Here is a 57,671-nt window from a genome sequence, read left to right as displayed (position 1 = left end):
TCATAGAGATCAGGTCTGCCTTTGGCCTTGCGAGTGTTTACGCAAATTACGGTGGAATTTATTCGGAGATGGGTATGTTTGACTCAGGCGTAGTATATTATAACAAGTCAGTTGAAAAATTCACTAAACTTAATGCTCCGAGAGACTTAGCAAATCAGCTCAGGAATTTGGCATTGGTTTACTTTTTTAAGGAAGACTACCGACAGTCATCCCATCATTACAGAATGGCACGTGACCTGTATGCGGCGCTAAATCTTATAGATGAAGTAGAGTCCATAGACAGAATGTTAGCAGAGATTGAAAATAGGATAGCATCTCAGAAGTAAGGTCTCACATGATCAATCTCCAGCCAATAAACAGCCAGCTTACCAAACTTCTCAAATTGGTGCGTACCGCGCTTACTCCAAACGACCCTCCGCGGGTGCCAGAGTCGATGCTTTGGGTGATAAAGCAATCGCGTGAAATGATCGATTCAAGCGAGCCCATTGCAACCGTGCCGCTTATCAAACTCGGCAATATCGAATTCGGTTTGGGCGAGAAGGAGAGAGCCGAACGATATTTCGCCAAAGCAGTTACTCAGGCAGAAGTCGAAAAAGCTTATGAACTTGTGGCGGTCGCATCAGTGAATCTCGGGGTTGTCCTGCTCCAGCGTCGTGAATTTGTGTTGGCAGAAAAGGGCTTCGAAAAAGCTCTCGGCACCCTTGGCACGAACGAAGATCATATACTTCACACCACCGCGCTCATCAACATTGGTATTGCCCTCAAAAATCAGAATAAATTAAAAGGTGCCCATGACCGATTCACCGAGGCGCTGGTACTTGCGAAAAGGCACGACTTTCAGGACGCCGAAGCCAAATGCTGGATCAATTTTTCCTATTTTGATTATGCCGACAAAAATTATCTCGCCGCCATCGAAAAACTTCGCTTGGCCCTCGACCTGTACGCCATCACAGGAAACAGCATTGACCAGATCAGGGCTTATTACAATATAGGACTTGTATTTGCCGATGCCGGAGATTTCGCCTCCGCGCTTAAAAATCTTGAACGCGCCCAGGAGATCGCATCGGCCAAGCAGATTGAATACGGCGACAATAAGATAGCCTCGGCCATCGAATCCATCCGTGAACGCCAGCGCGAGTCAATGCCTACTGGCAAGGACACGCCAAAGCTGTGAGATGCCCCAAATGCGGCCATGAGGAAGACAAAGTAGTCGACAGCCGACCGTATCAAGATGGTCGCGCTATCCGCCGGAGGCGGGAGTGTCTTGGCTGTGCGGAGCGATTTACCACCTTCGAATATGTCGAGCAAGGCACATTGACCGTCCTAAAATCGGATAATCGTCGCGAACCTTTTGACCGAAACAAAATCCTGCATGGTATAAAGCTCGCATGCAATAAGCGGCCGGTAACGGCCCAGGAAATGCAAGTGATGGTAGAAGATATAGAGGCCCAGGTGCATTCTGCCGGAAGCAACGAGATAACATCGCAGGACCTGGGCGAGCTGGTAATGAGAAAACTCAGGGGAGTTGACGAAATCGCTTATGTGCGCTTTGCATCGGTCTACCGAAAGTTTCAGGATAAAGCTGAGTTTCTTGAAGAGATGAAGAAACTGCTTGAGTAAACCAACAGGGGAGGAACAAATGGAAAAGAAGCAGATTAACTATCTTGAATTACTTGAGGACGTGAGACTGCCGAAAACTCCGCAAGTTTTTGAACTCCTGAAATCATTTCTGGGAATACGATGAGCGTCCCAGTCGATCAAGAGCGATACACCAAAAAAAGCTCGATGCCTTTTTTGGATCATATCGAAGAACTTCGCAAACGCCTGCTGAAATCGGCATTGGCGGTAGTCCTGATGACCATCATCGCCCTCTATTTTTCCGAACAGCTTCTCGCTTTTGTTGTCGCTCCGCTCGGCGGAGTCAAACTCCATGTCACAGAGGTCACAGGATCATTTAATGCCTATTTAAAAATTGCTCTGATCGCCGGCGTGCTCAGCGCGCTTCCGGTTATCTTTTATCAACTATGGACATTTATATCACCGGGGCTGTACAGACAGGAAAAAAGCATGGTCATGCCGTTGGTTACTATTTCCACTCTTCTCTTTCTTGCCGGCGCGGCCTTTTGCTATTTTCTGATTTTGCCGCTCTCACTCAAATTTCTCATTGATTTCTCTGGCGGGCTGTTCAGTCCTATAATTACCGTCGGCAGCTATATCTCATTTGCGGGAATGCTCATCCTCGCTTTTGGTGTCGGTTTCGAACTCCCCATCGTCACATACTTTCTGGGACGGATGGGTATTGTTTCGTCACAGGCTTTGTCCAAAGGCCGACGCTATGCCGCTGTAATCATCCTTATCACATCGGCCATTTTTACCCCCACACCTGACGTCTTCACCCAGATGATGCTCGCAGTGCCAATGTATCTTCTTTATGAACTTTCTATTGTCATCGTCCGCATCACCGGTAAAAATAAGTAGTGGTTGGCGCCCACGGGTAGGGCCGTTGGCCTTTTGTAATCCGCGCTCATTTCCTTCGGATTGATTTATTCCGAGGTGTCGGGCGCCCTCGCCCGCGCGGCGATAATGTTTTTACCTTTTATCACCGAATCTCATTTGATTTCATTGTTATTTCGTGGTGTCGGGCGCCCTCGCCCGACACTATAATTAAACTGTCAGACGAGGGCTCCTGACACCACGTTCTGCAACAATGTTTGAGTTATTGTCGCGTACCACACTCCGCCGTGGCGGACGGTGTGCTCTTTACTCTCCTCTCTCCTTTTGTGATATGATCAATAATTAATTTAAGAATCGCTGAACCTCAGGGGTTCATCGCTACAGAGCCCTGAGTGGCTGGTGTACGTCCTCGTGCACCAGCTTATCCTCGATTAACTCGAAGGCGGTTGACAATTCCCCTATATGGGCGTATGCTGATATGCAAAGAAAAGATGCGGGCGTAATTCAGCGGTAGAATGCAAGCTTCCCAAGCTTGACGTCGTGGGTTCGATCCCCATCGCCCGCTTGTTAAATATATCATGTTCGCCGATTGATCGAGAAATTTGATTGATGAGTTCTTTTTCGAAAAAAAATAGGTTCGTATTGAGTAAATCAATGCAGTTTGAATCAATGGACCTAGATCTGCTAACGGGACTGTGGAACGGATTCCAATTGCATTTTTGGAAGCACGTTAAGCCCACTCTCGCTGGTGATGCTGCAACTTCAGAGTTAGAAGAAGTTGTAAGGAAGGCTTGGGTACATTTTTTTAAATGGCCATTGACTGATATGAACTGGTCATGGGAAACGAACGAACGAAGGATGCGCGAGCACTTCACCACTCACAATTGGTTCAAAATGTATGACTTCGTTGAGTTCATGTTACCCTGTGCTGATTGCCTGGAGTGCGGAAATGAGAGGTCATTTACTTTATTTTGCAACGAAATGCTTGAAAAGGAAAACTCAACATGGAGAATTGTAAATAAAATCGTTGTACCCCTTACCACTGAGCATGAAATCGGCGCAGTCGAGAGTGCTATAAATTCGCCATATGAGCCAGTGGGTATCCAAATCTCTTGTGCTCTGAAAAAACTTTCTGACAAGACAAATCCAGATTATAGAGGTAGCATTAAAGAATCCATCTCCGCTGTAGAGTTTGTAGTCAAGTTAATCGGTGATAATGATAAAGCGACTTTGAGTAGCATACTATCAAAAGTTAAGAAGAATGTTGGCTTAAATGATAGATTGGAGCAGGGCTTGTTGTCAATATATGCCTGGACAAATGACGAAAAAGGCGGTATTCGTCACGCTATGATGCAAAACAAAGAACTTTCGCCAGCTGATGCACGCTTCATGCTTGTTGCTTGCTCGGCCTTCGCTAACTATTTAATCCAATTGGGTGAACGTTCTGGGATGCTGAAACCCAACTAGTAAAGCCTTGTAAAGGACTCTTTTCCTTGTTATATTACCAAACTGGCCTACAGTGGCCAGTTTTTGTTTAGAAGTTGACCCGAAAACCCGCTTGGATTGAGAGTATAACTGATACTGTATGAAAATCCTGACCGTTGACCCTGAATCGCCGCTTTTTGGCTATATTCGACCGGGCTATTCCATCGTCTCCGTCAATGGCTCCGAAATCCAGGACGTGGTCGATTTCCGCTACAAACTCGCTGAAGACCGGGTAGAGCTGAAATTCGCCGATCCGGATGGGCGCGAGGTCGATTTTCAATTCGATGACATAAGTGGCGGAGATTTGGGACTCACCCTCGATGACCGCAAAATCAAGCTCTGCAAAAACGACTGTATCTTCTGCTTCATCCTTCAACAGCCCCAAGGCATGCGGCGTATGCTCTATCTCAAGGACGAAGATTACCGGCTCTCTTTTACTCACGGCAATTTTATCACCTTGTCGAATACGACCGATGCCGATATCGAGCGAATTATCACCCAGCGCCTTTCGCCTCTTTATGTTTCAGTGCATGCCACCGATGACACATTACGGCGCTGTATGCTTCGCAATGAAAAGCTTGCTCCGATAGTACCGCGTCTGAAGTATCTCGCCGAAAATGGTATCACCATTCACACGCAGGTTGTGCTTTGCCCGAATATCAACGATGGCCCGCAGCTTGAGCAGACGGTTAATGACCTTATCAATCTTTATCCATCGATAGAATCGCTGGCTGTCGTTCCAGTCGGGTTAACCAAATATCGCCAGAATCTGCCCAACTTGCGAACCTATACTAAAGATGAAGCCAATACTGTAATCGACTATCTTGAAAAGCGGCAAGGCGAATTCTTTGAAGCCGAAGGCAGCCGTTTCGTATGGCCCGGCGACGAATTCTATACTATCGCAGGCCGCGCTTTCCCATCGATCAAAGCCTATGAACATATGCCCCAGTACGAGAACGGAATTGGGATGTGTCGGGAGTTCATCAACGGTTTCAATCGACGACGCGCGCGCTTAAAATCCATTAAATCATCAAAGCGCGTCCTTTTTTTAACCGGTGTCTCGGCTTATCCTTTTATGAGCGAGGAGATAATGCCATATATTCAGAATACGCTCGGCTTAAATGTCGAACTGCATTGTGTAAAAAATCGTTTCTGGGGGGACGGAGTAACTATCTCAGGTCTGCTCACCGGACAGGATCTGCTCAGACACGCCCGAACCCATCTTGATAGTTTCGATCTGCTTGTGCTGCCGCCTAACTGCATTAACAACGATGATCTATTTCTCGACAACCTTTCTCTCAAACAATTTGAGACAGCCCTCGTCAAGCCGGTGCTTATCGGCCAGTACAACCTCGCTGAGACGATAAAAGAAGCGTTCGCATGAACATGCCCACCGTTGCCATTGTCGGGCGGCCAAATGTCGGGAAGTCATCTCTTTTTAACCGATTCCTGCATAAACGGCTTGCCATTGTCGACCCCACACCCGGCGTGACGCGCGACAGAAATTATTCCATCTGCGATTGGAACGGACGGAATTTCCGACTCGTCGACACCGGCGGCATGGTTCCCGAATCGGTCGATATGATGGAGCGGCTGATAACAGATCAAGCCGATTTTGCGATCAACGAGGCCGATCTTGTGCTCTTTGTAGTCGATACCCAGGTTGGAACTGACACAACCGATCTCACCCTCTCGCGAAAACTCAACAAGGCCAAAAAAGAAACCATCCTCGTCGCAAACAAAGCCGACAACCAAAATTTGACCAATGAGACCTTTGAGTTTATGAAACTTGGACTGGGTGAGCCGTTTGCGGTCTCGGCAACAGTGGGGCTTGGAATTGGTGAATTGCTCGACGAGGTCATACGGAAGCTTCCACCTGAATTAGAAGAAACTGAAGATGAGACAACTATTCAGGTCGCCGTTGTGGGGCGGCCCAATGTCGGGAAATCATCATTTATAAATAAATTGCTCGGTGAGGAACGACTCATTGTGTCCAATATCGCCGGAACGACACGAGATTCTGTAGATTCACTGCTTGAGCTTGACGGTCAGCGCTATAATCTCATCGATACCGCCGGACTGAGGCGAAAGTACAAAATAGAAGAGAATATCGAATTTTACACGAGTCTTCGCACGACCCGTGCCATTGACGGGTCTCATGTCGCGATTGTACTTATCGATGCCACCGCGGGAATAACCTCGCAAGACCAGCGGATTCTCAGCCAAGTGTTGGAAACCCGACGCGCTGCGGTTCTTGCGGTCAATAAGTGGGATTTGATAGAGAAGGATCACAAGACCGCCGATGAGTTTACGGTCGCCATCAAAGAGATAATCGCGATGTATTCCTATCTTCCGATTATTTACATTTCCGCGCTTACAGGTCAGCGAGTCGCGAAAGTTCTTGAGCTTGTCAAAAGAGTCCATCATGAGCATACGCGGCGAATACCGACCCCGGAGCTCAATGATTTTCTTGAGAAGGTTCTGGAAATTCGCCGTCCTCCGTCAAAGCAGGGGAAATTTATCCGTTTCAAGTACTTGACGCAAACCGAGACCGCCCCGCCGACATTTGTCTTTTTCACGAGTCATGCCAAGCTGATCGATAAGAGTTACATTCAATTTTTGATAAACCAACTCCGCGAACATTTCGGATTTGAAGGCGTACCGATTCGTCTGAAATTCAAGCTTAAGTAAACGCTCGACTCTTTTTTCGGGTACCCCACTCCGCCACGGGCGGACGGTGGTTCTTTTCCGTGATGTCGGTCCGCCGCGGCGGACTGACATCTTTTCCCCGCCCCGTCATTGCGAGTTTCTCTTTCTTAAGTAAAACGTGGCAATCTCATATTTCCTCTTGCGGCTTGTCTACACCCCAACCCCCTCAGACTTTCCTCCCCATCCCGACTTCATTTATTCCCTATCCTGTCGATATATCAAACGTATGCTTACCTCACTTGATTACCAGAACGATGTCGAGGTCCTGGAAGCCAAACTCGCTTCTCAGAAGGCCGAGCTTCGTGATATCGCCACGATGGGCGCAGTCATTGCCTCGATTCATGAAATCGATGCCGTACTGTCGGTTGTGATGGATATGACCCTCCGCCTACTTGATGGCGAGGTCGGCTTTATCATGCTCGAAGAAGACGAAAGGCTCAAACTCAAAACATGCTGGGGCGTGAACGAGGAGTTTATTACAACACTGAAGCACCCTCGTGGTGCGGACTTGGCAACGTATTGCCATACCTACAAGGAAGCCGTCATACTTCATGACCTCAAAACCAAATCAGCTGACACCGGTATCAAAATAGATTCTGTGATCGTCATGCCGATCAAGACGCGAGATAAATGCTATGGCGTGCTTGTCATCATCAATAAGATTGACGGTGATAATTTTAGCGCAGACGACTCTGAGCGACTCGAAATGCTTCTCAATTTTGTCGCGGTCGCGATTGACAACTCGCAACTTGTAAAAGATAAACTTCGCCAACAGCACATGGAGCAGGAGATGGTTATCGCCGGCCAAGTGCAATCAACTATTCTTCCGCGTGACATTACCAGCATCAGCGGAGCCGAAATTGCTACGGTTTATTACCCCGCCCGGGAAGTCGGCGGCGACTTTTATGATATCATCAAAATTAGCGACAAGAAATTCTATGTTATTGTAGGCGACGTCTCGAACAAAGGCGTCCCGGCAGCGCTTGTCATGTCGGCATCATCGGGAATAATTAAGTCCATATTGTCAAGCGAGCCTAATATCCAGGTCGGCAAACTCGCCGAACGGCTAAATAATCTCTTGGCACGCGAAATAATCAAAGAACACCAAATGTTTGTGACGCTCTTCTTTTGCATGATAGATTTACAAAGCGAACGCCTTACCTATTGCAATGCCGGACATATCCCGGGACTACTTTGGGATTCGCAGAATAAGCGAGTCGATGAGTTATCTGTCGGCGGCCCGATTGTTGGCCAATTTGAAGGCATTCCCTTTGAGGAGGGTACACATGTCATCAAATCAGGCGACGGGCTCTTTCTCTTTACCGACGGCCTTACCGAAGCCACCGACCGTTACGACAATCTCTTTGGGCGCGAGCGGGTTGTTAATTTCTTTCGTGATGAAATTATCCATCCTCCGGCCGTCTTCTGCGACCGACTCAAAAAGCATATAGACCAGTTCTCCGAGGGGTCGTCAGAAGAAAACCATGACGACTTTACCCTTGTACAGATTAGGATAGAATAGACATGGCCACATATAAATATTTCTATTCATCCGCCCCCGAAGCCGAGGAACAGATGCTCGATGATCTCTTTCGGGTATTGAAAGAGCACGATCTCAGTGAAGAGGATACAAATAAGTTTACACTGGCAGTATCCGAAGCATTCATCAATGCGCTTGTTCATGGCAACAAACAGAATTCCCAAAAAAAGATAGAAGTGAAACTTGATCTCGACGAAGAAACTCTCTCTGCTGAAATTATTGACGAAGGGAAAGAAGGCTTGAAACAGATTTGGTCTCGTATCGAACCTCCGCCGCTCTCTGAAAGCGGCCGGGGGATAGACCTTATCCGTCATTATGCGACAACATCCCAATTCACCCAGACTCCCTCGGGCGGATTAAAGGTCACACTTAGTTTGGCGCGGCAAGTAAAACAAAATATTAGTTCATAAAACTTAGATGGAGGAAGTCATGGAAATCACAGTACGAGAAGAAGGAGCGGTTGCCATTTTGAAACTCAAAGGGCGACTTGATTTGGCCAGCGGAACAGCTTTAAAGGAGCAGGTACGTAAGCTGCTCGCCAAAAATATCTCATCGGTTCACATGAACCTGAGCGAGGTAGAATTCATCAACAGTTCGGGCCTCGGCGCAATGGTGTCGGTCATGAAAGAGACTCGCTTGAAAAAGGGGAGATTGACCCTTTCCAATCTTGCAACCTATGTTCAGGAAATCTTTGATATCACCCAGCTGTCGCATATTTTTGAGATTTTCCCGACCGAACAGGATGCGATGTCTTCTTTCCAAGCTCTGGCTGTACGCTAAGCGGGTCTGACAGATGAGCAAGCAAGCCTCAGCTGGCAAGCGCTGAGGTCTGCGCCTGGCGCGCACAATGCCTTGCCACTCAACGAGGAAGGAATATATCGATGCCAAAACCCTCGATTTTAGTTGTCGATGACGAACTCTTGATTCGTGATCTGCTTTATGATTTTTTTAGCGCTCAAGGCTGGCAGATAGCAGTCGCCGAGAACGGTGAAAAGGCGATTGAACAGCTTCGCTTGCGTCATGTTGATTTGGTTCTGACAGACATAAAAATGCCTGAAATGGATGGTTTGACTTTGGCTCAAAAGGCAAAAGCCCTCCATCCGGAACTGCCAGTTGTTCTCATGACCGGTTTTCCATCGGTTGACACAGCCGTCAGCGCGCTGAGAATGAAAGCTGATGATTATATTGTCAAACCATTCAACATAAATCAGCTCTACAAATTGGTCGAATCAAAGCTACCTGCCGACAAGAAGTAGTGTATGGCTCAACGGTGTATCCTACTTTTGTGAGTAAGGAATTACAACAGTGAAGTTGAAAATTCTTGCAATTGATGACAGCCCGACTATGCGACGGATTATTATCAACACCCTCAAGCGCTTCGGCTATGATGATGTTGTGGAAGCCGTCGACGGTAAAGATGCCTTGGCTAAGATGAAAGTCGAACGCTTTAATTTTATCATTGCCGACTGGAATATGCCGGAGATGGATGGATTTGAATTTGTGAAGGTTATTCGGTCAATGGATGAGTTCAAAGATATTCCAGTGTTGATGGTCACTACCCGCTCGATTAAGGAAGATATAATGGAAGCGATGCGAATCGGGGTAAACAATTATGTTGTCAAACCCTTCACGCCGGAAACGTTGAAACAGAAAATCGACCAAGTTTTATCCATGTAAGCTGGTTATGGCCGATTCACACTTTTTGCCCGATTCAGACATAAACGACATTACCCGCGAATTCCTCACTGAAGCGGATTTACTTTTTCAGACAATTCACCACAATTGCTCAATTCTTGAAAAAAATCCTAAAAATACAGACGCAATCAACGCCCTCTTCTACGCTGTCCACTCCATAAAAGGAGCGGCGGCATTTCTTGAGTTGGAGGACATCGTCAAAACGGCGCACAAACTCGAAACCGTACTGTCTCAAATTAGATCGCGAACCCCCTCGATTCTGTCCAAAAGCGATGTTAATCTTGAGAATTCGATCAATGAGCTAAAATGTCACATTGACAATGTGCGGCAAACAACTGCCGTAGCTAAGAAGCCAAGAATGAATATGCCGTTTGCAGAGTTTATAGATTCGTTTCGCGGTCATATTGCTGAACTTGCTAAGAAACTCGGCAAAACTATCCGGGTTGAGTGCCCGATAAACGGGCTTGAGCTCAGCTTTCAAACAGCCAAAAAGCTCCGAACGCCGCTCATTCACCTGCTTCGCAACGCCTGTGACCACGGGATTGAACTGCCCTCGGTGAGGCAAGCCGTCGGAAAGACCCCTATGGGAACTATTAGTATCTCAGCCTCCAAGGATGGTCAGTGGCTAATAATCGAGATAAGCGATGACGGAACCGGATTGAATGTCGAGGCAATAAAATCACAAGCAATTGCGCTATCAGTTCGGTACGGATCCGCATCAAAGCATATGTCTGAGCAACACTCATCACAACTTATTTTCGAGTCGGGCATTTCGACTGCCTCTTCGCTTACAGAATTGTCGGGGCGTGGAGTTGGTCTGACCAGCGTCAAGACTCAGATCGAGGAACTCAATGGCACAATTGAGGTTTCCTCCCCAAAAGGAATCGGTACGACCTTCAGGATTACAATCCCTGAGTAGAATAAGCTCTATTTAAGTCATTTTGTTTTTTATGAAAGTTTTTGTTGAAAACTTTTCCATGTGGCGATACGCTTGCGTCGCATGGCCACATATAATTCTATATCAGGAAGTCCCCATCTGAAGGTGGATGGGCATGTCTGAAACCACAAGTGTCGCCAATTTTACCGAATCTTACGCTTCGTTCAATAGATTAGTAAACAGCCTCCAGCGGCAATACATCGAATTAAATGATGAATTTACTGTCCAGAACGAGCGGCTTGTCCAGGTCAATAAGCTTCTTGTCGCCGCAACCTCAGAGACATTGGCCGCAACCGAATTTCTAAATGGTATCCTTAAATCCATCTCTGCCGGAGTGATCGCTGTCGATAAGGCGGGATGCATTACTCATTTCAATCCGGCCGCTTCCCGTTTGCTCGGGATCCCTCTGAAAGATCCTACTGGAAAACTGTATCGTGATACTATTCCGGTGGGTGAGCCGATCGAAGCCAATGCACTCCGGGCCTCGGAAAGCGGACAGACTGTTGAAGGTGTGGAGAAGAGGGTCGATCTCTCTGATGGCAGTCGTCTCTATCTATCGGTATCCACTGCTCTCTTGCATGATAAGGACGGTATGCCCTCCGGAGCGGTGGAGATGTTCCATGATTTGACCAAAGTCAAGAAAATGGAGCAGGAGATAGGCCGATTGGCGGCCTTGGCGGCTTTGGGCGAAATGGCCGCCACAATCGCCCATGAGGTTCGCAATCCGCTCGCCGGAATAGGGGGCTTTGCTTCGCTCCTTAAAAGAGATATTTCTCCGGATGACCCCCGGCATCTTCTGGTCACCAAAATAATACGCGGTGTTGATTCCCTGAATCAAACTGTCACAACCTTACTCAACTATACTCGAAACGAAAGCCTCCGCCGTGAGCGTGTCGACTATAACGGATTTCTGCAGTCAGCGGTGGATCATTTCAAAGCCGACAATCCAGCGGCGGTTGTCAGTCTCTTAATCCGCCTCGATCATAGTGCTCCTCACAATGCCTTGCCGGTTGTGCTCTGGTGCGATGCTATCCTCTGCCGTCAGGTCTTTTCCAATCTTCTCTTGAATGCGGCCGAGGCATGCCGTGGAGTCGGAGAAATTGTTGTATCCTACCGCTGCCTGCCTCGTCAGCTTGCCGCCCAACGATACGGAGATAGAATAATCCTGGGTTTGGACGAGACACTTGTTGAAACAATTTTTAGCGACTCCGGCCCCGGTCTCTCACGTGAGGCCGAGAAAAATCTTTTTGCGCCGTTTTTCACCACAAAAGTAGATGGCAACGGACTTGGACTTGCTGTGGCTGCCAAAGTTATCAAAGCGCATGGAGGAGATATCCTCGCGCGAAATGGAAAGAACGGAGGGGCGGAGTTTGTAGTGCTCTTGCCCACCTTGCTTGATACATCATTGAGAGCCCTGAATGACGAAACTGAAATAAAAGTGGAGAGCTGAAATGAAATATTCGGTCCTAATCGTCGATGACGACAATCTGGTCAATGAGTTCGTGACCGAAACCCTCCAACGGGCCGGATACTCGACCAATTCGGTTTTCAACGGCGAGGAAGCGATTCTTGCTATCAAAGCCAAGTCGTATGACATAGTGCTTTCCGACCTGAAAATGCGAGAGGTCGATGGTATCGCCCTGCTCGATCATGTCAAACGGCTTAGCCCAGACACGGTAGTAATCATCATGACAGCCTACGGTTCTGTAGAAACTGCGGTGAAGGCCGTAAAAAAAGGGGCATACGATTTTCTGCTCAAACCCGTCCTGCCCGAGACGCTTGAGATGATCCTGACCCGTGTGTCTGAGATTCTCCACCTCCGAAAAGAGAATGAATCTCTGCGCAACGATCTTGCCCATCGTTTTCAAAACGTTATTGGCAAATCAAAAATCATGTCGGAGATTTTCTCGCTCATTCAATTGGTAGCCGATGCCCGTTCTACAGTTATGCTCACGGGCGCTTCCGGGACTGGCAAAGAAATGGTTGCCAGAGCCATTCACTACGCCTCAAGTCGGCGAAATGGCCCCTTCATAAAACTCAATTGCGCCGCATTGCCCGAAAATCTGGTCGAGGCTGAATTATTCGGTTATGAGAAAGGCGCCTTTACCGACGCCAAGAAAACCAATAGAGGACGCTTCGAACTTGCTAACGGCGGCACTCTGCTTCTCGATGAAATTTCAGAAATGCCCCTCAATTTGCAATCAAAGTTGTTGCGCGTGATTCAAGAGCGCGAATTCGAACGCATTGGTTCAAGCCAAACAATTCAGGTCGATGTACGTCTTATTGCGACGTCAAATCGAAACCTCAAAGAATTCATCAGCGCCGGGCAGTTCCGCGAAGATCTATTCTACCGACTTAATGTCATTCCAATTTATCTGCCGCCTCTTGATGACAGAAAAGAGGATCTACCGCTTCTGATAGATCATTTCATTCAAAAGTACAACAAGGAAAACAATAAGAATATCCTTGGCATGACTCCCGAGGCGCTCCGCCTATTCATGAAATACCACTGGCCGGGCAATGTGCGAGAACTCGAAAATCTAATCGAACGCGCGGTCGTGACCACCCGCGCGGAATATCTTAACGAGGATGACTTCCCGGTCGAACTGTCTTTGGGGAAAATGGCCGATGCCAATTCCGCTCTTAAGCTTCCGATGACAATCGAGGAGGGTAGCAAATACCTCATTCTCAAGACGCTTGAGAAGTTCAATGGCAACAAAACAAAGGCCGCAGAGGTCCTCGGTGTGACCGCGCGCACCATCCGTAATAAACTTGCAGAATATGATCTGGAGCCCTCGTCATAAGCGTCTTAGCCCATAACTTCTATAGTATTTCAGCCTTTATTGAATGCAGCGCATTCCTCTCTGATTAATTTTTATACAATCCTGCCGATATTTCCTGTGTTGGACGAGCCATATCTGGTTTGGCCGACATGCTAACGATCTAAACGAATGCGTGCTGTTGTCCTATGGATTTTGCGACTCTTTTTGGATTGATTCTTGCCGTCAGCGCTACAGGCGGTGCCTTTCTTCTGGAAGGCGGCAATCTCGATGCGATTTTCCTCGGCGCACCAATATTGCTTGTGGTTGGCGGAACACTTGGCGCAACGATGGTCACGACCTCTACCCAGACAGTCCTCCAAGTACCAAACTATCTGCGTCTTGCTTTCCAACGCAACAATCTCCGTCTGCCTGATGCTATCGATTCGTTGGTCAAGCTGGCTGAAAAGGCGAGGCGCGAAGGAATTTTGGGACTTGAGAACGACCTCCGAAAGATAACTGATCCGTTCTTCTATAAAGCTGTACAGCTTCTTATCGATGGAACCGAGGTTACCGTGCTTCGAGAGATACTCGAAACTGAAATGTCATGTCTCGAACAACGGCACAAACGCGGAATAGTATTTTTTCAAAAAGCGGGCGGTTTTGCCCCGACTCTGGGAATACTCGGTACAGTTTTAGGTTTGGTTCACACCCTTGGCAACGCTACCGATGCCTCAAAAATGGCATCTTCGATTGCTGGCGCCTTTATTGCCACATTGTGGGGAGTAGGACTGGCAAATCTCTTTTTCCTGCCTGTGTCAGATAAGCTCAAGCTTCGCCATGAAGAAGAAATGGCGAACCTCGAACTAATTATGGAGGGTGTCGTGGCTATTCAATCCGGGGAAAACCCGCGTAATATCCGCACCCGTCTTCTCTCGTTTGTTGCCCCGTCAAGCCGCCGGGAAGAGCGTTAAACTGTGGCGCGAAAACGGGGAGAGATCGGCAATGAGGAGAACCACGAACGCTGGCTCCTGACTTATGCCGATCTCATAACATTGTTACTCGCCTTTTTTGTCGTCATGTATTCCATGTCTCAGGTCGATGCCAAAAAGTTCGGTAAAATTGCCGAGGCGCTCAACGGCGTTCTCAAAGGCGGGGAGAGTGTCGTTCCCAGTGAGGCTAAAGAGCTTGATGCCCCTAAAGTGAACCAAAGTCTACTGCGCGCCGGAAGTTTGAAGACAATAAAGAATAGAGTACAGGAAAGATTCAAAAAGCTCCAGCGCGAAGACGAGATACAATCTGAAATAACCGAGCGCGGTCTTGTGATTCACATTCTCGAATCAGCATTGTTCAAAGATGGTTCCGCCACTTTAGAGCCGAAGGCCTTGGAGATACTTGATCTGATTTCCCGCGAAATCAAACCACTGCCAAACCATGTACGAATCGAAGGACATACCGATGATCGGCCAATCGCCACTTCGCTATATCCCTCCAACTGGGAGCTTTCATCGGCTCGCGCTACCGAAGTCGTCAGATATTACACAAATGACCATGCCTTAGCCCCCAGCCGCATCTCCGCGCTCGGTTACGGCGAATACCGTCCGCTGGTTCCAAATAATTCAATCGAAAACCGAGCCACAAACCGCCGCGTCGATATCGTTATCCTCACCATGGAACTCACCCTCAAAGAGCCGTCGTCGCAACTCTACGGTTCAAGCGACAGCCAGTAACTCTTTTCCATTGAGTGCGGAACTTCTTTCCACAATCGCACACTTGCAAGAACGGCCAGCGACACCCCGGCTTCATATAATCAATTCACACTCAACAAGTTAGATTCTGTCCTGAAAAGTTGGCACTCTCCTTGCATTAGGTCTCCACGATGAACTTTGCAAGGAGAACGAAATAATGCCGATCAAACTGTCGCAGTACATCTTCGACAAGATCGGAGTGCCTTCATATAAGAAGTATCTCGATATGGCCGCCTTCCGCCATAAACTGCTCAGCGGCAATCTCTCCAATATCTCCACTCCCGGTTACAAAGCCAAAGATATAAACTTTACCGATGAATTTAATAAAGCGAATGGGGCCACAACCCAGCTGACTCGAGTCACCACACATCAAAATCATATTCCTATCGGCAATCACCCAAGTAAACCTCCGAAGGTAAACCGCGAGGGCATCGTCGATGGTGAGATGAATTCGGTGGACATAGATCGCGAGATCACACAAATGACCCAAAATGAAATCCTCTTTACTGTGGGAGCAAAATTGCTCCAGCGAAAATTTGAAGGTCTCCGAACGGCTATCACCAGCAAGTAGGGAATATTATCATGGCAGGAATACTCAATTCAATCGAAATCTCAGCCCGAGGCCTTTCGGTCCAGCGCGCAAAGATGGATGTTGTCGCGCAGAATATGGCAAATGCTGAGACGACTGAAACGGCCGAAGGCGGACCGTATCGCCGCAAACGGATAATAGTCAGTGAAGATAAACTCTCCGGCGGCTTTGACTCGGAACTCAGAAAAGCAAACACCGAGCTGCTTCGCACAAACGAATCTCATCGACTTGGCAAATCCTATAAAATTGGGACAGCCTCGAATCTGTCGACCGCCGACATGAAGGAAGTGCAGGACCCTGAATCCACATTCAAATTGGTCTATGACCCCTCGCATCCCGATGCTGACGCCGAAGGGTATGTCAAAATGCCCGATGTCGAAATCATTACTGAAATGGTCGACATGATGATCGCATCGCGCGCCTATGAGGCCAATACCTCGGCTATTGCGGCCTCCAAAAAAATGATAATGGATACTCTCGATATTTAGATAAGGATAAGGTGAAACTATGAAAATCAATCCAATCGGCATTCAAAGCTACCAGTCAGTCCGCCAGCGAGAACAACAGACCGCCGTCTTATTAGAACAACGCGCTGCCAATTTCGTAGGTAAAACGGAGGTTTTGACTCCCCAAGCCAAAGGCCAGGCATCCCAAATCGCGCATAAAGCCCCAGCCGGCTCCTATGCGAATATGCTGAGCGTTGCCGAGCGTGCGGCTCTTGAAATGCTCTTCAGTAAATTCAAACCCGAAGCTCGTTTGGGAAATGCCAATGGATCAACCGATAGCGTGCCCGCTGACTCCAAACAGCCCATCGGGCGGCTTGTTGACGTAAAGGTCTGAACATGCCAGAGCCTATTTCAAATATTGTCCGACTTGCGCCTGGTCTCGTTGAACCGATTGGCGGAAAGATTGGAATTACTAATCCTTCAGAAATTGTCGGCGATGACAAATTCTCTGATCTCTTTGCCAATATGCTCAACTCGGTGAATGACCTTCAGCACGAGTCAGCCGATATCCAAAAAGCCATGATGGCCGGAGAACCGGTTGAGTTGCACCAGGTGATGATCAAGGCCGAGGAAGCCGGACTAACAATGGATTTACTTTTGGAGATACGCAATAAATTATTGAACGCATACACAGAAATAATACACATGCCGATGTAATCGGTGAATTACGTCGATGTATCAGGCCAAGGACGGCATGAACGAAGACCAACATAGGAACGGGAATGGATAACGTAAAATCAGTCTTTTCAAACGCATCAGGCTTTGTCGGCCGCATGACCGCCAGCCAGGTTATGATGTTATTCGGCCTCATTGCCGGTGCTATAGTCGGAACGATCGTGCTTGTCGGCTGGATTAACAGCGTCAATTACGCCCGGCTCTATTCGAATCTCGAACCCGCCGAAGCCGGTGAAGTTGTTGCTTATCTCAACGATAATAAAATTCCTTATAAGCTCGCTGACAACGGTTCGAGCATCGAAGTCCCATCCGATGACGTTTACAGCACACGGATATCTTTGGCTTCGCAGGGACTTCCCCGCGAAGGTACAATCGGCTATTCTCTCTTTGATAAAAATAATCTCGGCATGACCGATTTTCTGCAAAATCTCAATTTCCGGCGCGCTCTTGAAGGTGAACTGACACGCACCATTATGCAGTTGAGTGAGGTGCAGGCCGCACGAGTGCATATTGTCATGCCCAAAGATAGACTCTTCAAAGAGGACAAAAAAGAAGCCACCGCCTCAGTTGTGCTGAAACTCCGTCGCCGGGACGGACTGTCCGCCTCTCAGCTCGATGGCATAACTCACCTTGTTGCGGCATCGGTCGAAGGTCTCAAACCGAATAATATCGCAATTGTCGATTATGAAGGTAATTTGCTATCCGGAGGACGCGAGACAGACGCCGTCGCTGGGCTTTCTGATACCCAGCTTGATGCCCGCAGAAAAGTGGAAACATATCTTCAGGAGAAAGCCCAATCCTTGCTCGATGGCGTTTTGGGGCTCGATAAGGCAATTGTTCGTGTGACCGCCGATCTCAATTTTCAGCAGGCTGAAAAAACCTCAGAGACATTTGATCCGAACGCTCCGGTTATACGTAGCGAAGAACGCACCAAGACTTCTAATGCTGTCACTGACAAGACGCCCGAGACGAGCGAAAGCAACGAGCAAGGCTCAACCGAAACAAATGTCACAAATTATGAAATAAGCAAAACCGTCGAGCATATTGTCAGCGCTGTGGGAAGCATCGAGCGGCTCTCTATCGCAGTGATGGTCGATGGTATGTACAGCCTGCCTGAAGGAGCTGAGGAAAACACCGCTCCCACATACCAGCCCCGTTCACAGGAAGACCTCGACAGGCTCTCGTCGATTGTCAAAAATGCAGTCGGCTTTGATCCCCAGAGAAATGACCAGCTCGAAATGGTAAACATACCCTTCGATAGGCAAACTCTTGAAAATGACCAGCAAATGCTCGATTCAATGTACCAGCGGGAATATTATATGGAGATCGGCAAGGTTGTCGGGCTTATACTTCTCGCGTTGCTCGCCTTCCTCTACCTAAAACGAAAGTCCAAAAATCTCTTCGCTGCGCTTGGTAGAATTATGCCGCCACCCGCGCCGGTTGCCGCTATGCAAATACAACAACAGGCCGCAGCCGAAGCCGCCTTGGAGCACAGACGCCCTCGCATGACTGACAATCTTCAGACGGCAGCCAAACAGCATCCCGACGAGATAGCCAAAGTTATCAGAACGATGATGGCGGAATAAAATGGCTTTGGAATACGAAACAATGACCCCAACTCAAAAAGCCGCAGTGGCGCTTGTCTCGCTTGGTCCGGAGGTTTCAGCTCTTGTATTGAAAGGACTGACAGACACAGACCTTGAAAATATCACGCTTGAAATTGCCAATCTCCGCTCGGTCCCTCCTGAAGTAGAAGAGCAGGTCATGAATGAATGTCACACAATATTCATGGCGCGGCAGTATGTTTCCGAAGGCGGCATCGATTTCGCAACCGAACTGCTCAAGAAAGCAGTCGGGGTGCAACGGGCAACCGAGATAATGAATAGGCTCGAGTCAGCCTTCTCCACTCGAGGCTTTTCCCTTTTGAAAGACATCGACCCCAAACAATTGGGCGGTTTTCTTCAGAGCGAGCATCCCCAGACTATTTCTCTTATTCTTACACAGCTCAAACCCCAGAAAGCTGCATCGGTTCTCTCCGAGCTTGCGCCAGAAATGCAGGCCGAGGTCGCGCTTCGCATTGCCACAATGGAAAAGATATCCCCCGAGATTCTTAAAGAAATCGAAGTCACCCTCGAAGGTCAGTTTGGGCAATCGGCGGGACGGGAGCTGTCCGTTTCAGGTGGAGCCAAAGCCATTGCCGAGATTCTTAATCTCATTGACTCGACTGCCGAAAAAAATATTCTTCAGTCACTCGAAGCCGAAGATGCCGAACTTGCCGCCGAAGTGAAAAATATGATGTTTGTCTTTGACGACCTCATTCTTCTCGATGACCGTTCGATCCAGCGGCTACTCAAAGAAGTCGAAACAAAAGACCTTTCGATTGCCCTCAAAGCAACCAGCGAGGAAGTCAAAACAAAACTTTTCGCCAATGTCTCCGAACGCGTATCCGTCATGATTAAAGAGGAGATGGAGTTTATGGGCCCGACACGGCTGTCCGATGTCGAAGCCGCGCAGGGGAGAATTGTCGAGGCCGTTCGGCGTCTCGAAGAAGAAGGCCAGGTCATTATCTCCGGTCGCGGCGGTAAAGAGGAAATCATTGTCTAAGATTATACGCTACTCGAATTCTATACCGAGCATCCTCATCGGAGAACAACAGCGTGATAAAGAAACTGAACTTCGCGCCGAAAAGACACTGGGCGCCCTTTTTCCTGCCGTGTCGTATATCACCGCGCCCGATGGAGCGAAACTCATACCTATCCAGGAAGTCGTCAAAATTGAAAGTGTCGTGGCCGCGAGACGCGAAGAAAGCCGTGTGACGGGATATGAAAGCGGCTATCAGGCGGGACTTGCCAAGGGGCTCGAAGAAGCTCAGAAAGTAATGCACACTTTCGATCAGGCCATTAACGACACAGTCTCTCTTCGCGCCGCGCATTTCGAAGATGCGAAAACAAAGATTTTGGAATTGGTCCTTCAGATTAGTCGCAAAGTGACATTTGATGCTGTCCAGATCGATCAGCAAGCCACTGTCCAGATGATTACCAAAATTATAGACAGCCTTATCGACAAATCAAAAATCGTCATTAAAGTAAATCCCAATTTTCTACCGATAGTCGAACAACATATCGACCGGTTCCTTGGCGATTCGACTACTATCAAAGACCTGCGAGTCGAAGCCGACCCCCGGGTAAAATTCGGAGGGTGCTTTATTGAAACTCCAACTGGTGATATCGATGCCCGGCTTGAGTCGCAATTCGAGGTCATCACGGCCACGGTACTGGCGGGCGAGTAACCAATGAATTCCATTGCCTATTCCATGTACGCCGATAGAATTAATCGAGTGAGCACGGTCCGCCATTTTGGCAAAGTGACCCAAGTAGTCGGTTTGGTGATCGAAGCCGCGGGCCCCGCAGTTTCAATCGGGCGACTCTGCACCATCGAAAACCGCACGAACGATACAAAAATAAGCGCTGAAGTTGTTGGGTTTCGTGATGACCGCATTCTGCTTATGCCCTATGGGACGATTAACGGAATCACACCCGGGGCGATTGTAACTTCAATCTCTGATCAACTCCGCATAACTGTCGGCAAAGAATTGCTTGGCCGTGTATTGGGCGGGCTCGGTCAGCCTATCGACCACAAAGGCGCTGTTACTTGTGCGCAGACTCGACCGATTAATGCTCAGCCAATTCCCGTTATGAGCCGCCGAAGAATCACTCAGCCAATTAGAACTGGGATAAAAGTTGTGGACACGATGACAGTTATCGGTCAAGGTCAGCGCATGGGGATATTTGCGGGATCCGGTGTCGGAAAATCCGTCATGCTGGGAATGATTGCAAGGGGTTCCTCAGCCGATGTCAATGTCATCGCCCTTATAGGAGAACGCGGAAGGGAAGTGCGAGAGTTCATCGAACGTGACCTCGGACCTGAAGGACTGAAACGCTCGGTTGTAGTAGCAGTCTCCTCAGATGAACCAGCCTTGGTGAGAATAAAAGGGGCGATGGTGGCAACAACTATTGCCGAGTATTTTCGCGACCAAGGTCTGAATGTGATGCTATTGCTTGATTCCATTACTCGTGTCGCCATGGCCCAACGGGAAATTGGTCTTGCTGTAGGCGAGCCGCCAGCGACAAAGGGATACACACCTTCAGTTTTTGCCCTGCTTCCATCAATTCTCGAACGTGCTGGCAGTGCCGAAACCGGCTCGATAACAGGACTCTACACCGTTCTGGTCGAAGGCGACGATTTCAATGAGCCGATCTCAGACGCCGTGCGGTCGATTCTCGACGGTCATATAATGCTCTCTCGAAAATATGCCGCCATGAATCAGTATCCGGCTGTCGACTTTCTGGATTCAATCAGCCGCCTCATGACAGCCGTGTCGACTAAGGAGGAACAGCAACTCGCCACACAGGTCAGAGAAATCGCAGCCACCTACCGCGAATCCGAAGATTTGATTTCTATCGGCGCTTATGCAAAGGGAACAAATCCTCGAATTGATAGGGCAGTATCTAAAATTGATGCACTCAATCAGTTCTTCCGGCAAGGTATCGATGAACGGGTCGAGCATTCTGACGCCGTCGCTGAATTGTCCCGCATCATCGCTTCATGACCCGCAAGATGAAAAAGTTCTCGTATCGCCTTGAGACGCTTCTGAAACTCAAAGAACATCTCGAAAAAGAGCGCCAGTTGGAACTGGCAGTGGCCGTGACCCATGTACACAAACAACAAGAGCGGCTTGGTGATGTAGAACGTCAAAGGCAGGAGACTTTAGATCAGCAGCGAACTTTGCAGGTTGGTCAATTACCCGTCGGTCAGCTACTAAACGCTTCGCGCTTCTTACTCAAGTTAAAAGGGGAAAAGTTTGCAGGCTTTGAACTGTTAAGAGGATTGGAACGACAGGCCGATAAAAAAAGAGAGAAACTGTTGATTGCTGTCAAAGAGAAGAAAGTTCATGAAAAGCTCAAAGAGCGGGCACAGAAAAAATATCAGGATACAATTCAGGACTATGAACGGAAAGAAGCCGATGAGATCGGAATAAATACTTTTCGTCTGGGAAAACGAAAAGTAGAATAGTCTCGTCGTTCCGAATCCTATTTCAACAAAATCATCTTCTTGCTCGAACTAAATGAGCCCGCGATTATACGGTAAAAATACATTCCAGAGGCCAACGATTGACTGGCGTTGTTGCGGCTGTCGAATTCGATGTGGTGGACACCGGCTCCAAACTGTTTATTCACAAGTTCTCGAACAGACTCTCCAAGTAAATTGAAAACTTCGATCTGAACCTGCGAGGCTTCGGGCAGCGCAAATTCAATAGTTGTCGTCGGATTAAAAGGATTTGGATAGTTCTGAGACAATGAGTAGCTGCCCGGCAATGTTTGATCGGTTTCATCGTCAATACCTGTGGATACACGCACTTCCACACTTCCTCCTGAAAACATCGGGGTGAATCTTCCGCCCCCGTCATCAGCCGAAAGGGTAATAAATGTACTCCAGGTCGGCGCATAGGTGAGAGAATCAATTAATACAGGTCCGGGCGTTGCGGATGGTGAAATGCTCAAATGAAGCCGTGCGGCAAGTCCGCTACCCGGCAGTAACGGGGTTGTTTCGTCGAACTCAAGATAGATAAGCACCGAATTATCCGCGCCGCGAGGCTGAACTGTTTTTGGGAATGCGGTTGCCGTTCGCGCGCCATCGAATGACACGCTGTCGAGTTGAAGGTCATCGGAGCCAAATTTTAGAGCAAAGGCGACATTCGCAATATTTCTTTGGTTGAAAAGCATAACATCCACAGCCGTCTCAGTTCCTTGCTCAGATTCGACATGAGTGATCCAAACTGAATCCAACGACTCAGGAGTCGTGTTGATGTCCAAATACCCCTTTTTGACTTTCGGTTTATATTCTACTGCCCCGGTGGCAGAGAACGAGGTTGTTCGCACGAGAAAATTATCAACAAACCGTATAGTATCAAACGTAACAAACTGTCCCGAAATAGTTGGAGGATATGAGAGGTAGATTTTGCCCAGAAGTCCGCTTCCAGCTGGAATTAGAGATACTGTGGGCAGAACTGTGACCCTCAGGATGCCCGTAACAGTGTCGACTTTTGATAATCGAAAAGTGGCAGACTCGACACGACCTCCTGTAAAGGAGAATGAATCGATCTGTATATCCGGCGAGTTCTCATGAAGAGTCATCTCAATTGCTGTCAATGGTTGATCATTATAGAACCGAACCGGCACAACTCTGCTTCCGCCCACATATGTTGAAATCGAATCGATCGAAAGTGTATCCGGAATACCCGGATCAGCGGACAATATTTGATCACTTGTCCCCAATATGAGGAGAAAGGTTAGGATCAAGATTGTAAAGGCTGAAAAATGGTGCTGGCGGTTTGTCATGGTCTATTCCTTGAAGCTCTCCTTGAGCAAAAAGCGTGCTTTGAAAGGATCGATGTTAAAAAATCGGGCAGTCTTACGGCAGAACTCTGAAAGTATAATCTAACTTGCTGTGGCATTGCTGTTTTAGTGTCTCTATGAAAGTAACAAATTAAGGCGATATTTGCAAGAGGAAACTTGTCTTGAACTCATAGCTATGCATCTTACTGCCTGAAATCTCCCAAATCTCTTTTCATATCCCGTTTTCAGAAAATTTCTCCGGCCAGCTAAGTATTCCTTTCCGATTATTTCGAGGTCAAGAGTGATGCCACTGACCGGCCGGTTTACCTAACCAACAATGTAAGAATAGCTTACAAACCTGCTCGAAGTCTTGGCACAGGCCTTGAATATAGTCCCATGGAGGATACTATGATTAAAGGAATGTACCGTTCAGCTTCGGGCATGATCCCGAGGGTCAACAAGCAGCAGATTATCGCAAACAACATTGCCAATGTTGGCACTGCCGGTTTTAAGAAAGATACCATGTTCACACGTGAACTTTCTAAAGCCGAGCAGAAAGTAATCCCAAAGAAAACTGACTGGGAACAGCCGATGGTCGACAAAGTTCATGTCGATTATTCTCCAGGTATTTTTGATAAGACCGATAATCCGCTCGACCTTGCTATAGAAGGAGACGGTTTTTTCAAACTCGAAGCAAGCGATGGCTCAGTTGCGCTAACCCGATCAGGCACATTCCAAGTCGACAGCGCCGGATTTTTGGCATACCCCGGCGGATTTCGATTGTCCAGTGAAAGTGGTCCCATTCAGGTCGGCGATGGTAAAGTTGTCATCAGCCAAACCGGAGAAATAGAAGTCGATGGTTCATCGGTATCACGTATTGTTCCGGTTTCGGTTACAGACCACGACAAACTTGAACGTTTGGGCGGAGCGCTATTCGGAGTGCCCAAGGGGGTGGAAGTAACCCCAGTCACTAATACGGTTATCCAACAGGGATATCTCGAAACCGCCAATGTCGATGTCGTCCGCGAGATGGTCGATATGATTATCACTTACCGCACATACGAAGCAAACGCGAAAGCCCTGCAACAACAGGATGCCTCGCTTGACCACCTCTTCCAAAAGGTGGCTCGATAAATTTTCACGCCTGCTAATCAGAATGAAAAGGATATAGGAGAATAAGAAAATGATTAAAGCAATGCGAACAGCGGCCTCAGGTATGTCGGCCCAACAAATGAATGTTGATAACATCGCCAACAACCTTGCCAACGTCAACACCACCGGCTTCAAGAAAAGTAAAATAGAGTTTCAGGACATTCTCTATCAAAATTTTCGGAGAGCCGGTTCTGCCACCGCAGTGGGAAGCCAGGCTCCAGCCGGACTCGCCATCGGGTACGGAACCAAGCCCTCGGCTACAACGCGCCAATTCACAACTGGCGATTTGCAGTTGACCGGCAACCCGCTCGATATCTCTATAGAAGGGGACGGATTCTTTCAGGTTCGTCAGCCCGATGGTTCGACTGCCTACACCCGCGATGGCGCTTTCAAAATGTCAGCCGATGGACGGGTTGTCACCTCGGATGGCTATTACTTGCTTCCGGAAATATCGCTTCCTGAAGACGCGCTTTCGGTTTCGATTGGCCGCGATGGCACTGTCGAAGTACAGCAGTTCGGACAGGACGAGACCACCCAAGTCGGCTCCATCGAACTTGCGCGTTTCATTAACCCCGCAGGTTTGACGTCAATTGGCCGCAACTTGATGACACAGACCGGAGCTTCCGGCGCGCCGGTTACCAATACCCCGGGTCAAGGGGGGATAGGCGAGGTCAACCAAGGCTATCTCGAAATTTCAAATGTGAGCGTCGTTGATGAAATGGTCAATATGATTATCGCCCAGCGCGCGTATGAGATGAACTCAAAAGCAATTCAGACGGCCGACGATATGTCATCGATAGCAAACAATCTCAAGCGATAGGGAAGCCGATGAAAACAAGAACATATATAGGATGTATTGGTCTTGCGCTGTTAATGCTTCAGCCCGGATTTGCTATGCCTGTCGAGGACGCAATCAAGGCGCGAATTATGGATTATTATCAGCTTGATCCGATCAGCTACGAAATAGAAATCCTGACCAATTCTCTAAACGAAGGCGAAGTAATACCCGAAGCTCTGACAATTAGACCCATGAGTCAAAAAGAACCGTTGGGACTCTTGTCGATCAAAGCCGTTCTATCCGAGGCCGGGGGGAAAATAAAGCAGGCGCAAATCCAAATTCGCATTCGCCGTTACGCAAAGGCTCTGGTTGCAACCGGGCATATCCGCCAGAATGATATTCTTGACAGCTCGGCCTATGAACTGAAACGAGTCGAGACGACAACACTACAGGAAAACGCGCTGACCAATGGCAATGTGTTTATTGGAATGCGAAGCAAGCGCAATCTCAATCGAGGACAAATTCTTACCGCCGAGGCCTTTGAAACTATTCCAACCGCTAAGACCGGCGATGCAGTGACGATTGTCTTTGAGAACGCCGGATTCAGTGTCTCTACAGAAGGGAAGCTTCTTCAGTCAGGTCTCAAAGGAGATTTAGTAAAAGTACGGAATACATCTTCAGGGAAAATTGTAATCGCAAAAATTGTAGACAGTCACTCGGTTGTGGTGACTCCCTGAAAGAATAATAAACATTGAGGTTTTATCCATGAGCTTCCGAAGACTACTCATTATATTGGCGCTGCTGCTCCTGCTTCCATTTTCATTAAAACTGCGAAGTCAGGATTTTGGCAAAAGCCAATCACTTTTTACCGATATCAAGGCCCATCGGGTGGGAGATATTCTCACCGTGCTCATAGTCGAGCAGAACCGAGCCTCGAATCAGGTGGAAACAAAATCTGAAAAGAGCAGCAGTTCCTCGATCTCCGGCGGTCCGGGTATCGGCCCGCTTGACTTCATACCTCTCTTTGGAGCCGATTTGAAAGCTGACAATAAGCATGACGGAAAAGGGGAAAACCTCCGCACCGGAAATATCAGAGCGCGAATGTCAGTCACTGTTTCAGCCGTCAAAAATAACGGCGACCTCGTCATAGAAGGCACTCGTGTAATGGGCATCTCGAGCGACAAAGAGACGTTGACCCTTTCAGGGATAGTGCGCCCAGAAGACATCAGCGCGGAGAATACTGTCGAGTCTTATTTCATTGCCGATGCCGAAATCCACTACGATGGCAAAGGCGCGACCAACACCGGAAGCCGCGCTGGGTTTTTTGTCCGCCTCGCCAATTGGTTGTTTTAGGAGAAATTATGATAACTTCACTCTATACAAAACTCGTTTGTCCTTTCGGACTTGTACTCGTGCTACTCTTCATGCAGGCCTTTTTCTCGCCTGCCGATGCCTCAATGGTTCGCATTAAAGATATCTGTGACTTTCAGGACAAACAGGAAGTAGATATTCTTGGCTACGGTCTGGTCATCGGTCTTGATGGAACCGGCGATGGTAACGGCACTCAATTCACCACACGCTCGCTGGTGAATATGATGCAGAGAATGGGTGTGACCGTCGATGCCTCAAAAATTAAAGTCAAAAATATTGCGGCCGTCATGGTCACCGCTCGCGTCTCAAGTCAGCAGACAGCCGGTTCATATTTTGATATTACCGTGTCATCAATCGGCGATGCCTCGTCTTTGCAGGGAGGAACTCTGCTTCTCACCCCGCTCTCGGGAGCTGACGGGAATTCTTACGCCACAGCGCAAGGTCCAGTTTCCATCGGCGGATTCAATGTCCAGGTCGACGAAGGGAATAAAATCGTCAATAATTATACGCTGGTCGGACGTGTTCCCGGCGGTGGAAAAGTTACAATTCCTGTCCCCGTCGCTGCTGGCAGCGGCAAAGAGATATATCTTTCGCTCCGCTCGGCAGACCAGACGACCTCGAACCGAATAGCCGAACGAATCAATATTAAATACGGAACCACTGCTTACGCCCTTGATGCCAGTACCATCAAACTTGTCGTTCCGGACTCATTGGCCGATCCAACTTCAAAGCCTCGATTTATTTCTGATATCAGCCGAATGCAGGTCACACCGGATAACAGCGCAAAAATTGTCATCAATGAACGTACCGGAACAATTGTTGCCGGACAATTTGTGACAATCGATCCGGTTGCCATCGCCCATGGCACGATTACCGTAAGTATCCAGTCCCGGCCCATTATCTCGCAACCCGATGCCTTCAGCCAAGGGCAGACCGTCGTAACCCGGGAGCCGACTATCGCTGTCGATCAGGAGATGGCGCGGGTGGTTGAACTGAAAGAGTCAGTCTATCTCTCAGATGTCGCCGCCGCTCTCAACAAGATTGGCGCGACGCCCCGTGATATAGTCGCAATCTTCCAGGCATTAAAACAGGCCGGCGCCCTCCGCGCAGAATTGGTCATAATCTAAAATGTCTGCTTCACCCATTTTTGCCCAACCGGCCATCCATCCCACAAAGCTTAATCAACTTACAACTGGAAAAGCGAACACTCTTGACCAAGAGAAGACCAGACTGAAAAAGGCTACCAAAGAATTCGAGTCATTTTTCCTGTACTACATGCTTAAAACAATGCGAAGTTCTATCCCCAAAGACCCATTGACCAAAGACACCCCCTTTGCCGATGGCTTAGGCAAAGAGACCTTCACCGACATGTTTGATAGTGAAATCTCGAAATCACTCTCTATCTCATCCGGCAATAGCTCAATTTCGAATATGCTCTATAAATCAATGGAGAAAGTAGTCGAAGCGCGATTCAACAATCCTGAGTCGCCCACAATAAAGACACTCCATGAACCCCATGAAACAACCCTTTCTCCATTGAGAGGCCAGCCAATTTGCCTGCCTCAGAATGGTGGAAGTCCAATCCCAATTGAAAACAAACAGGAGGCGTTCCCTATGTCACGCCACATAACTGAACCACAACCGATACAAACCATAACATCGCAGCCCAGCGGTGATGCTATCACCAGCCGATACAAAGATATTATTGACGAAGCCTCGGATGCCACCAAACTCGATTCCGCGTTAATAGCCGCAGTTATCAATGTAGAATCCGGAGGGAATCCAAATGCCATGTCACCTCGCGGCGCTGCGGGTCTTATGCAACTTATTGAAAGTACCGCCAAGGAACTCGATGTAAAAGACCGGCTCAATCCGCGTGAGAATATCAATGGTGGCAGCCGCTACCTCAGAAAGATGCTCGACCGATTTGGCGACCTCAAACTGGCCCTTGCCGCATACAACGCCGGTCCCGGCGCAGTGGAAAAACATGGCGGCATTCCGCCCTATCCGGAAACAGTCTCGTATGTGGACAAAGTAACCAAACTCTACCATGCGAATCAAACGCTTTATTCACACCTGGAACTAAAGGTCAAAACTAAATGACCGATAGCAGATTACATAGGACGCTCTAAACGGAATTGGATATGATAACCGGACTTATAGACATCATTAGCCGCGAGGCTCAAGTATTCGAGGCTTTTCTGGCCCTGTTAAACCAGCAGAAAACGATGCTGGTCTCCAATAATATCGACGGACTCAATGCGACCACCGAGCTTCAACGCGAAAAGCTTGTTGAAAGCCAATTGCTGGCTCGTGAGCGTGAACGGTTTGTCGAGCAGATAAAAATTGTCAACGCCCTTGATGGGGACTTAACAGTATCACGTCTCATTGAGCTTGTCGATAGTGAGCACGCCGAGACGCTTCATCAATTGAAAGAGACTATCATTGCCCTCAACCAAAAGATCGCCAAAGTTCGCGACAGTAACGCTATGCTCATAAATCAATCGAGAGAATTTATCTCTCGCACCATGACAATGCTTGCCCAGATCGGACGGAGCGAAAGCGCTTACGACCGCGCCGGCTGCGAACGTGACCAAAAATCAACCCTGCTTCTGGATAGGACAATCTGATGCCAGGCTTATTTCAAGGATTGGAAATCGGAAAACGGGCGCTTTTGACCCATCAGGTCACGCTCCAAACTATCGGCCACAATATCTCGAATGTGAACACCCCCGGTTTCAGCCGCCAGCGTGTACGGGTATCATCATCGTTTCCAGAAAGCACCCCAAAAGGGGCATACGGCACAGGAATTCAAGTAGACGATATCAAACATGTACGCGACCTGTTTCTCGGCCGACAGTTTCGCGAAGCAAATAAATCGCTTGGAGATTGGTCGTATCAGGAAAAAAGCCTCACTCAGATTGAATCACTTTTCAACGAACCGCAGGACAACGCCCTCGGATCACTCATAAATAAGTTCTGGGATTCGTGGTCAGACCTTTCGACCAATTCCGATTCTGCGAATAACCGCCGCTTGGTAGTGACACAGGCCAACCAGCTTGTAAACGGTTTTCAACAGCTTGCCCACCAACTAACCGAATTGAGAGAGTCAACCGACCGAGACATAAAAGGGATGACTGAGGACGTCAACCGGATGACTTCGGAGATAGCCCGCCTCAATCAGCAAATAGCTTCTACTGAACTCGGAAACCAAACCGCCAACGACCTCCGCGACACCCGCGACCAGATAACAGACGAACTCTCAAATATCATTGATGTGCGGGTGCTTGAGAAAAGTAATGGCGGTAGTGTGGTCACTATGGGATCGATGGTATTGGTCGACGGATCTGACTCGCTTGAAATCGGCACCGATAGCGTCAATAATAACGGCGTGTTCAGTAATAAATTAGTTTGGAAAGGGACATCCGTCTCGCTCCGCAATCTCTCAGGCCAGCTTGCCGGATTGACCAAGTCTCGCGATGAGATTATCCCGGGTTATCTGACGCAACTGAACGAGCTTGCAAGCAATATCATCGACAAGGTCAATGAGCTGCATCGCTCCGGTTACGGTCCCAATGGAACGACCGGTGTGAACTTCTTTGATCCAGCATTTAAAACCGCCGGACTGATGCGGCTCAATCAGGAAATTGTGACAGACATAAATAATATCGCCGCCTCATCGACAGTCGATGGGGATAACATTCTTGCTCTCTCGATATCTGACCTCAGAAATGCAAGAACAATGTCTGGTGGAACGCAGACTATCAACGACTTTTACAGCAGTATTGTCGGGAATCTTGGAGTAGAAACAAACAAAGCGGTCTCGTTCAAGGATAATTACGAGCTACTCCTTCATCAGATAGAAAACTCACGACAATCAGTCCAAGGCGTATCGCTTGACGAGGAGATGTCAAATATGATTCGCTCTCAACATGCCTATGACGCAGCCGCGAGAGTCATCACATCTTTTGATCAGGCTCTCGATACCGTGATCAACGGCATGGGGATTGTCGGACGACAATAATAACCGCCCCGTAAGGCGAAACTGACACCACGGAGGGTGCTGTGCTAATTCTCACACGGAAGTTGGGCGAATCGATTAATATCGGCGATGACATACGAGTGTCGGTGCTTGGAATTCGCGGACGTCAGGTTCGGTTGGGAATCGACGCCCCTGATACGGTAGTTGTGCATAGGGAAGAGATTTATGTCAAAATCCAGTCGGAAAATCGCAAAGCATCCGAACCAGTCAAGGGCGATTTGTTTGGCATGGTCAAAATGATTAAAGACAAACTATCAAGCGGCGAACACAAACCGGGATCGGTTGTCGATTTTTCCGATAAGCCGAAAAGAAAAATTGAAGATGACTCGCATGGGAAACCCGGAAGTCAACAGGCGTAGAAATCACTACTTCAAAATAGTGCACTAAAGAAGAGTTAAACAGTATGCGCGTAACTAACAATATGATGTCCGAGCGGGTTGCCTTCAATACCCAGCGCTCAATTCGCCGTTTTATGGACCTCCAGACAGGGATGTCCTCGGGACGACGCATAAATAAGCCGTCTGATGACCCGGTGGGCACGGTGCGGGATCTGGGTTATCGCAACGAACTCACCAAAATAGAACAGCACCAAAAAAACATTAGTACCGGATTGCATTGGGTTGCCACCTATGAAACATCGCTCGCGGATATGAACGATATCATCTCATCGGCCAAAGAAATTGCAGTTGCTATGAGTAACGGGACATACGACGAAAACGCCCGCGAAGCATCGGCCAATGAAATTCAATCCATTTTCAACCAGATGATCCAACTGGGAAACACCGAACTTGAAGGACGGCGGATTTTTGGAGGATTCAAAACAACTACAAAACCGCTCGAGTTTTCAGCCAACGGCGTTATCTATCGAGGTGATAGCGGAAAAATTGATTTTGAAATCGATTCTGCCCTGAAAGTAACCGTCAACAGTAACGGCTCAGACGTTTTCCTGAAAAAACTTTCGACTCTCGGTGAAACAGCTGATTTGAACTTGGGCGTCACGGGGACCACAACGCTGTCAGACTTGAATAACGGCAACGGAATAAACCTCGCGCCGGGAACATTTACGATAACCGATAAAAACCTAAATATCACCTCGACAATTGATGTTTCTGCCGCCGTCACTCTAAATGACGCAATAGCCGCTATCAATGCCCAACTCGCAGCAGACGGCATCACCTCGATTACTGCTTCTCTCGGCAGCGAAGGTAACAATATAAGACTCGACACCACTCAAACCGGAATCGTCGCCTCGACCACAGCGCTTGGCGTCCTCAATAACGGAAACGGCGTCGATCTCACACCCGGCAAATTTCGTCTTTCAGATGGTGGCACGACCGACATTCAGATTGATATGAGTGGCGCGCAAACTATCGGGGATGCTGTCACCGCCTTTAATACTCAGGTTGCTGCTGCCGGAATTAGCAATGTGACAATGTCGCTTAACGCTGGAGGCACTGGTTTTGATATTGTCGATTCCAATCCAATTTCGCTTGGCCTGTCCATTTCAGAGACAAACGAATTTGAAACAACAGCCGGAAATCTTGGCCTAATCGGTTTGATCAACCCGGCTCTGGCTGGAGTCGCGCTCAACCCAAGCATATCATTCGAAATTACTGAAACAACGGGTACAACCGCGGCTGGTTTAGGGATAAAAGGAAATATAACCTCTGACTTTGCAGGAAGCGACCTCGACCCAGTCCTTCGCGCGACGTCACTCATTGCAAATCTCAAGAACAGAATCGGCATCCCTCGCAATGAGATAACTATATGGCAGGGGGAGAAGAGACTGACCGTAGACCTTGGTGATCCCGCATTGGTGACAGTCCAGGATGTTCTCGATAAATTGAATAGCTCAGGACTTGCGATCACGGCCTCCATTAATGCCCAAAGCAGAGGCATTCAGATTGCTAACAATGACCCAACTCGTTCGCTTACTGTGGAAGACGGTACCGGATCAAGAACCGCTAAAGATATGGGTATATTTGGCTCAAGCGACATGATGGGATCGCTTCTTGTTCTCAATAATGCCCTCCGAAATGATGATCAGGAAGGCGCCGGTATCTTACTAAAAAATCTCGATGACAGTATCTTGCACCTGCTCAACGAACGCGCCATGGTCGGCGCGCGAACTATCCGCTTTGACACAACTAGATCGCGGCACGAAGACAAAAAGCTGAGTTTCACTCGCTTGTTATCTGAAGTCGAAGATGCCGATCTGCCTGAGCTGGTCACAAGACTTGCGACCTACGAAAGCAACTACCGCGCGGCATTATTGGCCAGCGCGAAAATAATACAGCCCACCCTGATGGATTTTCTAAGCCGATAACCGCTCTTCAAAGGAACATGCCATGATTGTCGACAGTCTCCGCTTCGGATCGCTACAAGTACCAGACGAAAAGCTCATTATTATGGAGCGCTCAATCCTCGGCTTTGAAGCACTGACAGAGTTTTGTCTTATCGAAGTCAATGAACTCGCTCCCTTTCTCTGGCTCCAATCGACTGAGAATTCTGCCGTCGCATTTCTTGTGGTCAATCCATCGGTCTTTTTTCCCGATTATCGTGTCGAAGTCAACTCAAGGGAAATTGCGGAACTCGGCGTCATCAAAGCATCCTCTATCGAGACATATACAATTGTGACGGTTTCCGACGACCCTCGCCAGATTTCGGTCAACCTGCAGGGCCCAATTTTAATTAACACAGAAAATAATCTTGCCAAGCAGCTTGTACTCGTAAACTCAAAATACCAAGTCCGCCACTCCCTATTCGATACCCTTGAGAAAGATTCCGCCAACTTATATCGTCGCGAAGAACTTGTCGGCGCCTAACTTCTTTACATTCTGGCACACAAGATGCAAACCATAACACCATCGCTCAGGAACCAGAAAATTGCCTTTTTCGCTACCCATCAGATGTTTCTGGCCGAGATTATCTCCGCCCTCTCTATCAATAATCAGGTGCGTCTTTTCGAGGGCACAACTGTCGAGCGCATGGCGGCCCTGCTTGATTGGGCAGATATAGCATGGTTCGAATGGTGCGATGCCCTTCTGATTCAGGCGACACATTTGCCCCAAAAATGCAAAATCGTTTGTCGGCTCCACTCCTACGAAGCTTTCACAGATATGCCTTCTCACGTCGATTGGTCAAAAGTAGATTCGCTTATATTTGTAAATGACTCTGTCCGGCAGCTGTTTGAGCAACAAGTTTCACATGAAACACGGGCTTCGCTGCCGTTGGCCGTTATCCACAATGGCGTCGACACTGCAAAATTTGTGATACCGCACTCAAAAGTGTTAACTAAGAAGATTGCCTCTGTAGGATACATAAATTACAAGAAGAACCCCACCCTTCTTCTGTACTGCTTTAAGAAAATTCATGAGTACGACCCGGGATATTCGCTTTATATAGCTGGCTCACACCAGGACCCGCGTATCGAACTCTATTTTCAGCACTTCCTGCAAAGAAACCCGCTTCCTATCTATTTTGACGGCTGGATAGACGATATGCCGCAATGGTACCGCGACAAATCATTTGTAATTTCAACTTCGCTATTTGAGTCATTCCATTATTCAATTGCCGAAGGAATGTCATGTGGTCTGATTCCCCTCATCCATGATTGGTATGGCGCTGATCTTCTCTATCCCAACGAATTTCTGTATTCCGATCCCGATGACTGCCTGCGGCTCCTGCAAACAATCGAAAAATCAGATACAGCTCAAACTGCCTGCGATAATCGAAAATTTATTCAACAAAGATATAGCCAGAACGACAAAGTGCGCGAAATTGAACAGCTATTATCACAACTCATTACCCCAGGACGAGAATCACACATTAGAGAGTTGCAGACCGCATGAAAAAGAAGAAAGAGAAAGCGAAGTCCATCTCCCCAAAAGCGAGAGTCCCTACCTCACAATCTATTCCAAAACGATCAGACACAACTGAAGCTCGTCTCAAACGAGCCGAACAGCTTTTGTTTACCAATAAGGAAGAGAAAGTAATTGCAGAACTTGCCCCACTGCTTGGCGAAATAAACGCTCTGACTCCTGTACAGCAAATGCGACTGTGCCGTCTTTGCGCCTTTGGTTATGCTCATACCGGCAAACTTATCGATGCCGAAGATTACACCGAGAGAGGATTGAAAACCAATCCTGATTCCCTCGACCTTCATTTTGTGATGACGTTTATAAAGCTCTCGATGCGAGAGTACGAGATAAGTCTTGAGCATGCCAATCAATTTCTTGCAATTCGCAAGAATGTGAAACGAGATCCATCACCGATCTCGGATCTCACCCAATCTAACGCCCACCTCTCCCAGCTCTTAAATATGGTTGGATCTATGTATATAGATACGGCAAAACCAGAAAAGGCTGAAGAATTTCTCCGTCTGGCCATCGAGGCGGACAAGGCCAATCATCTGCCATATCTGAATCTGACTGCTATGTTATCGCGTCAAAAGAAGCATGATGCTTCAAAGAGCGTCATCACCGATGGCCTAAAAAACTGCCCTCGGTCGCAGGAACTACAAATGCTTGCCGAGAACCTAAACAAACGAGTAACTATTTCGGCTTGTATGATCGTCAAAGATGAGGCTGAACTATTGGCCGATTGCCTCAACTCCATTCGCGAGTGGGTGGATGAAATAATAGTCGTTGATACTGGTTCTACAGATGAGACCGTTAGTATCTCCGAAAGTTTTGGGGCGAAAGTATTTCATCAAGAGTGGGAAGGGAACTTCTCCAAACACCGCAACTATTCGCTCGAGCAGGCAACCAATGAATGGGTATTCATTATCGATGCCGATGAGCGCGTTGTCCAGGATGATGTTCCAAAGCTGGTCAGCCTGCTTCAAGAGACACAGCATTCGGTAATCTCCATCAATGTCTATAACGTCTATGGCAAGAACGAAGAAACCGTTAATTTTCTTCCCTCAATTCGACTCTTCAGAAGAAAATTGAATCTTCGCTACGAAGGTATCGTGCACAATATGCTTCAGATCCCCAAGTCGGAGATAGTATTGCGTGCTGATATCACAATAAGACATCTCGGTTACGATCTTTCAAGTGAGAAGATGTGCAAAAAAGCGCTTCGTTCACGGGCTTTGCTTGAGCAGCAACTGAAAGAAAACCCGAACAACGCTTTCGCTCATTTCAATTACGCCCAGCTTCTTCGCGGAGAAGGGGAAGAGTACCTCGAATCCAACGCGCCAAGAATTATTGAATCTGCCTCTTGCGCGGTCCAGCTTACCGCAAAAACTCTCACCGAGCACAGGCATATCCATTTGATGGCGCTCAACCAACTTGCTTGGACATACTTTACTCTTAAAGATTACTCGAAATCAATTGATTACTGCCGACGGGCTTTGGCGCTCAAACCGAATTATCTTGATCCACTGCTCTTGCTCGGTCATGCCGCCAGCCATGAAGCCCGTTACGCCGAAGCAAGCGGCCACTATTTGCACTATCTTGAGGTTCAATCATCCTATCAGCCGGCTCTTGAAACCGACGACATTATTGTCGCACAAGTCGACTCCCGGGTAAATGCCTATTACGGACTTGCGGTCATCGCTGAGCTGACGGGCCAGCCAGAAAGCGCCATTAATTATTACCAGCATACTCTGCGTATCGTGCCGGACTTTCTTGATGCCAATGGCCGTCTCGGCGCGATCTTATTCTCTACAGGGCAAATTGATCAAGCGGAAAAGCTTTGTCTCAAACAAATATCTTATGATAATCAGGCGGCCGATTCGCTCATTATCCTTGGCGAGATAAATCTGAGCCGTCAAATGTATCAACAGTCCCACAATTACTTTGAGCGGGCAGTCAAAGCCCAACCCGTCAACGGTGACGCCTATCTTTCGCTTGGAGTGGTCTCTCTTTTACTAAATCGTCAAGAAGAATCAGAGCAATTCTTCAAAGAGGCCGTTTCGTTAGGGATACATGCCAAAACAATCGAGCTCAAAATAGCCCAGCAACTATTTACCTCCGGGCGGTATCTTGAGGCAATCAAGCATTACGAAACACTCATAGCATTAGACCCGACCGGCGGAAATCTTACCGATCTCGGCAATTGCTACTTCAAGCTTTCCAGGTATGACCAAGCACAATGGTTCTTTGAGAAAGCTTTACAGACCGCTCCAGTAGTCCCTGCAACGTATCGAAATCTTGGCCTTACTTTAGCCCGACTCGATAAGAATGAAGAAGCCATTGTTAGGTTCAATCAATATTTGAAACTCCAGTATGATGACCTAACCATTCAAGCTCTCGTGGCTGACCTATACTGCTCTTTGGGTCATTACCAATCGGCTATTAAACACCTCGAATATTTACTTGGTCGACAACCAAGCGATATCCACGCCCTTCTCAGCCTCTCCGATTGCTACCTTAATTTAGGTCATCCAGATTCAGCGCGAATGGGATATCAGCGAGTTTTGCTGCTTGATTGCAACTGTGAAAGGGCACGACAGCGTCTGCAAGAACTTGCAACTTCAGTTGAAACCGCCTAAGTCAATAGTGTGCTTATTAAAGAGAAGACAAATTGCATGTATTCACATCTAAAGAATCAAAAAAACCTGCCGATGATTTAAAAAGAATAAACTGATATGCTAAACAAACCTGTGCCAATAAGAAAGGGAGGGCCGCAACGAAGAGACGAAGCATGATGTTATCGGAATTATATCATGTGACTGATTTGAAAACATAGGACGTGACACTACGTGAGCAATAGCTTAGAACAACAATAGGTAAGGAAACCTCAAACTTCTTCAAGGAGGAGTTCAAATGTCACTCCGTATTAACCACAACCTGGCTGCGATGAACGCCAACCGTAATCTGAAAATGACTACCAATGCGGTCAGCAAAAGCATGCAGAAGCTTTCGTCAGGATTTCGTATCAATGCCGCCGCCGACGATCCCGCCGGTTTGGTGATTTCCGAACAGTTTCGTTCCCAGATCGCCGGTCTTAACCGCGCCATCCAGAACTCCGAAGGTTCAATCAACATGATTCAGACCGCTGAAGGCGCTCTCACTGAAATCAACAACCTCTTGGTTTCTATGCGCGAACTGGCCATCCATGCCGCCAACGAAGGCTTCAATGATGTCGATCAGCTTGCTGCTGACCAGGCTGAATTAGCCAACGCTATCAAGACAATCGATCGTATCGCCGCCAACACCCAGTTTGGCACAAAGAAAATCCTCGATGGTTCCAAAGACAACATTGCCACAATCACATCGAGCAACACTTCCGGCTTGACGATCAAGCAGTCCACGCTGTCCACCGGCCCGCACTCGATCAGCGCCACCAAGACTGCCGATGCCAGCGCTTCACTCAATACCACCTCGCTCGGTCTTGCTCTGAACAATACCGATGGCGATCCGAACAACTTGAGCGAGAAGATCCACACCCTCGATGTTGTCCAAGCTTCCGATGCCGCGAAGAAGACTTCCGGCGCTGTTACACTTGCCGATGCCTTCGGAACCAACCTGACAATTGCCGCAGCCGCCACTGTTGCGATGGCTTCCTCAGCCGCCGTCGTTGGCACTGCAGTTCTTGCCAATGAAGGTACCTACACAATAAACGTCAACTACCAAGAGAATGGCGAATCCCCCAGTGGAAACCAGGCTCTGAACATTGCTGTTGTGACCGGCGACACGACGGCTACGATTGCCACCAAACTGCAATCGGCAATCAATTTGAACACCGCCCTTGCTGGCAAAATTACTGTCACCGGTACTGCCGCTGGCAGCTTGCGTATCAAATCCGCAAACCTTGGCGCCCAGTATTCAATCCAGACGGTTGCCAGCACCACAACCGCCACGACCTCCCTGTTCTCAGTTGCGGCTTCAAATGTTCGCGGATCTTCCGCAAACTTGTTGAACTTCACCGTTAATTCTGTGAAGAACTCCAATCGCACCGCCAACATCACCGTCGCCGCTGCGACCTATTCGACATTGAGCTCCTTGACAACCGCGATAGACAACGCCTTGAAAACGACAGGCGGCACGGGTGGTTTCGGTACCGTCTCGGGCAGCGATACCCTGGGTGATGTGAGCGCAAACCTTGTCAACAGCAACCAGGTCCAGTTTGCCAGCCGTGACGAAGGCTCGACCTATTCAATCAAGATGAACACAGGCGTCGCCAGCACAGGCAACCTGAAGAACGTATTGAAACTGACAGATGATTCACTTGCCAACGCTGGCACCGATGCATTGGTCAGTTTTGATAACTACACAAGCACAATTACATCAGTGAAATACGGCGCAACCACCAACGTGACTGTCTATAACAAAGTCGACGGAGCCGCTAATCGTGGTTCAGTCTCCTTGATGGTGTCCAGCGCGCAGACTGGTGTCAACGTGGGTAACCTTCTTCTCAATGTGAAGGCCGCCAAGTTCGATGTCCGTCTCGACGGTGGCCCTGCGGCTTCAGTCAGCGCCGGAATAACCTCGACTATTTTCAACGCCGACCGCACCCAGTCGTTGAACGTCAATTATGCCCTGACCTCACAGGGCGGAAGCGAAACTATCAACAACACTGATCAATCGCTCGTCTTCCAGATCGGCGGCAATGTTGGTCAGACCGCTGCCATCGGCATCCGCAATATGTCAGCCTCTTCGCTCGGTAAGAACCTGGCCGGAAACTCATTCGGCTCGCTTGCCAAGATTGATGTCACGACTGTAGTTGGCGCCCAGGACGCCCAGTCGATTATCGACAGCGCCATCAATGAAGTCACCGTGACACGTGGAACACTCGGTTCATTCCAGAAAAACACCCTGGAATCCAACTTGAGAAACCTCCGAATTGCCTCTCAGAATTTGACCGCTACTGAGTCGCAGATTCGTGATACCGATATGGCTGAAGAGATGTCAGAATTCACCAAGAATCAGATTCTGGTTCAGGCCGGCGTAGCGATGCTTGCCCAGGCCAATCAGATGCCGCAGGTGGTTCTCTCGCTCTTCCAGTAAATGCAACGCAACGGGTCAGAACTCCGGAGAGGTAATTCTCTCCGGAGTTCGCTTTAAACGAGTAATAGGATAATCCTGTGAAGCGCGGAACAGCTCACAGTGGTTTATGGGAGAACCATGCAGGGAATAACTTCATTTGACGGCCTTTCCTCGGGCCTCAACACAACTCAAATCGTCGATACCCTCATCCAACTACAACGAAGAAACGCGGTTCTGCTTGAGCAAGAGCAGGCGTCAAAAACAAATATTGTCACCTCGCTCAATGCCCTCCAGGCCAAAATTGTTGCTCTAAATGCCGAAGCCGCGCAGCTTGGCCGAAAGGGAACATGGGAGGCCGCATCGATAAAACTCTCAGATGATAAAGCGCTTTCCGCAACTGCGGCAGGGCGCGTAGCCGCTGGTTCGTACGACCTAAAAGTGCTCTCGCTTGCTCGAAATCACCAGCTTGCATCGCAAGGTTATTCCGATCAGTCGCTGTCATCGTTTGGAACCGGCTCAATTACGCTGGGTGTGGGGGCGGCATCGCTCAAAACAATCATCATTGACACGACAAACAATTCGCTCGTGGGTATCAAAAAGGCAATTAATGACGCCAAGGCTGGTGTCACAGCGAGCATCATCAACGATGGCTCATCATCCCGCCCTTACCGTCTCATACTCACCGCAGAAAAAACAGGTCTAGCCAATTCCATAAGTGTTACCTCAGCCTTATCAGGCGGCACAAACCCAAATTTCAACACGGCATCTTTTGACGTCCCTGAAAGGTTAACCAAAGCCGTGACTTCAACAAGCGCTATAACCTTGGCCTCGGCCGCATCGTTCACCGGCTCAACAAACAAAACGTATACATTTACAATTGCCGGAGCAGGATTGCAGACAATCGGCAGTGACACCATAACGATCAATTGGAGCGATGGAACCAACAGCGGTTCAATTGTGGCAACTCAAGCCGATACCGAAGTCGAACTGGTTGGCGCTGGCTCAGACGGACTGAAACTATCATTTGGGTCGGGTAAGCTGAACTCCAGCGATCAGTTCCAAGTTCAAACATTTGCCCCGGTTTTGCAGAAAGCGTCCGATGCAAAAATCTCGGTAGGTTCAACCGGAGGCTCGGGCTCTCCAATTACTGTTACATCGGCCACAAATACATTTGCCGAGGCGATCGGCGGACTCTCATTGACCGTCAAAAAAGAAACACCCACCGGCGAGTTTATTAACATCACCACCGATGTTGACATCGACGGCATCAAAAGCAAGATCAATAATTTCATCGCCCGCTACAACGATGTAGTCAAATTTGTCGATGAGCAGAACACGTACAACAAAAAAGAAAAATCTTCGGGCGTTCTTTTCGGCGACTCCACCCTTCAGTCGGTGCAAACCTCCATCCGAAACTCACTTGGAAACAAGGTCAAGGGCTTGACCGGAAAGTATACCCAGTTATTTTCCGTCGGTATTCGCACCGGCCTCGATGGCAAACTGTCGCTTAAAGACAGCGCGCGCCTCGATGAAGCCCTCAGAAATAATCTCGATGAAGTTATCAATCTATTCGCCGATTCAGGGACCTCAATCGGTAGCGGGGTTGAGTATGTCGCTTCTACTGCGCAGTCCAAAGCAGGCGAAGAATATGATGTCAATGTCACGAGCGCAGCGGCCAAAGGCCAATATCTTAGTTCCGGTTTTGCCGATCCGTCGTTGACTCCCATAACTTTAACAAGTTCTAACAATCGTATAAAACTTTCTGTAAACGGCATAGACTCCAATGATATCGTTTTGACCGCCAACACATATAATTCTTCGACTCAACTCATCACTGAACTACAGCAGAAAATCGACGCCGATGAAAAGATAGGCAAATTGGGAATGAGTGTGTCGTGGGTGGATAACGGATCCGGTACCGGATACATCAAACTAGAAAGCTCCACCTTTGGAAGCAATTCACGCGTCAACACTATTTCATCTGTTTCGAGTTCAGCTCTGGCCAATCTCGCCTTGGCCACAGGGTCAAGCATTGGAGGGCAGGACGTTGCAGGTACCATTAACGGTGAACTTGCCGACGGAAGCGGTCAGATACTCACAGGCAAGGAAAAAAATAAGACGACCGCAGGTCTTAAAGTTCGTGTGACCCTAACCAGCCTTCAGCTAATCGACGGCGCTGAGGCGTCGATTACATTCTCAAGGGGCGTCGGTTCCCGCATGGGAGACCTGCTCGGCAGTATCAGCCAGAGCGGCGGCGGGCTGCTTGACCGCAAAATAAAGGGATATGAATCCCAGGTCACCCACCTCAAGGAGCGAGTGATTGAAATTGATAAGCGACTCGCATCCCGCAGACAGGATTTATTGAAAAGGTTTTATGATATGGAAGAGACACTGGGCCAGCTTAACAGCGAAGGCACATTCTTGTCAGGTCAAATAAACAATCTCAGCACCATGTTTAGTCGTCAGCGATAGGAGCGTTCGTGGAAGGTAAATTGAAAAACTACAGACAAAGCGAAGTGGTCGGAAAGTCCCAGCTGGAGCTTATCCTCCAAGTATACGACGGCGCGATACATGCTTTTACCGAGGCCGGGAATTGTTGTGAGCGGGAAGAAACGGAAGCCGCTGCTAAATGCATGGAGCAGGCGCGACGGTGTGTGACCCATCTCTACACCACGCTCGATTTCGAACACGGGGGGGAAGTTGCGGACAATCTCGGCAAACTCTATACTTTTATCATTACCCAAACCGATCTTGCTCAGGCAACAAAAGATATAGTGTGTATAAATGACAACGTAAAGATTCTCCGCACCATGAGAGCCGGTTGGTCGGAATTGAATATCCAACAAACCGTAACAGCTAAGCCATCACCGCGCGCCGCTGTTATTGAAGCTGTCGGGCCATTCAGCACATCAGCGTAAGGAAAGATTATGACAACAAATGCCATCACCCAGCTTGAACGCGATTTGCTGACGCTCCTCAAAGACGAGTATTCCTTTTACCAGTCGCTTTACATTCTGTTGGATAAACAGCGAGATCTGATCCGATTTGACAAGGACGATCACCTTCTCGACTGTATGCCGAGATTGAAAGGTGTCAGCGGCGTATAAAGGATTCCGAAGAAAAGCTCAATGTCCTTTGCGATCAAAACAAACAGATGTTCCGAGTGGCATCGGCCCACCCTGAAATCAAAAAGACAATCAATTGTATCGTGACATTGGTAAAGAAAAATATCACATTGGTGAGCGAGAATGAAGCCTATGTCCTTGATCGCCACCAACGGATAAAGCATGAACTCGATGACCTCCGCACCAGCGATAAAATAATGCAGTATCTCAATGACTCCGTCACCACCGCGCAGTTCGTCGATGGCAAACAGTAAACATTCGGCCAAAGGAAAAACAGATAAACTGGCCAATATGCGCGAGAGCTTGTCAGAACTTACAAAAAAGGCAACCGCGGGTGATAAAGCTACACGAGAAGTTGACGGCGGCGAAAATGACTACGAACCGGCTCGCTTTGTACTCCAGGGACAGCGCGCCATTAAGGAAAAGTCGATTCGTGAGATTCGACAAACAGCTATTGAGATAGTAAAACGCCGGGTAGAAAACGGATTTTATGCTGATAAGAAATTACTGTCAAAGATCGCTGGATCAATAGCTGACACAATTGACTATGAACGTTAACTAAGAGAACCGCACATGATAACAGTTACAATCGATAGCCGGGTCAAGCAAGTTGTTTCCAATATTAGAAATCTCCCGACCCCACCGATAGTCTTTCATCAAATCCAGAAAGTCATCAGCTCGCCAAACGCTTCGGCCACACAGGTGGCATCGATTTTAGCCGAGGACCCGGCTATGTCGGTCAAAGTTCTCAAACTGACCAACTCTGCATTTTATGGACTCTCGCGCGAGATTGATTCAGTCAAACAGGCCGTTGTGATTGTGGGCATGGAGGCCATCCGAAATCTCGTTCTCTCAGCATCGGTGCTTGAGATGTTCAAAGGGAAAAATGTCGACGAAGAATATCAGGAAAAATTTTGGAGACATTCGCTTGCGACCGCTTTTTGCAGCCGTATCCTTGCTCGAGCAATCAAAACCCGAGGGATTGTCGATCCCGATGCGGCATTCTCAAGCGGATTGCTCCATGACATCGGGAAAATTGTCGTCTGCGGATTTCTCCCTGATGCCTATCTGAAATTTAACGAAGAACGTATGAAGGACCGGGTGGCGCCCAATTATGAAATCGAGGAGCGTATACTGGGATACAACCACTGTCAGATAGGCACATTGCTGACAAGCCAGTGGAAGCTTCCTGCCAAGCTCATTGAGGCAATTACTTTTCATCATCATCCTCAACAGAGCACAGCCGCTGACTCCATGCCCTATCTCGTCAACCTTGCCAACTCGATCGCAAAGAAAACATTCTATAAAGATGAGGATGCCTTTCTGGTTGGCTCGCCAGATAAGGCCGTGATGGAATATCTTGATATTTCAGCCCATGAAATGGAAGCCTATGGGCAAATGCTTCATGATGAATACTTGAAGGCAGAGACGTTCATAACACTGGCCGGTCTCAATTGAGATTCGTATGAGTTTCGTCTTCACCCCTTCTATTCACCCCATGAATTTCCTAAGCTGCTAAATACCAACGGTTTCATCCTAACAATGGTCTAAAATAGCGATTGACATTCATCGTCGGTCGATTTATACTTTTCGTCCTGCCAACCAAAGAAAAGTTGCGGCAGATAGTTGAAAGTTAATGGGCGATTAGCTCAGATGGTTAGAGTACTTGCTTGACATGCAAGGGGTCACTGGTTCGATTCCAGTATCGCCCACCATTTGACATGACAGACAGAAGGCCGAAGTCTACAGGTTGCGGCTTTCTGCGAGAGTTACTCGATATGATAAGGAAGAATGTCGCAAGTTCAAATCCAGTTGCCCGACGGTTCAGTGCGGGACTATCAGGCCGGCACGACCGGCTATCAAATCGCTGAGTCTATTTCACCCCGGTTGGCTAAAGATGCTGTGGCTGTCAAGGTCGACGGCATAATCCGTGATCTCTCCTATCCTATTCCACAAAATGCCCCGGTCCAGATTTTGACTTTTGATTCTGCCGAAGGAAAAGAAGTCTTCTGGCATTCCAGTTCGCATATAATGGCACAAGCCGTACAGGAACTTTTTCCGGGGGTGAAACTTGCAATCGGCCCTCCCATCGACGAGGGCTGGTATTATGACTTCGATGTCGAAAAGCCCTTCTCACCCGAAGACCTTCTCAAAATCGAAAAGCGCATGGCTGAGATTGTCGAAGAAAATGCCCCATTCCGCTGCGAAGTAAAAAACCGTCTCGAATCAGTAGACTATTTTCGCAAAAGGAACGCACCGTATAAAGCCGAACTCCTAGAAGGGATCGAAGGCGAAACCGTCACATTCTATTATCAGTCGCGCTTTGAAGATTTATGCCGGGGACCGCATATCCCCAAAACTGGAATAATCAAAGCGGTCAAATTGATAGCCACCTCGGGCGCGTACTGGCGCGGCGATGAAAAGCGGGCGATGCTCCAGCGCATATACGGTGTTTCATTTCCCAAAAAAGCAATGCTCGATGAATATGTCCATCGCCAGGAAGAGGCCAAAAAGCGCGACCATCGCATGCTCGGCAAACAACTTGAATTGTACACCGTTACCGAAGAAGTCGGCGCCGGACTAATTCTCTGGCTGCCCCGTGGCTCGCGCATCCGAAACGAAATTGAAAATTTCTGGCGGGAAGAACATCAGCGTAATGGCTATGAATTGGTTTATTCACCGCATATCGCAAACAGGATTTTGTGGAAAAAAAGCGGGCATACCAACTTCTACACCGACAGTATGTTCGCTCCAATGGATGTCGATGAGCGCAAATATCAGCTTAAACCGATGAACTGCCCTTTCCATATTCAAATGTATAAAGCCCGGCACTGGTCGTATCGGGATCTGCCGCTCCGATGGGCGGAACTGGGAACAGTCTACCGTTACGAGAGAGCCGGGGTACTGCATGGACTCATGAGGGTTCGCGGGTTTACTCAGGACGACGCCCATCACTTTGTAACGCAGGAGGGAATGGAAGACGAACTTGTATGGCTCTTGCAATTCTGCGTCCACATTCTCAAGTCCTTCGGGTTTACAGACTACCAGATAAACATCTCGACCAAACCGGCCAAAGCTATTGGTGAAGATGCCGATTGGACGAGGGCAGAGAATGGTCTTCGCGGTGCATTGGAAAAATCTGGCCTTCCTTTTGGTATAAATGCCGGAGACGGGGCATTCTATGGTCCTAAGATTGATATTCTGATCAAGGACGCCATTGGACGAAGTTGGCAGTGCTCGACGATTCAGTTTGATTTCAGTCTGCCTGAGCGCTTCGATCTGACATATGTCAATCGCGATGGTCAACCCAAGCGGCCATATATGATTCATCGGGCATTGCTTGGGTCGATAGAAAGGTTTTTTGGCGTCCTAATTGAACATTATGCCGGTGATTTCCCGTTGTGGCTTGCTCCGACCCAAGTCAAGGTTTTGCCGATTACTGACGATCAAATCCCGTATGGCAAAGAACTGGTTGAAATGATGCGGAAGGACCGGATTCGGGCCGAAATTGACACTCGTTCCGAAAAAATTGGCGCAAAAATCCGCGATGCCGAATTGCAAAAGACGCCGTATATGTTTATCGTTGGTGGGCGCGAAGCCTCAGCCAACTCGGTCGCTGTACGAAAGCACGGCACAGGCGACATTGGGATTCAGCCGGCCGAAGCGGCTGTTAACATGATTAAGGAAGAAATTCTGAGCAAGGGAACCGCCACAAAAGGCAACTAAGAAATATCGGAGGAACGCATAGCAACTAAAGAAATTCGTATCAATAATCGCATCAAAGTGACACCCGTTCGTCTAATCGGATCTGACGGCGAACAAGTCGGCATACTGCCGACCGCCGAAGCCCTACAGCGGGCGCATGACCTTGGACTTGATCTTGTCGAGGTCTCTCCTGACAGCCGTCCGCCTGTTTGCCGGATAATGGATTTTGGGAAGTATAAATACGAGCTTTCCAAAAAGGACAAGACCGCCAAAAAGAAACAGCACACCTTCCAGATGAAGGAAATGCGTTACCGCCCCAAAATAGACGACCATGATTTTGATTTCAAGACCAAACATCTGCGGGAATTTTTGCTTTCCGGCTGTAAAATCCGGGCGATGGTCATGTTCCGGGGCCGCGAAATGGCCCATGTGGAATTCGGGCGCGCGATTATGGATAGGATAATCAAAGAGCTATCAGATATTGCCAATGTCGAAATGGAACCCAAAATGGAAGGGCAGACCATGGCGACAGTTATGAATCCCAAGCCGGACATAATGAAAAAAGCGCATAAACCCAAGGCGGACAGCAAAGATGAGCTGGTTGGTGGCGAGGCTCACAATGCTGACGACAACGAGGTTGGGGCTGAAATTGGTGCGAAAAAAGAATAATAATCATCATTATTCTTTTGCGCGGTTTTATGGAAGCTTGTATATTAAAAATCTGTCATAAAATGACAGCTTGAATAGAGTAGAATTATTTGGTCTGAGAAATAGAGGATTTACGATGCCGAAACTGAAAACCAAACGCGCGGCGGCTAAGCGGTTCAAAAAAACCGGAAGCGGCAAAATCAAGCGCCGCAAAGCGTTTGCCACGCATATCCTGACGAAGATGACCTCCAAACGGAAACGGAATCTTCGCAAACAGGCCTTGATTTCAAGCGCCGATTGGAACACAGTTTCCCACATGTTGCCGTATTAGGCACGGCATCGTTATAGTCACGAAGGAGAAGTTGAGCAATGCCACGCGCAAAAAATAATGTCGCTGCCCATCAGAGACACAAAAAAATTCTCGAAAGAGCCAAAGGAAATATGAACGGTCGTGCGAATCTTTATCGCACTGCCCTCGAAACCGTCCATCGCGGTCTCCGTTATGCCTACCGCGACCGCCGCGTGCGCAAACGCGAGTTCCGCCAGTTGTGGATTGCTCGTATCTCCGCCGCCGCTAAAATGAACGGCACAAATTATTCGACCCTGATGAACGGCCTTAAAAAAGCTGGCGTCACACTCGATCGTAAGGCGCTTGCCGATATAGCCGCGCGCGATATGGCTACATTCTCGTCGCTGGCTCAAATGGCGGCGGCCAGCCATTAAGGCGGCGAGCCGTTAAATAATTTCTGATACCTATGTCGCTCTCTGACGAGGTGAATACATTAGAAGCTCAAGCTCTCGAGCGAATCGGTACTGCCGGTTCGCTCGAATCGCTTAAAGAACTTGAGATCCGCTATCTTGGCCGTAAAGGCGAACTCACCGAAATCCTCAAAAGCCTCAAAGACCTCTCTGTCGAAGAGAAGAAGACAACCGGGGCCAAAGCAAATGCCGTCCGATTGCTTTTGGCTGAAAAAATAGCCGAAGCTTCTGCGCAGTTTGAAACCAAAACATCTGATTCGTCCTTTGATCCGACTTTGCCCGGAACAGGCCAGAAGATTGGCGCGATTCATGTGGTCAATCAGGTTATGGGCGAAATCTGCCGGACATTTTATGGTATGGGATTCGAGATTGCTCATGGCCCGCATATAGAAACCGATTATTATAATTTCGAGGCGCTGAACTTTCCGCCCGACCATCCCGCGCGCGATATGCAGGATACATTCTTTGTCGATGGGGGACGGCTATTGCGAACGCACACAACTCCGGTGCAGGCTCGTGAACTTGAACGACGCAAAGATCTCAAGCCGCCCATTAAGATTATTACTCCAGGCAAGACCTTTCGCAACGAAGCCGTTTCCACCCGCGCCCATGTTTCATTTCATCAGGTCGACGGCTTTCTTGTCGATGAAGGAGTCTCAATGGCCGACCTCAAAGGCGCGCTGGTTGCGTTCTGCCATTCCTTTTTCGGCGAAAAACTCAAACTCAAATTTCGTCCGTCATACTTTCCTTTTACAGAACCGTCAGCCGAAGTCGACATATCGTGTTTTCTATGTAGCGGCAAAGGCTGCCAATTGTGCAAATATTCAGGGTGGCTGGAAATTCTCGGATGCGGCATGATCCATCCGAATGTGCTTGAGCGGGCGGGATATGATTCAGAAAAATACACCGGCTATGCCTTCGGAATGGGTGTGGAACGGGTGGCGATGCTCAAATACAAAATCAATGACATCCGCCTCTTTTTCAATAACAATGTCCGCTTCCTCCAGCAGTTCAAGTAAATATGAAGCTTTCGTATAAATGGCTCAAAGAACTCACTGGTGTCCAGTGGTCCGCGCAGGAAATGGCCGACCGACTGACTCTGTGCGGAACGGCCGTAGAGGAAGTAGAGTCGACTGCTAAATATCTCGACAATATAATTGTCGGCGAAGTTATTTCACTCTCTCCTATCGAAGGCGCAAAATCGATACAGAAAGCTGTAGTCAACACTGGCATAGCCCACGTTGAGGTTGTCTGCGGAGCGCCCAATGTCGCAGTCGGACAAAAAATCCCATTCGCGCAAATCGGCGCCAAAGTATCTGGCGGTCTTGAGATAAAAAAAGTAACAATCCGAGGCGTTGAATCAAGCGGCATGATCTGTTCTGAGTCAGAACTCGGCATTTCACAGGATCATGCCGGTATTATGGTCTTTGATGCCTTGGCTCCGCTCGGGACACCTGTTGCAGATTATCTGGACTATGATGATTATATTCTTCATTTTGAATTGACACCTAACCGCGGAGACTCCATGTCCGCGCTTGGCATCGCCCGAGACTTGGCGGCCCTGTCAAAAGTTAAAGTCAAACGCCCCGAAATAGCCCTGCGTCCTTCTGCAAAAAAATCCTCAGATTACATAAAAGTCTCAATCGAAGATAGCGCGGCTTGTCCGCGCTTCACGGCACGGGTCATTCGAAATCTCAAAATTGGCCAATCACCGTGGTGGGTTAAAAAGAAATTGCTCACAGCCGGCATTCGTCCGATTTCAAATATAGTCGATGTCACCAATCTGGTCATGCTCGAAACCGGAAATCCCCTCCATGCCTTTGACCTTGATAAGTTTGGCTCAAACGAAGTCGTTGTTCGACGCGCCAAGGACGGCGAGGAGTTGCTGACGCTCGATGGAAAAGTCCGCAAGCTGACACCCGAGGTTCTTCTCATCACAAACGGAAAAAAGTCAGTTGCCGCGGCGGGGGTTATGGGCGGCTTTGATTCGGAAGTCTCTGCTACGACAACAAATCTTCTCCTCGAAGTTGCCTATTTCAATCCGAGTGTCATCAGAAAAAGCCGCAAACAGCTTGAACTTGTCTCCGAAGCCTCGGCTCGCTTTGAAAAAGGAGTTGATCCAAACGGCGTGACCTATGCATCCGAATGGGCATCGTATCTTTTTCAGGAGCTGTGCGGCGGCGAAGTCTGCGATGGGGGAGTCGACACCTATCCCGCCGCGATTTTTCCACTGAAAATATCCCTGCGTCCAAAACGCTGCAATGCGATTCTTGGCACCCAACTTTCAAACGAGCGCATGGCCGAGATTCTCTCTTTGCTTGAGATGCAGGTGGAGGGAAACGAGCTATTGAATGTCACAGTACCGACATTCCGACCAGACATAATCCGCGAGATTGACCTCATCGAAGAAATTGCCCGGATCGAAGGGTATGCTCAGATTCCGGATGCGAAGTCAAACATCGGCCCACTATACACACCGACTCATCGTGATGACAGATTTCAGGATGAAATTAGACATATTCTCACAGCGGCGGGATTCGATGAAATAGTCGGTCACGGTCTTGCTAACGCCGCTTCGGCAAAGGCTGTCTGCCCAGCGCTTCCTCAAGTCAAAATCCTGAACCCGGTATCCGAGGAATTGAATATTGTTCGCAACAGCCTGTTGACCACGACTTTGGAAGCTGTCGCCCACAACTATGCCCACCGCAATTTAGACCTTCGCCTCTTCGAGATAGGGAAGACCTATTCTCCGCCCATCAATGGTACTTGGACAGAGGAAGACAAACTTTGCCTCGCCGTCTCAGGAGAAAAATCCGGTAACTGGCGCGAGAAGCCGCGTCCGCTCGATTTTCATGATATCACCGGAGCTCTCGAATCACTGTTTGGTCATTTTTACTTTCCGTTAATAACATTTGAACCGTCGAAAATAGACTCCCTTGATCCTTCCTGCTCTTTTTCCGTCACGCTTGACTCCAAAGCCATCGGCTTCATCGGCCAGATAAAAGCCGAACTGACTAAGCGGTATTCAATCAAGGGAGTTGTTTTTGCAGCGGAATTGTCTATTGCCCCCCTCATGCGCGCAGGCAGACCCCTGACCGAATTCGCCCAGCTTCCAATTTATCCTTCGGCGCCCCGCGATCTTGCTTTAATAGTTGACACAAGCGTCAAGGCAGCCGATATTGTATCCACGGTCAAAGAAGCCGGAGGCACAATCGCACAGTCCGTCTCAATCTTTGACCTATACGTTGGAAACCAAATACAGCAAGGGAAGAAATCAGTCGGTGTGACTATTGAATATCGTTCACATGAACGAAGTCTTTCAGGCGAGGAAGTCGATACTGCCCAGGCAAGTGTTATCGCCGCTCTGAAAGCAAAGTTCACGGCTGAGATTAGAGAAAAATAGATAACGAGAAAAGCGGATACCATGTCTGACGCTTTACATTTGGTCGAATCGAAACTCGACAATCTCCTGACTGCGCTTGAAACGCTCAAAAAAGAAAACACTGTTTTGAGGCGTGAAAATCGTGCCCTCAAAACCGAACTTGGCAATCTTCGCGATCGATCTGAAAAGGTCCGGCTTATGTCCGGTGACCGCCAAGACTCGATGAAATTGAAGTTGGAGACCGTTATGAGCCATATTGATGAGCTTGAACGGCTAATCATTTAGTTTTTTTTCTTGACTTATCCCCCTCCAAGTGTTATAAATGCCGGCAAGATAGCAGGATAAGAGAATACAGTCATGCTTGATATGTCGGAACAGCAGTCTAAACACGCGATCGAAAACACAGTTGTCGTCAAAATATGCGGAGAAGAGTATCCTATAACCGGATACAGTGACCCCGCTTATATCTCCAAAGTAGCCGAATATGTCGATGAAAAAATGCGCCTTGTTGCGCTTAACTCACGAAATAAAGCTCGTGATAAGGTAGCTATTTTGACCGCTTTGTCGATTGCCTCTGAGCTTTTGGAAAATTCGGATCGTCTATCCGAATCGCGCCAAGGGGTCGATTCACGTCTCGGGGTTCTCCTGAACCGCCTCGACGCTGCTCTCACCGATGGTCCGTCGACTCAAAGCTGAGCTTCGGATTTTTTTAAAACCGTCTGTATTCTCTTTATCCTCTCAAATTGTGAATATATAAAACACGTCCCGCAATGACTGTGCGGGATGGGAGGCAGCGATGACTAACACAGTACTGCTCATTCTCGTAGCCCTTGCTGTCGGCATTGTCGGCTTTGTGCTGGCATGGATTCTTGCGCACAAAGTCGGCGAAAAGAGCGTCGGTAAGGCTCATGTCGACGCAAAACGTATTTTGTCCGAGGCCGATAAACAGGCTGAAATGCGCAAAAAAGAAGCCATTCTCGAGGCCCGTGAGGACTTCTTAAAGGTAAAGACTGCCTTTGAACGCGAAGCCGAAGAAAGACGGCGAGAGCTTGAACGATTTGAAAAGAAAGTCGACGAAAAAGAGACAGGCACCCAGAAAAGACTCGAAATTCTTGAAAATAAAGAACGGGATGTCGCTGGCCGTGACAAGGGCCTTCAGACCCGTGAAAAGGGGATAACTATACGCGAAACCGAACTCAGCCAAGTTATATCCTCGCAAAATGACAAACTCCAGCGCATCGCGCAGATGACTCCCGAAGAAGCCAAACGTCAATTGATGGAAAATATGCTTGGTGAAGCCAAAATGGAGGCCGCCGCCCATATCAAGGAAATCAAAGACAAAGCCGAGCAGGATGCCGATAAAGAATCCAAAGAAATTATTCTCCGTTCAATCTATCGCTGTGCCGCCGACCACACCATGGAAACGACCGTTTCGGTTGTTTCCTTGCCAGGCGATGATATGAAAGGGCGCATCATTGGACGTGAAGGCCGAAACATCCGCGCCTTTGAGACGGCCACCGGTGTCGATGTTATTGTCGATGACACCCCCGAAGCCGTTATTCTCTCCGGCTATGACCCCGTTCGGCGCGAGATCGCGCGAATGGCTCTTGAGAAACTCATAGTCGACGGCCGTATCCATCCAACCCGTATCGAAGAGGTTGTGGACAAGGCCAAAAAGGAAATGGAAGTGATTGTCCGTCAGGCAGGCGAGCAGGCCTGCTTTGAACTGGGCATCCATGGCCTGCATGCCGATGTCATACGCCTTCTCGGAAAGCTGAACTACCGTACATCGTACGGCCAAAATGTCCTCGGCCACAGTAAGGAAGTATCAATGCTCTGCGGACTCATGGCCGCTGAACTCGAGCTTGACGACGTCCTTGCCAAACGCTGCGGACTCCTGCATGACATAGGGAAAGCTATTGACCGCGAGACTGAAGGCACACATACTCAGATCGGCGCCGATTTCATGCGGCGATACAAAGAGAGCGACATTGTTATAAACGCAATCGAAGCTCATCATAATGATGTCCCTATTAACAGCCCTTATGTGATTCTTGTCCAGACCGCCGATGCCATCTCCGGCTCGCGTCCCGGCGCTCGCCGCGAACCGCTCGAAGCATACATCAAGCGTCTGCAACAGCTCGAAGAGCTTGCCGACAGCTTCAAAGGGGTGAGCAAAGCATACGCAATTCAGGCCGGTCGCGAGATTCGTGTTATTGTAGAAAATGATAAAATCGATGATTTAGCCTCACAAGTTTTGGCTTCGGATATAGCGGCAAAAATCGAAGCCGAGATGCAGTATCCGGGACAGATTAAAGTGACGGTTATCCGCGAGACCCGCGCCACCGAATACGCGAAGTAAGGGCAAGAACTCGCTGCCGCGTAAACGACTCGCCTTAATGTCATACTGGTGCAGGTCGCCGCAGTGGAGTATCCATCTTCTCTGATATTTGGTAGGTCAGTGATCCTTGTGATCCTGACGTCCGATATTCACCAAGGTAAAGGATACACCGCAAGCAGTGTGGTACAAGAATCAAAGCAGGCATTTTCAAAATGTCACCCCAGCGCCTGTCCGCCGCTGCGGGAAAGCTGGGATACATCTTCTCTCTATTCGTGTACCATACCGCTTACGGTGTGATCTTTTCTTTACCCTCTCCCTCTGGGGGAGGGTGAGGGCTTCTTTGCCCGCCTCAACATTCCCTCTTCATTGACTCCCCCTTCTTCCACCAACCTTGGACTTGACAAACATCCTCAATCTTCTCATAATTTCCCCACACAATGTGAAAGGAACTCAAGCATGCGCACAGGTAAAAACTCTCTCCTCATGGCCACCATGTTGTTTTTGGCCGCCTCAGTGGTATCGGCTCAGCCCAAGGCAAATGCTGCCGACACCGCAAACACAGCACTTCATACTCTCTTTGACGAGTATTGGCAGGACCAGCTTCGATTTTACCCTACATGGGGAACGTACCTCGGCGACAAACGCTACGACAGTCTGCTCGATGACGTTTCCTCGGAAGCGCGCTTACAAATCGAGACAGCCTATCGCGGCTACCTTGACCGACTAAAAAAATTCGACAAGAATTCACTTAGCGCTGAAGACCGGGTGAGTGTTGGAATTCTTGAACTTAAAATCAACGAGTCGTTTGACACCGACAAATTTAAAACCTACACAATGCCCATCAGCCAGCAAGGCGGCCCGCATATCGATTTTCCTGGTTTGCTGAGCATAATTACCTTTCAAACAACTCTCGATTATCAAAATTTCTTCAGACGCATGCAAGCCTTCCCGAATCAGATCGACCAGACCATCGCCAATATGCGCGAAGGGATGTCGCTTGGATTGGTTTCCTCGAAAGTAAATATCGAACCGGTTGTCGCGCAGATTGAATCCTTCATCGTATCCAACGCTCCAAAATCCGTCTTCTTCGAGCCCATCCAAAAAAACGAAGGAAAGCTCGACTTTGATGAAATCGAAATGTGGGCCGACAGTTATGACAAGGCGATCATGGAATCAGTCGTCCCGGCCTATGTGAAACTCAAAGACTTCATTGTAAATGAATACCTCCCAAAATGCCGAGCCGAGTTCGGGGTCTGGTCATTCGCCGATGGAAAAGAGCGCTACAATTGGCTCATCAAACGCCACACAACTCTTGCGCTCAACCCCGACGATATTGCAAAAACCGGACTGGCGGAACTTGAGAAGATTCATGCCGATATGGACGCCATTATTGCCAAAGTTGGTTTCAAGGGGAGTCGCACGGAGTTCATGGATTATCTCCACAAAGAACCTAAATTTTATTACACAACGGCGGATTCATTGATTGCAGGCTACGACAAAATTCTTCGCGATGTAGAAAAGAGAACAGCACAGCTTTTTGGTATTTTGCCTAACGCCAAATGCGAAGTCAAAGAGATCGAAGCCTATCGTGCGGCCGATGCCCCGACGGCCTATTACAGTGGAGCCGCCGAAGATGGCTCGCGCCCGGGATATTTTTACGCCAACACATACATGCTTGAAACCCGCCCCAAATATGAGATGGAAGCCCTTACCTACCATGAGGCAATCCCCGGGCACCACCTGCAGGGTTCAATCGCGCAGGAGCTTGAAGGCATACCCGAGTTTCGTAAAAATGAATGGTTTACCGCATACGGCGAAGGATGGGCGCTCTATAGCGAGCAGCTTCCCAAAGAGATGGGTTTGTACACCGATCCATATTCCGATTTCGGACGGCTAATCTATGATGCCTGGCGCGCGGCCCGTTTGGTTGTCGATGTCGGTTTGCATTACCACAAATGGGACAGACAGAGGGCGATTGATTTCATGAAAGAGAATTTTGGCGGGACGGAGCACAATATCGTCAACGAAGTCGACCGCTACATTGCCGACCCGGGGCAGGCGCTGGGCTACAAGATCGGCCAGTTAAAAATTCGTGAACTTCGTGCCCGTGCGGAAAAAGAACTCGGCGCCGCATTCAAAATAACCGAATTCCACGACCAGATATTAAACAGCGGCAGTGTGCCTTTGGAAGTTCTTGAGGAAAAGATTAATAACTGGATCGCCGGCAAACGCACAAGTTAGAGGGGAGAGCGAATAGCGATAGAAAGAGATCTACTCGAGCGATAACTTTGCGCCTGTCGTTGCGGGGAGCGGCTTCCAAGACGCTGGTAGCAATCTCAGTTCTCTCCCTTTTTGTCATTCCAGTCCGCCATGGCGGATCCGCCTGTGGTGGGAAAGCTGGAATCCAGCGGCTCTGATCTTTGGTAGGTCAGTGATCCTTGCGATCCTGACATCCTTTCCGTGCTGTCGGGCGTCTCTGCCCGACACCCTCCGATATTTTGTAGGTCAGCGATCCTGACGTCCGATATTCATTTCCGTGGTTAGTGTACGTCCCGCCACGCCTGCCCGCTGTGGTGGGGCGGACTCGAAAGCCCCGTGCACCAACTCCTGCACCCTGTCGTTGCGAGGGGCGAAGTGACGCGGCAATCTCATGTTCTCTTGAGTGTGCCCCGCAAAACCCATAAGAAAATACCTTGATAACATGTGCATGGTTAGGTATCGTTCCTGCTGTTCAAAACAAGCGGCAAAGCTGGTCGAACAACTATTTAAACGAAGAGCGATAAATGGACAATTCAGAGAAACTCGTAGTCACACCGAATTATTTAATGATCAGGGCATTAAAGCAGACACCGGAAGTTTTTAAACTATTCTTTGAGAGTAGCCTTGTCGCGGTAGGATGGAGCGAAATTGATTTCTCCCAAAACACATTGGAAGATATTTTTATAAAGGTCAAAGTCCAGTATTTTAAGAATGATAAGGCTTCTCAAAGCGTAAAAGGTAGGCGATTAGCCGCCATAAAACGCTTCAAAGCCATCAAAGAGGGTGATAGACTAATTATTCCGCATTTGACGTCCTTCAGGTTTGCTGAAGCAACTGCAAAGGTTCAGTATGACGAACAATCCGGTAATGACCTTGATCTGGCTAATCAAAGAGAAGTCAAATACCTAATGGCAAATGGTGAGTTTTTAGAAGTCCCCCGAAGCGCCTTCACAAGTAAATTGCAGTCCCGACTGAAAGTTCGAGGCTCAATTGTGAGAGATCTGAAAGACTTTAAGATCGAACTTGGTGAATTTTGGGATAGAGCTACTCAATCATTAGAACTTGATCCGCTCAAGAGAATGGAAATAAAGAACCTGAACTGTACTGCCGAGTTCCAAAGTGCGCTGCTCGACCGAATCCAAGGCCGCAAGTTATACCTGGAAGCGGGGGGACGAGGGCTTGAGAAATTAGTTCTGGAGCTCTTATTTCTAGATGGTTACAAGGCCAGAATTCAATCAACATCGGCATCTCATGGACCAGGTGATGTCGACATTCTGGCTACTAAGAATAGTCACCAGCCAGCCGAAAATTTATGTATACAGATCAAACATCATCATGGGTCTACATCCGCCTACGCGGCTGAACAATTAATCAACGCAAGAAAGCAATACTCCCCGTGTACCCTTCGAGTCGTTACATCTGCTAAGCCTGACACAAAGTTGAAAGTGTTGTGTGAGCGAAACAGCATAGAACTTTGGGATGGCCAAAAATTAGTTGAGTGGATTTATAGCTTGCTGGACAAAATTAGCTCCGACACAAAATTAAAACTAGGCATTGCTGATGCGCCAATGTTATTGGATATTTGACGTCAATTGATGAATGATAAACACATCAATTGCGTGGTAAGGAGAATGTGAGCTTGATGAGGTCGAATCTCTGCTCGAAGCCCCCCTACCCAAAT

The 57,671-nt window shown here is 48.4% G+C and carries 57 protein-coding genes, 2 tRNA genes and 1 pseudogene (1 of these 60 running past the window's edge); 59 read left to right on the top strand and 1 reads right to left on the bottom strand.

Going from position 1 to position 57,671, the window contains the following annotated elements:
- The 27 genes from SGI97_03295 to fliJ all read left to right on the top strand — a co-directional run.
- Positions 1-326, top strand: partial view of a tetratricopeptide repeat protein gene (locus SGI97_03295; protein MDZ4722918.1) — the 3' portion only. It extends 979 nt beyond the left edge of the window; 326 of the gene's 1,305 nt are visible here — the last part of the coding sequence; the start codon falls outside the window, past its left edge; its stop codon occupies positions 324-326.
- Between the two features lie 8 nt (positions 327-334).
- On the top strand, positions 335-1,174 hold the full coding sequence (locus SGI97_03290) for a tetratricopeptide repeat protein (protein ID MDZ4722917.1): 840 nt from the start codon (positions 335-337) through the stop codon (positions 1,172-1,174).
- Positions 1,171-1,620 carry a transcriptional regulator NrdR gene (nrdR, locus tag SGI97_03285; GenBank protein MDZ4722916.1) on the top strand — a complete coding sequence of 150 codons (450 nt, stop codon included), beginning with the start codon at positions 1,171-1,173 and terminating at the stop codon, positions 1,618-1,620. The genes SGI97_03290 and nrdR overlap by 4 nt, the downstream gene beginning before the upstream one ends.
- Positions 1,621-1,740: 120 nt before the next feature.
- Positions 1,741-2,478 carry a twin-arginine translocase subunit TatC gene (gene tatC / locus SGI97_03280; GenBank protein ID MDZ4722915.1) on the top strand — a complete coding sequence of 246 codons (738 nt, stop codon included), beginning with the start codon at positions 1,741-1,743 and terminating at the stop codon, positions 2,476-2,478.
- A 469-nt stretch (positions 2,479-2,947) separates the two neighbouring features.
- Positions 2,948-3,019: transfer RNA gene (locus SGI97_03275), tRNA-Gly, on the top strand.
- 44 nt (positions 3,020-3,063) lie between these two features.
- Positions 3,064-3,921: a hypothetical protein gene (locus tag SGI97_03270; GenBank protein ID MDZ4722914.1), complete on the top strand. Its 858-nt coding sequence runs from the start codon at positions 3,064-3,066 to the stop codon at positions 3,919-3,921.
- Positions 3,922-4,039: 118 nt separating this feature from the next.
- Positions 4,040-5,323: a DUF512 domain-containing protein gene (locus tag SGI97_03265; protein ID MDZ4722913.1), complete on the top strand. Its 1,284-nt coding sequence runs from the start codon at positions 4,040-4,042 to the stop codon at positions 5,321-5,323.
- Positions 5,320-6,630 (top strand): ribosome biogenesis GTPase Der, encoded by a 1,311-nt coding sequence (gene der / locus SGI97_03260; protein MDZ4722912.1) that lies wholly within the window; start codon positions 5,320-5,322, stop codon positions 6,628-6,630. The genes SGI97_03265 and der overlap by 4 nt, the downstream gene beginning before the upstream one ends.
- Positions 6,631-6,874: 244 nt before the next feature.
- On the top strand, positions 6,875-8,170 hold the full coding sequence (locus tag SGI97_03255; protein MDZ4722911.1) for a PP2C family protein-serine/threonine phosphatase: 1,296 nt from the start codon (positions 6,875-6,877) through the stop codon (positions 8,168-8,170).
- A 2-nt stretch (positions 8,171-8,172) separates the two neighbouring features.
- Positions 8,173-8,598, top strand: coding sequence for an ATP-binding protein (locus SGI97_03250; protein MDZ4722910.1), 426 nt, complete (start codon positions 8,173-8,175; stop codon positions 8,596-8,598).
- A 19-nt stretch (positions 8,599-8,617) separates the two neighbouring features.
- Positions 8,618-8,968 carry an STAS domain-containing protein gene (locus SGI97_03245; GenBank protein MDZ4722909.1) on the top strand — a complete coding sequence of 117 codons (351 nt, stop codon included), beginning with the start codon at positions 8,618-8,620 and terminating at the stop codon, positions 8,966-8,968.
- 101 nt (positions 8,969-9,069) lie between these two features.
- Entirely contained in the window at positions 9,070-9,444 is a 375-nt protein-coding gene (locus tag SGI97_03240) for a response regulator (GenBank protein ID MDZ4722908.1), read from the top strand.
- Positions 9,445-9,499: 55 nt separating this feature from the next.
- Positions 9,500-9,865, top strand: a complete 366-nt coding sequence (locus SGI97_03235; protein MDZ4722907.1) for a response regulator — start codon at positions 9,500-9,502, stop codon at positions 9,863-9,865.
- A 7-nt stretch (positions 9,866-9,872) separates the two neighbouring features.
- Entirely contained in the window at positions 9,873-10,802 is a 930-nt protein-coding gene (locus SGI97_03230; GenBank protein MDZ4722906.1) for an ATP-binding protein, read from the top strand.
- Positions 10,803-10,935: 133 nt separating this feature from the next.
- Positions 10,936-12,270 (top strand): PAS domain-containing protein, encoded by a 1,335-nt coding sequence (locus SGI97_03225; protein ID MDZ4722905.1) that lies wholly within the window; start codon positions 10,936-10,938, stop codon positions 12,268-12,270.
- Position 12,271: 1 nt separating this feature from the next.
- Complete coding sequence (locus tag SGI97_03220) at positions 12,272-13,624, top strand: sigma-54 dependent transcriptional regulator (protein MDZ4722904.1); 1,353 nt, start codon at positions 12,272-12,274, stop codon at positions 13,622-13,624.
- 164 nt (positions 13,625-13,788) lie between these two features.
- Positions 13,789-14,553: a flagellar motor protein gene (locus SGI97_03215; protein MDZ4722903.1), complete on the top strand. Its 765-nt coding sequence runs from the start codon at positions 13,789-13,791 to the stop codon at positions 14,551-14,553.
- 3 nt (positions 14,554-14,556) lie between these two features.
- Positions 14,557-15,309 (top strand): flagellar motor protein MotB, encoded by a 753-nt coding sequence (locus SGI97_03210; protein ID MDZ4722902.1) that lies wholly within the window; start codon positions 14,557-14,559, stop codon positions 15,307-15,309.
- 175 nt (positions 15,310-15,484) lie between these two features.
- Positions 15,485-15,898 (top strand): flagellar basal body rod protein FlgB, encoded by a 414-nt coding sequence (flgB, locus tag SGI97_03205; GenBank protein ID MDZ4722901.1) that lies wholly within the window; start codon positions 15,485-15,487, stop codon positions 15,896-15,898.
- 11 nt (positions 15,899-15,909) lie between these two features.
- Positions 15,910-16,404, top strand: coding sequence for a flagellar basal body rod protein FlgC (gene flgC, locus SGI97_03200; GenBank protein MDZ4722900.1), 495 nt, complete (start codon positions 15,910-15,912; stop codon positions 16,402-16,404).
- A gap of 19 nt (positions 16,405-16,423) precedes the next feature.
- The gene (locus tag SGI97_03195; protein ID MDZ4722899.1) at positions 16,424-16,756 is read left to right on the top strand and encodes a hypothetical protein; all 333 of its coding nucleotides are present in this window, start codon (positions 16,424-16,426) and stop codon (positions 16,754-16,756) included.
- Positions 16,757-16,758: 2 nt separating this feature from the next.
- On the top strand, positions 16,759-17,079 hold the full coding sequence (fliE, locus tag SGI97_03190) for a flagellar hook-basal body complex protein FliE (protein MDZ4722898.1): 321 nt from the start codon (positions 16,759-16,761) through the stop codon (positions 17,077-17,079).
- A gap of 65 nt (positions 17,080-17,144) precedes the next feature.
- Positions 17,145-18,683, top strand: a complete 1,539-nt coding sequence (fliF, locus tag SGI97_03185) for a flagellar basal-body MS-ring/collar protein FliF (GenBank protein MDZ4722897.1) — start codon at positions 17,145-17,147, stop codon at positions 18,681-18,683.
- 22 nt (positions 18,684-18,705) lie between these two features.
- Entirely contained in the window at positions 18,706-19,701 is a 996-nt protein-coding gene (fliG, locus tag SGI97_03180; GenBank protein ID MDZ4722896.1) for a flagellar motor switch protein FliG, read from the top strand.
- Positions 19,694-20,386: a FliH/SctL family protein gene (locus SGI97_03175; protein ID MDZ4722895.1), complete on the top strand. Its 693-nt coding sequence runs from the start codon at positions 19,694-19,696 to the stop codon at positions 20,384-20,386. The genes fliG and SGI97_03175 overlap by 8 nt, the downstream gene beginning before the upstream one ends.
- Positions 20,387-20,389: 3 nt before the next feature.
- On the top strand, positions 20,390-21,706 hold the full coding sequence (locus SGI97_03170) for a FliI/YscN family ATPase (protein ID MDZ4722894.1): 1,317 nt from the start codon (positions 20,390-20,392) through the stop codon (positions 21,704-21,706).
- A gap of 8 nt (positions 21,707-21,714) precedes the next feature.
- Entirely contained in the window at positions 21,715-22,170 is a 456-nt protein-coding gene (gene fliJ / locus SGI97_03165) for a flagellar export protein FliJ (protein MDZ4722893.1), read from the top strand.
- Between the two features lie 17 nt (positions 22,171-22,187).
- On the opposite strand, the gene SGI97_03160 is transcribed toward fliJ, so the two are convergent.
- On the bottom strand, positions 22,188-23,495 hold the full coding sequence (locus SGI97_03160; GenBank protein MDZ4722892.1) for a T9SS type A sorting domain-containing protein: 1,308 nt from the start codon (positions 23,493-23,495) through the stop codon (positions 22,188-22,190).
- Positions 23,496-23,900: 405 nt separating this feature from the next.
- Between SGI97_03160 and SGI97_03155 the strand changes: the two genes are divergently transcribed.
- The 32 genes and pseudogenes from SGI97_03155 to SGI97_03000 all read left to right on the top strand — a co-directional run bounded on the left by SGI97_03155 (position 23,901) and on the right by SGI97_03000 (position 57,576).
- Positions 23,901-24,626: a flagellar hook-basal body protein gene (locus SGI97_03155; protein MDZ4722891.1), complete on the top strand. Its 726-nt coding sequence runs from the start codon at positions 23,901-23,903 to the stop codon at positions 24,624-24,626.
- A gap of 49 nt (positions 24,627-24,675) precedes the next feature.
- A complete protein-coding gene (gene flgG / locus SGI97_03150; GenBank protein ID MDZ4722890.1) occupies positions 24,676-25,464 on the top strand; it encodes a flagellar basal-body rod protein FlgG in 789 nt (262 codons plus the stop codon).
- An 8-nt stretch (positions 25,465-25,472) separates the two neighbouring features.
- A complete protein-coding gene (gene flgA / locus SGI97_03145) occupies positions 25,473-26,159 on the top strand; it encodes a flagellar basal body P-ring formation chaperone FlgA (GenBank protein MDZ4722889.1) in 687 nt (228 codons plus the stop codon).
- 28 nt (positions 26,160-26,187) lie between these two features.
- Positions 26,188-26,775, top strand: coding sequence for a flagellar basal body L-ring protein FlgH (locus SGI97_03140; protein MDZ4722888.1), 588 nt, complete (start codon positions 26,188-26,190; stop codon positions 26,773-26,775).
- Between the two features lie 8 nt (positions 26,776-26,783).
- Positions 26,784-27,920: a flagellar basal body P-ring protein FlgI gene (locus SGI97_03135; protein MDZ4722887.1), complete on the top strand. Its 1,137-nt coding sequence runs from the start codon at positions 26,784-26,786 to the stop codon at positions 27,918-27,920.
- 1 nt (position 27,921) lies between these two features.
- Positions 27,922-28,896, top strand: coding sequence for a transglycosylase SLT domain-containing protein (locus SGI97_03130; GenBank protein MDZ4722886.1), 975 nt, complete (start codon positions 27,922-27,924; stop codon positions 28,894-28,896).
- A 41-nt stretch (positions 28,897-28,937) separates the two neighbouring features.
- Positions 28,938-29,423: a flagellar protein FlgN gene (locus tag SGI97_03125; protein ID MDZ4722885.1), complete on the top strand. Its 486-nt coding sequence runs from the start codon at positions 28,938-28,940 to the stop codon at positions 29,421-29,423.
- Positions 29,423-30,817: a flagellar hook-associated protein FlgK gene (gene flgK / locus SGI97_03120; GenBank protein ID MDZ4722884.1), complete on the top strand. Its 1,395-nt coding sequence runs from the start codon at positions 29,423-29,425 to the stop codon at positions 30,815-30,817. The genes SGI97_03125 and flgK overlap by 1 nt, the downstream gene beginning before the upstream one ends.
- Positions 30,818-30,858: 41 nt before the next feature.
- Positions 30,859-31,038 (top strand): annotated as a pseudogene (gene csrA / locus SGI97_03115) (carbon storage regulator CsrA).
- 200 nt (positions 31,039-31,238) lie between these two features.
- Positions 31,239-33,161, top strand: a complete 1,923-nt coding sequence (gene flgL / locus SGI97_03110) for a flagellar hook-associated protein FlgL (GenBank protein MDZ4722883.1) — start codon at positions 31,239-31,241, stop codon at positions 33,159-33,161.
- A 22-nt stretch (positions 33,162-33,183) separates the two neighbouring features.
- Positions 33,184-33,660 (top strand): flagellar assembly protein FliW, encoded by a 477-nt coding sequence (locus SGI97_03105; GenBank protein ID MDZ4722882.1) that lies wholly within the window; start codon positions 33,184-33,186, stop codon positions 33,658-33,660.
- 24 nt (positions 33,661-33,684) lie between these two features.
- Positions 33,685-34,686 carry a glycosyltransferase family 4 protein gene (locus SGI97_03100; GenBank protein ID MDZ4722881.1) on the top strand — a complete coding sequence of 334 codons (1,002 nt, stop codon included), beginning with the start codon at positions 33,685-33,687 and terminating at the stop codon, positions 34,684-34,686.
- Positions 34,683-37,334: a tetratricopeptide repeat protein gene (locus tag SGI97_03095; protein MDZ4722880.1), complete on the top strand. Its 2,652-nt coding sequence runs from the start codon at positions 34,683-34,685 to the stop codon at positions 37,332-37,334. The genes SGI97_03100 and SGI97_03095 overlap by 4 nt, the downstream gene beginning before the upstream one ends.
- 274 nt (positions 37,335-37,608) lie before the next feature.
- A complete protein-coding gene (locus SGI97_03090; GenBank protein MDZ4722879.1) occupies positions 37,609-39,792 on the top strand; it encodes a flagellin in 2,184 nt (727 codons plus the stop codon).
- A gap of 117 nt (positions 39,793-39,909) precedes the next feature.
- Positions 39,910-42,243 (top strand): flagellar filament capping protein FliD, encoded by a 2,334-nt coding sequence (gene fliD / locus SGI97_03085; protein MDZ4722878.1) that lies wholly within the window; start codon positions 39,910-39,912, stop codon positions 42,241-42,243.
- A 20-nt stretch (positions 42,244-42,263) separates the two neighbouring features.
- Positions 42,264-42,689 carry a flagellar export chaperone FliS gene (gene fliS / locus SGI97_03080; protein ID MDZ4722877.1) on the top strand — a complete coding sequence of 142 codons (426 nt, stop codon included), beginning with the start codon at positions 42,264-42,266 and terminating at the stop codon, positions 42,687-42,689.
- 9 nt (positions 42,690-42,698) lie between these two features.
- Positions 42,699-42,878 (top strand): hypothetical protein, encoded by a 180-nt coding sequence (locus tag SGI97_03075; protein ID MDZ4722876.1) that lies wholly within the window; start codon positions 42,699-42,701, stop codon positions 42,876-42,878.
- Between the two features lie 56 nt (positions 42,879-42,934).
- Positions 42,935-43,150 (top strand): hypothetical protein, encoded by a 216-nt coding sequence (locus tag SGI97_03070; protein ID MDZ4722875.1) that lies wholly within the window; start codon positions 42,935-42,937, stop codon positions 43,148-43,150.
- Complete coding sequence (locus tag SGI97_03065; GenBank protein ID MDZ4722874.1) at positions 43,137-43,454, top strand: hypothetical protein; 318 nt, start codon at positions 43,137-43,139, stop codon at positions 43,452-43,454. The genes SGI97_03070 and SGI97_03065 overlap by 14 nt, the downstream gene beginning before the upstream one ends.
- A 15-nt stretch (positions 43,455-43,469) precedes the next feature.
- Positions 43,470-44,354: an HDOD domain-containing protein gene (locus SGI97_03060; GenBank protein MDZ4722873.1), complete on the top strand. Its 885-nt coding sequence runs from the start codon at positions 43,470-43,472 to the stop codon at positions 44,352-44,354.
- A 180-nt stretch (positions 44,355-44,534) separates the two neighbouring features.
- Positions 44,535-44,611, top strand: a tRNA-Val gene (locus SGI97_03055).
- Between the two features lie 76 nt (positions 44,612-44,687).
- Complete coding sequence (gene thrS / locus SGI97_03050; protein ID MDZ4722872.1) at positions 44,688-46,622, top strand: threonine--tRNA ligase; 1,935 nt, start codon at positions 44,688-44,690, stop codon at positions 46,620-46,622.
- Positions 46,623-46,625: 3 nt separating this feature from the next.
- A complete protein-coding gene (gene infC, locus SGI97_03045; protein ID MDZ4722871.1) occupies positions 46,626-47,270 on the top strand; it encodes a translation initiation factor IF-3 in 645 nt (214 codons plus the stop codon).
- Positions 47,271-47,385: 115 nt separating this feature from the next.
- Positions 47,386-47,580, top strand: a complete 195-nt coding sequence (gene rpmI, locus SGI97_03040; GenBank protein MDZ4722870.1) for a 50S ribosomal protein L35 — start codon at positions 47,386-47,388, stop codon at positions 47,578-47,580.
- Positions 47,581-47,618: 38 nt separating this feature from the next.
- The gene (gene rplT, locus SGI97_03035; protein MDZ4722869.1) at positions 47,619-47,972 is read left to right on the top strand and encodes a 50S ribosomal protein L20; all 354 of its coding nucleotides are present in this window, start codon (positions 47,619-47,621) and stop codon (positions 47,970-47,972) included.
- Positions 47,973-48,004: 32 nt separating this feature from the next.
- Positions 48,005-49,027 (top strand): phenylalanine--tRNA ligase subunit alpha, encoded by a 1,023-nt coding sequence (pheS, locus tag SGI97_03030; GenBank protein ID MDZ4722868.1) that lies wholly within the window; start codon positions 48,005-48,007, stop codon positions 49,025-49,027.
- Positions 49,028-49,029: 2 nt separating this feature from the next.
- The gene (gene pheT / locus SGI97_03025) at positions 49,030-51,411 is read left to right on the top strand and encodes a phenylalanine--tRNA ligase subunit beta (GenBank protein MDZ4722867.1); all 2,382 of its coding nucleotides are present in this window, start codon (positions 49,030-49,032) and stop codon (positions 51,409-51,411) included.
- Positions 51,412-51,432: 21 nt separating this feature from the next.
- Positions 51,433-51,675, top strand: a complete 243-nt coding sequence (locus SGI97_03020; protein MDZ4722866.1) for a hypothetical protein — start codon at positions 51,433-51,435, stop codon at positions 51,673-51,675.
- A 72-nt stretch (positions 51,676-51,747) separates the two neighbouring features.
- Positions 51,748-52,086 carry a cell division protein ZapA gene (locus tag SGI97_03015; GenBank protein ID MDZ4722865.1) on the top strand — a complete coding sequence of 113 codons (339 nt, stop codon included), beginning with the start codon at positions 51,748-51,750 and terminating at the stop codon, positions 52,084-52,086.
- Positions 52,087-52,186: 100 nt separating this feature from the next.
- Positions 52,187-53,752, top strand: a complete 1,566-nt coding sequence (gene rny, locus SGI97_03010; protein ID MDZ4722864.1) for a ribonuclease Y — start codon at positions 52,187-52,189, stop codon at positions 53,750-53,752.
- Between the two features lie 435 nt (positions 53,753-54,187).
- Positions 54,188-55,972: a DUF885 domain-containing protein gene (locus SGI97_03005; GenBank protein MDZ4722863.1), complete on the top strand. Its 1,785-nt coding sequence runs from the start codon at positions 54,188-54,190 to the stop codon at positions 55,970-55,972.
- Between the two features lie 542 nt (positions 55,973-56,514).
- On the top strand, positions 56,515-57,576 hold the full coding sequence (locus SGI97_03000) for a restriction endonuclease (GenBank protein MDZ4722862.1): 1,062 nt from the start codon (positions 56,515-56,517) through the stop codon (positions 57,574-57,576).
- Positions 57,577-57,671: the final 95 nt, after the last annotated feature.

This window comes from Candidatus Zixiibacteriota bacterium (assembly GCA_034439475.1).
Taxonomy (GTDB): Bacteria; Zixibacteria; MSB-5A5; order GN15; family FEB-12; genus JAWXAN01.
This window is presented reverse-complemented; position numbering and strand designations above follow the sequence as displayed.

Excerpts from the sequence above, each read along its gene's own strand:
- SGI97_03020 (MDZ4722866.1), top strand. The coding sequence starts at position 51,433 with ATGTCTGACGCTTTACATTTGGTCGAATCGAAACTCGACAATCTCCTG.
- SGI97_03265 (MDZ4722913.1), top strand. The coding sequence starts at position 4,040 with ATGAAAATCCTGACCGTTGACCCTGAATCGCCGCTTTTTGGCTATATT.
- SGI97_03000 (MDZ4722862.1), top strand. The coding sequence starts at position 56,515 with ATGGACAATTCAGAGAAACTCGTAGTCACACCGAATTATTTAATGATC.
- SGI97_03135 (MDZ4722887.1), top strand. The coding sequence starts at position 26,784 with ATGATAACTTCACTCTATACAAAACTCGTTTGTCCTTTCGGACTTGTA.
- SGI97_03155 (MDZ4722891.1), top strand. The coding sequence starts at position 23,901 with ATGATTAAAGGAATGTACCGTTCAGCTTCGGGCATGATCCCGAGGGTC.
- SGI97_03125 (MDZ4722885.1), top strand. The coding sequence starts at position 28,938 with ATGATAACCGGACTTATAGACATCATTAGCCGCGAGGCTCAAGTATTC.
- SGI97_03100 (MDZ4722881.1), top strand. The coding sequence starts at position 33,685 with ATGCAAACCATAACACCATCGCTCAGGAACCAGAAAATTGCCTTTTTC.
- pheT (MDZ4722867.1), top strand. The coding sequence starts at position 49,030 with ATGAAGCTTTCGTATAAATGGCTCAAAGAACTCACTGGTGTCCAGTGG.
- SGI97_03240 (MDZ4722908.1), top strand. The coding sequence starts at position 9,070 with ATGCCAAAACCCTCGATTTTAGTTGTCGATGACGAACTCTTGATTCGT.
- SGI97_03225 (MDZ4722905.1), top strand. The coding sequence starts at position 10,936 with ATGTCTGAAACCACAAGTGTCGCCAATTTTACCGAATCTTACGCTTCG.
- rplT (MDZ4722869.1), top strand. The coding sequence starts at position 47,619 with ATGCCACGCGCAAAAAATAATGTCGCTGCCCATCAGAGACACAAAAAA.
- SGI97_03255 (MDZ4722911.1), top strand. The coding sequence starts at position 6,875 with ATGCTTACCTCACTTGATTACCAGAACGATGTCGAGGTCCTGGAAGCC.
- rpmI (MDZ4722870.1), top strand. The coding sequence starts at position 47,386 with ATGCCGAAACTGAAAACCAAACGCGCGGCGGCTAAGCGGTTCAAAAAA.
- SGI97_03290 (MDZ4722917.1), top strand. The coding sequence starts at position 335 with ATGATCAATCTCCAGCCAATAAACAGCCAGCTTACCAAACTTCTCAAA.
- SGI97_03215 (MDZ4722903.1), top strand. The coding sequence starts at position 13,789 with ATGGATTTTGCGACTCTTTTTGGATTGATTCTTGCCGTCAGCGCTACA.
- flgA (MDZ4722889.1), top strand. The coding sequence starts at position 25,473 with ATGAAAACAAGAACATATATAGGATGTATTGGTCTTGCGCTGTTAATG.
- der (MDZ4722912.1), top strand. The coding sequence starts at position 5,320 with ATGAACATGCCCACCGTTGCCATTGTCGGGCGGCCAAATGTCGGGAAG.
- SGI97_03005 (MDZ4722863.1), top strand. The coding sequence starts at position 54,188 with ATGCGCACAGGTAAAAACTCTCTCCTCATGGCCACCATGTTGTTTTTG.
- flgG (MDZ4722890.1), top strand. The coding sequence starts at position 24,676 with ATGATTAAAGCAATGCGAACAGCGGCCTCAGGTATGTCGGCCCAACAA.
- SGI97_03065 (MDZ4722874.1), top strand. The coding sequence starts at position 43,137 with ATGGCAAACAGTAAACATTCGGCCAAAGGAAAAACAGATAAACTGGCC.
- SGI97_03075 (MDZ4722876.1), top strand. The coding sequence starts at position 42,699 with ATGACAACAAATGCCATCACCCAGCTTGAACGCGATTTGCTGACGCTC.
- fliJ (MDZ4722893.1), top strand. The coding sequence starts at position 21,715 with ATGAAAAAGTTCTCGTATCGCCTTGAGACGCTTCTGAAACTCAAAGAA.
- SGI97_03220 (MDZ4722904.1), top strand. The coding sequence starts at position 12,272 with ATGAAATATTCGGTCCTAATCGTCGATGACGACAATCTGGTCAATGAG.
- fliF (MDZ4722897.1), top strand. The coding sequence starts at position 17,145 with ATGGATAACGTAAAATCAGTCTTTTCAAACGCATCAGGCTTTGTCGGC.
- SGI97_03105 (MDZ4722882.1), top strand. The coding sequence starts at position 33,184 with ATGATTGTCGACAGTCTCCGCTTCGGATCGCTACAAGTACCAGACGAA.
- SGI97_03270 (MDZ4722914.1), top strand. The coding sequence starts at position 3,064 with ATGAGTTCTTTTTCGAAAAAAAATAGGTTCGTATTGAGTAAATCAATG.
- flgB (MDZ4722901.1), top strand. The coding sequence starts at position 15,485 with ATGCCGATCAAACTGTCGCAGTACATCTTCGACAAGATCGGAGTGCCT.
- SGI97_03095 (MDZ4722880.1), top strand. The coding sequence starts at position 34,683 with ATGAAAAAGAAGAAAGAGAAAGCGAAGTCCATCTCCCCAAAAGCGAGA.
- SGI97_03130 (MDZ4722886.1), top strand. The coding sequence starts at position 27,922 with ATGTCTGCTTCACCCATTTTTGCCCAACCGGCCATCCATCCCACAAAG.
- SGI97_03245 (MDZ4722909.1), top strand. The coding sequence starts at position 8,618 with ATGGAAATCACAGTACGAGAAGAAGGAGCGGTTGCCATTTTGAAACTC.
- SGI97_03015 (MDZ4722865.1), top strand. The coding sequence starts at position 51,748 with ATGCTTGATATGTCGGAACAGCAGTCTAAACACGCGATCGAAAACACA.
- SGI97_03195 (MDZ4722899.1), top strand. The coding sequence starts at position 16,424 with ATGAAAATCAATCCAATCGGCATTCAAAGCTACCAGTCAGTCCGCCAG.
- flgK (MDZ4722884.1), top strand. The coding sequence starts at position 29,423 with ATGCCAGGCTTATTTCAAGGATTGGAAATCGGAAAACGGGCGCTTTTG.
- tatC (MDZ4722915.1), top strand. The coding sequence starts at position 1,741 with ATGAGCGTCCCAGTCGATCAAGAGCGATACACCAAAAAAAGCTCGATG.
- SGI97_03170 (MDZ4722894.1), top strand. The coding sequence starts at position 20,390 with ATGAATTCCATTGCCTATTCCATGTACGCCGATAGAATTAATCGAGTG.
- pheS (MDZ4722868.1), top strand. The coding sequence starts at position 48,005 with ATGTCGCTCTCTGACGAGGTGAATACATTAGAAGCTCAAGCTCTCGAG.
- SGI97_03090 (MDZ4722879.1), top strand. The coding sequence starts at position 37,609 with ATGTCACTCCGTATTAACCACAACCTGGCTGCGATGAACGCCAACCGT.
- SGI97_03140 (MDZ4722888.1), top strand. The coding sequence starts at position 26,188 with ATGAGCTTCCGAAGACTACTCATTATATTGGCGCTGCTGCTCCTGCTT.
- fliE (MDZ4722898.1), top strand. The coding sequence starts at position 16,759 with ATGCCAGAGCCTATTTCAAATATTGTCCGACTTGCGCCTGGTCTCGTT.
- fliG (MDZ4722896.1), top strand. The coding sequence starts at position 18,706 with ATGACCCCAACTCAAAAAGCCGCAGTGGCGCTTGTCTCGCTTGGTCCG.
- thrS (MDZ4722872.1), top strand. The coding sequence starts at position 44,688 with ATGTCGCAAGTTCAAATCCAGTTGCCCGACGGTTCAGTGCGGGACTAT.
- SGI97_03060 (MDZ4722873.1), top strand. The coding sequence starts at position 43,470 with ATGATAACAGTTACAATCGATAGCCGGGTCAAGCAAGTTGTTTCCAAT.
- rny (MDZ4722864.1), top strand. The coding sequence starts at position 52,187 with ATGACTAACACAGTACTGCTCATTCTCGTAGCCCTTGCTGTCGGCATT.
- flgC (MDZ4722900.1), top strand. The coding sequence starts at position 15,910 with ATGGCAGGAATACTCAATTCAATCGAAATCTCAGCCCGAGGCCTTTCG.
- SGI97_03230 (MDZ4722906.1), top strand. The coding sequence starts at position 9,873 with ATGGCCGATTCACACTTTTTGCCCGATTCAGACATAAACGACATTACC.
- SGI97_03160 (MDZ4722892.1), bottom strand. The coding sequence starts at position 23,495 with ATGACAAACCGCCAGCACCATTTTTCAGCCTTTACAATCTTGATCCTA.
- SGI97_03250 (MDZ4722910.1), top strand. The coding sequence starts at position 8,173 with ATGGCCACATATAAATATTTCTATTCATCCGCCCCCGAAGCCGAGGAA.
- fliD (MDZ4722878.1), top strand. The coding sequence starts at position 39,910 with ATGCAGGGAATAACTTCATTTGACGGCCTTTCCTCGGGCCTCAACACA.
- flgL (MDZ4722883.1), top strand. The coding sequence starts at position 31,239 with ATGCGCGTAACTAACAATATGATGTCCGAGCGGGTTGCCTTCAATACC.